The organism is Nonomuraea sp. NPDC049637 (assembly GCF_040675235.1).
In the GTDB taxonomy this organism is placed as follows: Bacteria; Actinomycetota; Actinomycetes; order Streptosporangiales; family Streptosporangiaceae; genus Nonomuraea.
The window spans coordinates 1-56890 of the sequence record NZ_JBFAOM010000006.1 but is presented as its reverse complement, the minus strand read 5'-3'; the positions used below and the strand labels follow the sequence as shown (position 1 = coordinate 56890).

Genomic DNA, 56890 nt, shown 5'->3' with positions numbered 1-56890 from the left:
GATCACGACGGCCGCGGTCCAGCTAGGCTCCGACGGGCAGGCGGCCCGGCGGATGGCCAAGTCCCTGGCCGCGCTCGCCGACCTGCTGGACGAGCACATCGAGGAGGAGGAGCGGCTGATCTTCCCGGTCGTCGCCAAGTACGTCTCGGAGGCGGACTGGCAGAAGGTCGAGACCGAGGTCAGGAAGGGCGGGGACGCCCGGTTCGACCTGCCGAGGATCGCCCAGTACGCGCGGCCGGAGGAGCTGGCCGAGCTGCGGCGCCTGGCCGGGCCGGTGCTCGTGGTGCTGCTCGCGCTCATGGGCCGCGGCCACCGCCGCCGCCAAAGCCTGATCTTCGGCACGCCGTGAGCCCTCAGGGACCCGCTCAGCGGCGCGCCCGGCGGCGGGCCGCCCGCGCCCAGTGCGGCGAGCCGACGCGCTCGGCGACCTGCAGAGCCTGCGCGTAGTGGCCGTCGGCCGGCAGCCCGAGCAGCTCGGCCAGGTCGCCGAGCACCAGGGCGACCGGCCCGAGCGTGACCGACCCGCTGCTCATCCCGGCCAGCTCGTCCGCCCACGGCAGCAGGACGCGGTAGGAGCGTGCGGCCACCTCGCGGTCCTCCAGGGCGACGGCGGTCTGGCCGCGCAGCGCCTGCCACATCAGCCAGTAGTAGTTGCGCGGCAACCACGACTCGGGCCGCCACACCCGCCGGGCCGCGTCGAGCTCGCCCGCGGCCGCCAGCGCCCCGGCGTAGATCTCGTGCACGGTGTTGCTGTTCACGCGTTCCCGGATGGCGGCCAGCTCGTCCAGGGAGTCGCGGACGTTGCCGCGGGCCATCCGGACGGCGAACCTGCCCAGAGCGCCCATGGCCCGCGCGTTGACGCCGCCGCGCTCGGCCATCTGCTCGGTGAGCCCGGTGTAGACGGCCTCCGCCTCGTCGAACTCGCCCTCGACCAGCTTCCGCAGCGCGCCGAACAGCGCCAGGATGGCCAGCGACATGCCGAGCTGGCCGCTGGTGGACACCGCCACGCCGCTGTCGGCGTGCCGCCTGGCCGCCTCCAGGTCGGTGCGTCCGAGCGCGGCCATGAGCAGCGCGCAGTGGCCCAGCGTGAGGTAGCCGACGAGCCGGTGGGTGCGGCCCAGCTCCAGCAGCTCGGCGCCGACGGCCTCCAGCTCGTCCCGCCGTTCCGGGCTGAGCACGGCGAAGTAGCGCGCGTTGAGCGCCAGGCAGAGCAGGTCGGGACGGCCGAGGCGGCGGGCCAGGGCCAGGGCCTCGGCGCCGGCGGCGTCCACGCGGTCGTCGTCGTGCCCCTCCAGCTCGAACACGAGCGCGGCCAGCAGGCGGCAGCGCGTCTCGTCGTCGGGACCGGCGGCCAGCTCGCGCTCCACGGCCTCCATGAAGTCCCTGTTGTAGAGGGAGTCCACCTGGATCGTCCAGACCACGGGGGCCTCGTAGGAGGTCAGCGCGCGGGCGAGCGCGCCGTGCGGGGCGGCCAGCTCGACGGCCTGCGCCCTGGCGGCCAGCGCGCCCAGCACGTCGCCCGCGTGGCCCAGCGCCGACACCAGTCCGCACAACAGGTCGAGCCGGGTCGCGTCGTCGGCGGCGAACTCCAGCGCGGCGCGCCACAGCGCCGCCGCCTCGCGGTGCGCGTGCAGGCCGGACGCCTGGACGGCCGCCGCCCTGGCGTACCGCACGGCGTCCGGCGCGGCGGCCTCCAGCGCGTGGTGCGCCAGGGCCGCCACGTCGTTCGGCCGCAGCCGCTCCAGCACCGACACCACGCGCCCGTGCAGCCGGGTCCGGCGGATCCGCGCGGTGTCCTCGTACAGCGCCTGCCTGACCAGGACGTGCGTGAACCTGACGCGGCCGGGCCCCGGCTCGGTCAGCAGGCCGGTCATGACGCCGGCCTCCAGGCCGTCGAAGACGGTGTCCTCGTCGCCGTCGTGCAGCGCGATCAGCACGTCCACGTCGGCGTCCCTGCCGACGACGGCGGCGTTGCGCAGCACGGTCTGGGCGGTCGCGGGCAGACGGGTGATGCGGCGGCGGATCAGGTCGCGCACGCCGGGCGGCAGCGCCTCGGCGGCCTGCGGCCCCTCGGAGGCCAGCAGGCGGGCGATCTCGCAGACGAACAGCGGGTTGCCGAGCGTGCGCTCCAGGACCGTGCGGACGGTGGCGGGGTCGAGGCCGGCGCGCTGGGAGTGGCGTTCGAGCAGCGTGGCGACGGCGGCCTCGTCGAGCCCCGCCAGCTCGACGTGCCTGCTGCCGGTGGCGAGCGCGGCCAGGGTGGCGGACAGGTCCTCGGTGGTCTCGGCTGGGCGGTAGGTGGCGACGACCAGGATCCGGGCGGCGTGGTCCAGGTGCCGCAGCAGGTGCAGGGTCTCGCCGTCGGCCCGGTGGACGTCTTCGAGCACCACGAGCAGCGGCGCGCAGCCCGCCAGGTAGCCGGCCACCGCCCTGGCGAGCTGGAATTGGTTCTGGATGGCGACGCCGTCGTTCAGGAGGGGGGCCAGGCGGGCCGCGTCGGCGGCGGCGGGCGGCCGTACGGCGGCGAGCTGCCGGACGATCTCGCTCCACGCCCAGGCGGGCGGCGCGTCACCGTCGATCTCCGGGCAGCGTCCGAACGCGACCCGCCACCCGCGCTCGGCCAGCTCGGCCGCGAACGCCTCGGCCAGCGCGCTCTTGCCCGCGCCCGGCTCGCCGCCCAGCCAGACCGTGCGCCTGAGCGGCCGCACGGCCTCCTCCCGCAGCGCGGCCAGCTCGCGGGCCCGGCCCACGATCGAGGGCTCCTGCGCGGCCACGGGCCGTTCCTGGACGTGTTCGACGACCTCGGGCGCGTGCAGGGACTCGGATTGGCGGAGGATGTCCTGTTCGAGCGCGCGCAGGGCCGGGCCGGGATCGACGCCGAGCTCCTCGGCCAGGTTCTCGCGGGCCTGGCGCAGCACGGCCAGCGCCTCGGCCTGGCTGCCGGACCGGTAGAGGGCCAGGGCCAGCAGGCGGACGGCGTTCTCGCGCAGGGGATGGGCGTCGGCGTGCCCGCGCAGCTCCGGCACGGCCTCGGCGTGGCGGCCCATCAGCAGCGCGGCCTCGGCGCGGTACTCGACGGCGACGAGCCTGAGCTCGGCCATCCTGGCCGCCTCGGGCGCGGCCCACTCCTCGGTGAACTCGGCGTAGGCGGCCCCCGTCCACAGGCCGAGCGCCTGGTCGAGCAGGTCGTGGGCGACGGTGCCCGCGCCCCGCTTGAGCGCCGCGCCGGCCGCGTCGATGAGGCCGGGCAGCCGCCAGGCGTCCACGGCCTCGTCGGGCAGGCAGAGCCGGTAGCCGGGCGGGGCGCTGACGATCACTCCGGCGGGGGCGCGCGGCGGCCGGTCGGGTTCGAGGACGCGGCGCAGGTTCGAGACGTAGACCTGGAGCGCGGCCAGTGCCTTGGGCGGCGGCTGTCCCTGCCACAGGTCCTCGATGAACCGGTCGGTCGAGACGACCTGGCCGTCGGCGGCGACCAGACGGGCGAGCACGGCGCGCTGCCTGGCGGAGCCGAGGTCGAGCCGGCGGCCGTCCAGGGTGGCGTGGAGCGGTCCAAGGAGGTGTAACTGGAGCATGGCACCCTTTTTCCGTACCGGTAGCGCCCGCTTTCAGTACCGGTAGAAGCCTGCGAAGTCCGATCTTCGCCCGATATCGTCAATGCGCACCGAAGCCCCCGTCTCGGGCGCGTTCATCATCTTCCCACGACCCAGATAGATGCCCACATGATGCGTCTTGATCTTATTTTTCGTGATTTTTCCGAAGAAGACTAAATCGCCCGGCAGGCCCCGCTCAACGGGCCGCATCCTGCGTACGTGGTCGTCGGTGTTGCCGGGGCCGAGCACGTCCCTTCCGTTGGCCAGGGCGTACACCCAGCGGGCCAGGCCGGAGCAGTCGAGGCCGCGGGTGCGCGCGGCCGGGCAGGGCTTGATTCGGCCGCTGTAGCCCAGGCAGGTGCCCTTCGTGGGGCCGGGCCGCTCACCGTGGCCGCCGCCCCACGAGTACGTGATGTCGTACCGCTCGATCTCGTACGCGATGCGCACGATCCTGGACGGCACGAACGTCGACAACGGCATGGACGCCGTGCCGGCCAGCAGGACGACCAGCGCGGTCACCGCCAGGCCCAGCCGCCGCCACGCCACCCGTTTCTCCCTTAAGCCGAGATCCCGGGTTTTATCCTACCTATCGCGATATTTCAGCTTTCGAGGTTAAGTGTGACCGTTCCTACCTTGACGACCATCCCGACCCGGCCCTTCGCCTTCGGGCTGGTGGTGAAGGTGAAGGCGGCCTTCTGGCCCCGCTCCAGCTTGCCGACCACGCAGCGCACCGCCGTGCCGCTGAACTTGCAACCGGGGGCCTTGACCACCTTCTGCCCGCCGTACGCGCGCCCGGAGACCACGATGTTCTCGACGGGGTGCGGGCCGGTGTTCGCGATCGTGACCCGGTAGAGCTTCCTGCCCTTGACCAGCCCGGAGACCGACACCCGGGCGGGCGGGTTGGCCAGCGACCGCAGCTGGGACTCCGAGCCGTTGAAGGAGTTCTGGCCGCCGGCCAGCGAGCCCTTCTCCGCCGACTGCCAGAACGTGTGCCGCTTCCAGCTCTTCGGCAGCTCGCCGGGGTCGCTCCCCCAGCGGGCCAGCCAGAGCGGGTTGGCCTTGAACGCGCCGGAGTTGCCCGTGCAGGTCTGCCACCAGCTCGTGGTGGTGTAGATGATCGCGTCCCGGCCGGTCTGCTGCCGGTACTTCTTGGTGAAGTCCTTGATCCAGGTGACCATGTCCTCGGCGGACAGGTCGTAACAGTTGTTCTTGCCGTTCTTGTCCTTGTACGGATTGTCCTCGATATCGAGCACACCGGGCAGCGTTTGACCGTCGCTGGTCCAGTTTCCGCCGTTCTGAAGGAAATAGTCGGCCTGCGCTGTCCCGTCGGATTCATGCGGTTGCGCAAAGTGATAGGCGCCGCGCACGAGCCCGGCCGTCGCGGCCCCGCCGAACTGCGCGTCGAACCGTGGGTTGCGGTAGTTCGTGCCCTCGGTGGCCTGCACGAACGCGAACCTGCCGCCGCCGGAGGCCACGCTCGCCCAGTCCACGTCGCCCGTCCAGTTGCTGACGTCGACACCGGGAACGCCGTCGGCCGCCTCGGCGACCCCCGTCATGCCGACAGCGGCAATTACCGCAATTAACCACAAGCGTTTCACGCCCGAGATCATCGCGGAGCCACCACTCACGCCGCAAGCACGGAAATATCACGCCTCTTCGCAGAAAAGCGCGAAACCCCATGTCGAGGCCCAGAAATCCGCCTTGCGCGACCGCCTCTCCGGACGTCGTTTCCGCAGGTCAGAGCCTTATATGAACGTCACATTCGCGTTTGCCAAATCGATACCACCCGGCTCAGACTGAATTGATCCCCGAAAGGGCCCCTGACCAGGGGCTTCTTCGCCATGCCCAGGAGGCACCACCCATGATCCACACCCGGGGCCTCACCCGAGTGTTCACCATGAAGAAGGAGACCGTCGAAGCCGTCCGCGGCATCGACCTCGACGTCGAACCCGGCCGGCTCGTCGCCTTCCTCGGCCCCAACGGCGCCGGCAAGTCCACCACCCTCCGTCTGCTCACGACCCTGCTCCCGCCCACCTCCGGCACCGCCGTCGTCGCCGGCCACGACGTGACCCGCGACCCGGCCGGCGTGCGCTCCCGCATCGGCTACGTCGGCCAGAAGAACAGCGCGGGCGAGAGCTTCCGCGTCCGGGACGAGCTCGTCACGCAGGGCCGCTGCTACGGCCTGACCGTCTCCGAGGCCGTCGCGCGGGCCGGCGAGCTGATGCGCCTGCTCGACCTGGAAGACCTGGCGGCCCGCAGGCCGGGCACGCTCTCCGGCGGCCAGCGCCGCCGCCTGGACATCGCGCTCGGCCTCATCCACCGCCCCGACCTGCTCTTCCTCGACGAGCCCTCGACCGGCCTCGACCCGAAGAGCCGCGCCGACATCTGGCGGCACATCCTGCGCCTGCGCGAGGCGTACGGCACCACGATCTTCCTCACCACCCATTACCTGGAGGAGGCCGACAACATGGCCGAACGGGTGATGATCATCGACAACGGCTCGATCATCGCCGACGGCACGGCCGAGCAGCTCAAGAACGACCTGGCCGGCGACACCGTCACGGTCACCACCGACACCGCCCAGGACGCCGCCAGGGCCGCCGAGCTGACCGGCGGCAGCGCCGAGGGCGTCACCGTGCGCGTGCGGGTGGCGAACGCGCCCGCCGCGCTCCCCGGCTGCCTGCGGGCGCTCGACGCCGCCGGGATCAAGGTGACCGCCGCCGAGACCGCGCGCCCGACCCTTGACGACGTGTTCCTCACCCTCACCGGGAGAAGCCTCACCGATGACGACCTTCCTGCGTGACACCGCCACCGTCTTCACCCGCGAGTTCCGGCCGGTCCTGCGCGAGCCGGTCGCGCTGCTGTTCGAGATGGGCCAGCCGCTGCTGTTCCTGTTCCTGTTCGGCGCGCTGCTGGACGGCGCGGTCGGCTCGTCGTGGCAGTGGTTCGTGCCGGGCATCCTGGTCATGATGTGCCTGACCGGGCCGATGTCGGCCGGTTACACGCTGCTGGTCGAGCTGATCGGCGGCTCGCTGGAACGCATGCTGGTCACGCCGCTGAACCGGACGGCGATGCTGGTGGGCCGGGCGATGAAGGCGATGGTCGTGCTGCTGGCCCAGGCCGTGCTGATCATCGTGCTGGCCGTCCCGCTGGGGTTCGAGCTGTATCCGGCGGGCGTCCTGGCGGGGCTGGCGCAGCTCACCGTGTTCGGGGTGGGGCTGGGGGCGTTCTCGTTCGTCCTGGCCATCCGGTCGGCGCCCGGCGGGACGCTGTTCTACGTCGTCAGCCAGTCGATCCTGTTCCCGCTGCTGCTGCTGTCGGGCGTGCTGCTGCCCCTGGACACCGCGCCCGGGTGGCTGCGCGCCGTCGGCGCGGCGAACCCGGTCACGTACATCGTCGAAGGCCAGCGCGCGCTGTTCTCCGGCGACCTCGGCGCCCCCTCCGTCCTGTACGGCACCGCGTCGGCCTGCCTGGTCGCCGCGATCGGCCTGTACCTGGGCAACCGGGCCATGCGCAAGGGCGTGTGAAATGGCGGCATGACCCGTGTGATGGCCTCCGGCACCGTGCCCTGGATCCCCGTCGAGCACCGCCTGGACGTGATCCTCTCCCCGGACCTCCCGCCCGCCGACGGCACGACCTCGGCGTTCGCGTTCGTCACCGACAGCCTCGGCAGGACCCTGCTCACCTGCGTCGACCGGCCCGGACGCGGCTGGGACGTGCCGGGCGGCCACCTGGAGGCCGGTGAGAGCGCCGCCGAGGCCGCGGTCCGGGAGCTCCAGGAGGAGACCGGCCTGCTCCTGGAGCCGCCCGCCCTGTCGGTGTTCGCGTGGCAGCGCATCGAGTTGCTGCGCCCGGCGCCCGCCGGTTACCGCTACGCGCCGCTGACGTACATGGTGATGTTCCGGGCGCGGCTGGCGGCGCCCGGCGCCGCGACGGCGCCGCCGGCCGGGTCGGAGAGCACCGGCGCGGAGTGGCTGCCCCGGGAGCGGATCATGGAGCTGTGCGCCCACCGCACCTGGCTGCCGCTGCTGGAGCGGCTCTAGAGGGTGCGCGCGCGTTCGAGGTCGGCGCTGCGGTAGTGCCGCTCCGGGATGCTCGCCAGCGTGGACGGGTGCACCTGCGGGCCCAGGCCGTACAGCTTCTGGAAGCTCATGATGAGCGGACGCCAGGCGTCGGGGTCGATGTGGTCGTCGGTGCCCTTCATCCGGATGTCCTCGTGCACCCAGACCCGCTGCACCCGCACCTCGAACGCGAGCACCCCGCCGTCGCCGACCGGGTGCGTCTCCTCCACCACGACCTCCATCGCGACCGGGCACTCGGCCACCCGGGGCGCGGCCACCGTCTCCGACGCGACGGCGGTCAGCCCGGCCCGCTGGAACTTGTCCGGCACGAACCGGTAGCCGCGCTGGTGCTTCCGCTCGGGTACCGGGTCGCTCCCGGTGGTCAGGGCCAGCCGGTCCACCTGCGGGGCGAGGGCGTCGGAAGGCAGGTTGAGCACGCCTTCGCCGGTCCGCACCAGGTTCTGGCACGTCTTCGACCTGGCCCCGAGCCCCAGCATGCCGCGCCAGCCCAGCCAGAAGGCCGACGACATGGGGGCGAGGTTGGGGCTGCCGTCCTCGTTCACGGTGGAGATCAGGACGACGGGGGTGCCGAAGTAGAGGATGTTGGGTTCAATGCGGACGTGCTGATCCACGACAGTGTTCATGCGTCCCACTGTCGCCGCCGGTGAGGGCCGGGCGCTGGCGGCCTTCGGACCTCTCGTTGCCCGCCGGTCAGGAGCGCGGCACGAGCCTGATCGTGGCGGCCCGCGCCTGCGCGCTGACCACCGAGTCCACGATGCTCTCCGGGTAGTGGCGGTACTTGGCCCGGTACGCGGCGTCGATCCGGTCGTTCAGCTCCTGGTCGGCGTCGGCGAACGTGACGCCCTTGTCGACGCCTCCGGCCTGGATCCGGCCGCGTCCGCGTTCCTGGGCGCCGCGGAACCAGGTGCCGTCCCGCCCGTTCACGGCCCGGACGTACAGGTCGTCGCCGAGGCGCACGACCCAGATCGTCACCGGGCGGCGCAGTTCGCCGTCGCCGCGCAGGGACGCGATCTGCAGCTCCTCGGCGTCGGCGATCCGGTCGAGTTCGTCGTTCGTCCAAGCAGTCATGGTGGGGGCCTACCCGGAACCGGTCGGCGCCGCCGGTGGCCATCGTCCGTAGTTGGTAAATCCGCCGGTGTCAGGGCAGGTAGCCGGCGCGTCTGGCCGAGACCACGCTCTCCATGCGGGTGTGGGTGCCGAGCTTGCGCATCGCGCTGCGCAGGTAGCTCTTGACCGTCTCCGGCTTCAGGTCGAGCCGCCGGCCGACCTCGGCGTTGCCGCAGCCGACCGCGACCAGGGAGAGCACGTCGAGCTCCCGCGGCGAGAGCGGGCTGGCCGGGACGGGCCCGCCGTTCGGCGAGGTCAGTCGGTCGCAGACGCCCTGCAGCCGCTCGCGCAGGACCGGGTCGGCGACCTCCTGGGCGATCGAGCGCAGCTCGGCGTGCGCCTCGCGCAGTTGTTCCCATTCGGGGCCGGTGGGCCGTTCGCGGGCGGCGCCGGTGATCGCGGCCGTCTCCAGCGCGGCCACCCGCCGCTCCACCTCCGCGCGGACGGCCAGCTCGACGCCGAGCCGGGCGGCGATCTGGTGCATGCCGTCGAGGACGCGGGTGCCGAGCGGCAGCGGCTCGCGGACGCCGCCGTAGAGCAGCCCGTAGACCGTCTCGCCCACCACGACGGGGACGGCCGCGATCGCCCGCAGGCCCTCGGCCGCCACCGGCCTGTCGTATTCGTGGCTGATGCGGGAGTCGGTGACGTAGTCCTCGACGCTGCCCGGCCGGGCGGTGACCAGCACCCGGCCGCCCAGGCCGCTGCCGGTGTGGATGGCGAGCCCGCGCAGCACGTCCGTGCGGACCCCCGTCAGCTCGGTGAGCCGCACGGCGCCGCCCGGGGCCGAGACCGCGCCGCCGAACAGGACGGGCAGCCCGACGACGTGCCGCATCCGGGTGAGGGCGGCCCGCAGGAGCACGGCGGCCTGCGGGGCCAGGGCACTCGACGGAAGATGTGTCACCGCCATGTCCCCAGCATGGCACGCGGCCGGCGTCCCGCGGCTACCCCTGAACGGGGGTAGCGTGCCTGACCGCCCTGGCGGATGCTTCGGGCATGGGTGACTCACTGCTCTCCTACGCGTCCGGCGTCTCCGCGCTCCCCCTGCTGGGCGAGACGATCGGGGAGAACCTGGAACGCGCCGCGGCCCGGTACGCCGGCCGCGAGGCGCTGGTCGAGATGGCGAGCGGGCGGCGCTGGACGTACGCCGAGTTCGACGCCGCGGTGAACGAGGTGGCGCTCGGGCTGCTGGCCAGGGGCATCGCCAAGGGCGACCGGGTCGGCATCTGGGCCCCCAACTGCGCCGAATGGGTGCTGACGCAGTACGCCACCGCCAAGATCGGCGCGATCCTGGTCAACATCAACCCGGCCTACCGCGCCCACGAGCTGGACTACGTGGTCCGCCAGTCGGGCATGCGGCTGCTGGTCAGCGCCGTCGAGCACAAGACGAGCGACTACCGCGCGATGCTCGCCGAGATCGGCTTCACGCAGGTGGTGTTCATCGGCGAGCCCGGCTGGGACGAACTGGTCGAGAGCGGCCGCCGCGCCGACCCCGCCGCGCTGCGCGCACGGGCGGCCACGCTGTCCTTCGACGACCCGATCAACATCCAGTACACCTCGGGCACGACCGGCTTCCCCAAGGGCGCGACGCTGTCGCACCACAACATCCTCAACAACGGCTACTTCGTCGGCGAGGGCGTCGGCTACACCGAGGACGACCGGGTCTGCCTGCCGGTGCCGCTCTACCACTGCTTCGGCATGGTCATGGGCAACCTGGGCGCGACCTCGCACGGCGCCTGCGTGGTGCTGCCGGCGCCCGGCTTCGACGCCGAGGCCACGCTGCGGGCCGTGGAGGCCGAGCGGTGCACCTCCCTGTACGGCGTGCCGACGATGTTCATCGCCGAGCTGGGCCATCCGCGCTTCGCCGACTTCGACCTGTCGTCGCTGCGCACCGGCATCATGGCGGGCTCGCCGTGCCCGGTCGAGGTGATGAAGCGGGTGATCGGCGAGATGCACATGAACGAGGTGGCGATCTGCTACGGCATGACCGAGACGTCCCCCGTGTCGACGATGACCCGCCGCGACGACGGGCTGGTCCGGCGCACCGAGACGGTCGGCCAGGTGATGCCGCACCTGGAGGTGAAGATCGTGCACCCGGAGACCGGGCTCGCGGTGCCCCGGGGCGAGCCGGGCGAGCTGTGCACCCGCGGCTACTCGGTGATGCTCGGCTACTGGAACGAGCCGGACAAGACGGCCGAGTCGATCGACGAGGCCCGCTGGATGCACACCGGCGACCTGGCCACCATGGACGCCGAGGGCTACGTCAACATCGTCGGCCGGATCAAGGACATGGTCATCCGCGGCGGCGAGAACGTCTATCCGCGCGAGGTCGAGGAGTACCTCTACACGCATCCCGACATCGCCGACGTCCAGGTGATCGGCGTGCCGGACGAGAAGTACGGCGAGGAGCTGATGGCCTGGATCGTCATGCGCCCGGGCGCCGAGCCGCTGACCGCCGAGGCGATCAGGAACTTCTGCGCCGGCCGCCTGGCCCACTACAAGGTCCCCCGTTACGTGCACCTGGTGAACGGGTTCCCGATGACGGTCACGGGCAAGATCCGCAAGGTGGAGATGCGCGAGCAGGCCGTCACCCTTCTGGGGCTCCACCCCTGACCCGCTGAACCGCGGGCGGCGGGGGCGCGTATCTCCGCGTATGCGCTCGAAGCAGACCTCGCTCGCGCCTGGCCCGGCCTGGGACCCCGTGGGAGCATGTGGGGGTCGCGCCCGCCCCGGGCGGCGCGGCCTGGTTCCTGGCCTCCGACGACGTGGCGGGTCGGCTATGAGAGCTTCTGCCCGGACCTACGCCGTGTTCGCGGTCGGCGTGGGCGTCCTGGTGCTGGTCGCGGTGCTGCGCTCCGGCGGCGGCGCCGGCACGGTGGAGGTCTTCGGGCTGCCCACCGCCGGTCCGGTCACCGACTGGGGGCTGCCGCTGGCCCGCCTCGCCCTCGACCTGTGCGCGGTGGCGTGCGTGGGGACGTTGCTGGCGGCGTCCGTGCTGGCCCCGGCCGGCTCGCCGGAGTCGGCGCGGTGCCTGCGCGCGGCGGGCTGGTGGGCGCTGGGATGGGCGGTCGCCGCCCTGGCCGGTTACGTGTTCACCCTGTCCAGCTTCATCCCGATGCCGGTGCAGAACCTGCTCGCCGAGCCCGGCATGCTCGACTTCGGCACCTCCCTCCCGCAGACGCAGGCGCTGCTGGTGGTGCTGGTCACGACGTTCGCGGTGGCGGTGGCCATGCTCGTGCGCCGGCTGCCCGCCTGGGCGCCGCTGGCCGTGGCGGCGTTCGGGCTGCTGCCGCCCGCCTACGTGGGCCATGCCGCCTCGGCGGCCGACCACGACCTCGCCGTGTCCGCGCTGATGGCCCACCTGCTGGGGGTGTCGGTGTGGGTGGGCGGCCTGGCCGCGGTGCTGCTGCACTTCCGGCGCTCGGCCGACCTGCGGGTCGTGCTGCCCCGGTTCAGCACGATCGCGCTGTGCTGCTTCGCCGCCGTGGCGCTCTCCGGCGCGGTCAGCGCCTGGGTGCGGCTCGACGCCCTGTCCGACCTGTGGCTGAGCCGGTACGGCCTGCTGCTGCTGGCCAAGGTCGCCGCCCTGGGGGTGCTGGCGTGGTTCGGCCGGCGGCACCGTCTGCGTACCGTGGCCGGGGTGGCCGACCGGGGGGTGCGGCGCACGTTCGTCCGGCTGGCCGCGGGCGAGGTGACCGTGATGGTGGCGGCGACCGGGCTGGCCGTCGGCCTGTCGCGCACCCCGCCGCCGCCCGGCGCCGGCGGTGGCGGGCACGACCATCCCGTCCTGGAGTACGCGCTCGCGCCCTTCTCGCCCGGCGCGCTCCTCAGCGAGGTGCGCCTGGACCCGCTCGTCCTGCTGCTGCTGGCGTTGCCCGCCGCCGGCTACCTGGCCGGTCTGCGCCGGGTGCCCGGCTGGCCGGTCCTGCGCACGCTGTCCTGGCACGCCGGGCTGGCCGTGGCCGCGGTCGCGCTGTTCGGCGGCGTGGGCGGGTACGCGCGGGCGATGTCGTCGGCGCAGGCCGTGCAGCACGTCGTGCTCGCCGTCGTCGCGCCGCTGCTCCTGTGCGCGGGCGCGCCGCTCACCCTGGCCGCGCGGGCCACCGGTCCCGGCTCCCAGTACGGCCCGCTCGCCGACCGCGTCCCCGGGCGGCGTCTCACCCGTCCCGCGCTGGTGACGGCCGCCGTCCCGGTGCTGCTCCTGCTGCTGTACGGCACGCCGTGGCTGCCCTGGTCGCTCGCCGGGTACGCGCCCCACCTGGTCACCATGGCCGTGTCCGCCGGGGCCGGCCTGCTGGTCTCCTGGGTGGTGCTCGACCTCGACCCGCTGCCCAGGCCGTTCCCGTGGGCCGCGCGGGTCCGGCTGCTGGCGGTGGCCGCCGTCGCGTACCTGGGGCTGGGGACGTACCTGCTGGTGGGCCCGGCCGTCGCGGCCGAGTGGTTCGCCCTGGCGGCCCCGCCCGGGGTGCCCGACCCGCTGGCCGACCAGCGCGCGGCCGGGGCGGTGTTCCTGCTGGCGCCGCTGGCCGCCTACGCGTTCCCGGCCGTACGCCTGGCCCTGCGGCGGCAGGCCGCCCGCGCGCGGCGCCCCCGGTCCGCCCTACACTCATCCCCTATGGACGATCTCCCGGTCTACGACGTTGTCCTGTTGCCGCCGCCCGACGTCAACGCCGAGGCCGTGCGCCTGAGCCGGCGTTGCGCGGAGGCCACCGCGACCGAGTTCGTCCTGCGCGAGGACGGCCTCTATCCGCACATCTCGCTCTACATGGCGAATTTCACCCCCGACCAGCTCGAAAAGGCCGTCGCGTTGCTGCGAGACCTCAGCAGCCGCACCTCCGCGACGCTCCTGGAAGGCGAGTCCTTCGCCGCCAACGAGCACGGCATGGTCGAGCTGTTCTTCCGGAAGACGGACGCGATCACCCGGCTCCAGGAGGACGTCGTCGCCGCGCTCAACCCGTTGCGCACGGGCCTGCGCCACCGCGACCCGGTCGGCCGCGTGCTGGCCGACCACCGGCTCACCGCGCCGCCCACCGCCCGCGCCAACCTCGACCTCTACGGCTACGACGAGATCGGCGACCTGTTCCGCCCGCACATCACCCTCACCCGGCTCCAGCAGCGGGACCACCCGCTCGACCTGGGCCTCCTCGCCGCTCCGTCCGCCTTCACCGCCACCTACCAGGCCCTCGCGCTGTGCGTGATGGGCGAGCACGGCACCTGCACCGAGATCGTCGAGACCTTCACCCTCGACACCGCCCCCGTCACCCCGACGGCCTGACCGTCCCGGCCGAGGCCAGCCTGCGGGCCAGCTCCCGGCAGCGTTCCACCAGATCGGGCGGGTCGAGCACCTCGAAGTCGTGGCCCAGCGCGACCACGTGCATGAGCAGGTAGTCGAGGCTGCCCGCGCCGCTGACCAGCTCGCACCGGTCGCTCCCCCGCTCCCGTACGACGGCCGCCGACGCCGGGACCTGCGCGCGTACCGCGGCGGCCGGGGCGTGCAGGAGGAAGCGCGCCTGGTGCGGGTAGGCCCGGCTCGCCACGCCCTCCTGCACGTACGCCGCCGCGTCCGGCGCCGGCCGCGGCCGGAACCGGAAGGTGCGCGCCGCCACCCCGGCCATCCGGTCCACCCGGAAGCTGCGCCAGTCGTCCCGGTCGAGGTCGTAGGCGAGCAGGTACCAGCGCCGCTCGGCGGTCACCAGCCGGTACGGCTCCACCCGCCGCCGCCCCACCCGCCCCCCTGACGGGTAGTCGAAGCCGGCCTCGACCTCGTCCCGGCACGCCCTGGCCAGCGTCATCAGCACCTCGGGATCGACCGGCGCACGCCCCCCGCCGAACGACTCCACCGCCCCGGACAGCGCGCGCACCTCGTGCCGCAGCCGGGTGGGCAGCACGGTGTCGAGCTTGGCCAGCGCCCGGATCGCGGCGTCGCCGGCGCCCGCGACCGCGCTGTCCGCCCCGGCCAGCAGCGACACGGCAGTGGCGATGGCCTCCTCGTCGTCGAGCAGCAGCGGCGGCAGGTCCTGGCCGGGTCCGAGCCGGTAGCCGCCGCCGATGCCCTGGCCGGCGTGCACCTGGTAGCCGAGCGCGCGCAGCCGTTCCACGTCACGGCGGACCGTGCGCGACGTGACGCCGAGCCGTCCGGCCAGCTCGGGGCCGGTCCAGACCTGCCGCTGCTGCAACAGGCCGAGCAGGGTCAGCACCCGCTCGGTCGTGCCCCGCTCCGCGCCCGCCTCGTCCATGCCGCCACCCTGCCAGAAAGCGGACCGATCCTGTCCGCCCGGCGGGTGATCGTGTCTCCATGGACGCACACACACTCGACTGGAACCGCACGTTGCGCGGGCAGTGGGAGTTCCACTGGGACCACCAGCTCCGGGCCCGGCTCGACGGCCTGACCGACGAGGAGTACTTCTGGTCACCGGTGCCGGACGCCTGGAGCGTACGGCCGCGCGGCACCTCCACGGCGCCCGTGCAGGCCGGCGCGGGCGGCCACACGATCGACTTCGCCTTCCCCCAGCCGGTGCCGCCGCCCTTCACCACGATCGCCTGGCGGCTCGGCCACGTCATCGTCGGCGTGCTGGCTGTCCGCAACGCCCTGCACTTCGGGGCGCCTCCGGCCTCGTACGAGACCTGGGAGTACGCCGGCGGCGCGGCCGCGGCGCTCGACCAGCTCGACACGCAGGCCGAGCGGTGGCTGGCGGGCGTGCGGGACCTCGGCGAGGCCGGCCTGCGAGCCCCCATGGGCGACGGGGAGCCCTTCCCTGAGGCCCCGATGGCCGACCTGGTCCTGCACGTCAACCGCGAGCTCATCCATCATCTGTCGGAGGTCTGCCTGCTGCGCGACCTCCACCTCCACGCCCACCGCCCCTGACCCCAGACGTCGTTTCCTACCCTCTCTGCCTCAGGGGGCGCCGAACCAGGTGGACAGCGCCTCGCGGCAGCGCGGGCGCGGCCGGTTCGTCCGGGCCGGCCGCCCAGGCGACGTGCGCGTCCGGACGGATCAGCAGCACGTCGGCCGGGCGCTGGTCGGTCTTGGCCGTGCGCACGTCGACCCGGTCCCGCAGGGCGTGCATCGGCGGGTCGGTCAGCCGGGTGAGATCCAGGCGCACCCCGTCATAAGCCCCGATCGGGCCGCCCAGACCATGCCGCACGCCGCCATGCCCTCGAAAGTCGCCCTAGCCGCTCACCCAAGGCACGACGACCACCTGATCGTCGTCTTCGTAGATGATCCTTCCGGGATCCGCCGATTCGAGGCGTACACACTCCACATCGTGCGCCGCGAGGATCGCCAGATACCCCGGCACCCGCTCGACGAGCCGACCGGCCGACGCCTTGAACCACGCCGCCGCCGCCGGGTTGACGTCACGCCGGTAGACGTCGGGATCCACGGTCGTCGGGTCGGTGAAGTTGGCCTCGTACCAGGCGTTGTTCTCGCGCCTGAAGGCCTCCTCCTCATCCGAGAGGAGACCCTGTTCGGCGAGGTTGTTGACCAGCCCGAACACGCCCGGGTACGTCCCGCGGCCGTTCGGGGTGGGGCTCTGGAACCGCACGAACACCGGCGCTCCTCGCTCTCGGTAAAACAGGCGTTGACTGACAGTAAAAACTTGCCTACTGTGAGTGCTCGACATCACAGAACTCATCGAGAAGGTGAAGCTCATGCTCAGACGAGTCGAATCCGACCGGTGGCAGGAAGCGCTCGATGTCAACCCCCTCTACAACGGGCTGGTGCCCGAGGGCGGCGTGCCCCGCTTCAAGATGCCGGCTGGCCCGATGAACCCCACCGCGGCCCAGGCTCTCATCCGTGACGAGCTCCTTCTCGACGGCAACGCCCGGCTCAACCTTGCCACGTTCTGCACCACCTGGATGGAGCCGCAGGCCCGCGAGCTCATCGCCGAGACCCTCGACCGCAACATCGTCGACCACGACCAGTACCCCCAGACGGCCGACATCGAGGCGCGCTGCGTCAACATGCTCGACCACCTCTGGAACGATCCAAACGGCGTCAGCGTCGGCTGTTCCACGGGCGGCTCCAGCGAGGCGGCCATGCTCGGCGCGCTGGCGATGAAGTTCCAGTGGCGCGAGCGGCGCCGGGCGGCCGGGCTGCCCGTCGACCGGCCCAACCTCGTGATGGGCACCGCCGTCCACACCTGCTGGCCGAAGTTCTGCCAGTACTGGGACGTCGAGCCGCGCTGGGTCCCGATCGAGGAGCCGGCCTACACGCTGTCGGCCTCCCGGCTCAGGGAGTTCTGCGACGAGAACACCATCGGCGTCGTCGGCGTGCTCGGCTCCACGCAGTGCGGCAAGTACGACCCGATCGAGCAGATGTCGGCCGAGCTCGACCGGCTGGAGGCCGAGCGCGGCCTGAAGATCCCGCTGCACGTCGACGCGGCCGTGGGCGGTTTCATCACCCCGTTCCTGGAGCCCGACCGGGTGTGGGACTTCCGGCTTCCCCGGGTGCAGTCGATCAACACCTCGGGGCACAAGTTCGGCCTGGTGTACCCGGGCGTCGGCTGGATCGTCTGGCAGGAGCCCGACGCGCTGCCCGAAGACCTGGTGCTCTCCTGCGACCTGCTCGGCGGCAACATCGACACCTTCACGCTCAACTTCTCCCGCTCCGGCGCGCCGGTCGTCGCCCAGTACTACAACTTCCTGCGGCTCGGCTTCGACGGCTACCGCGCCGTCCAGCAGACCTGCCGCGACGTGGCGACCTACCTCGGCGACGAGATCGCCAAGCTGCCCGAGCTCTCGCTCATCGCCGACGGCTCGGAACTGCCGGTGCTCGCCGTCCGGACCGCGCCGGGCTTCGACGGCTTCACCGTCTTCGACCTGGCCGAACGGCTGAAGATGCACGGCTGGCAGGCCCCGACGTACTACCTGCCGCCCAGTCTGGAGCACATCGCCGTCATCCGCTTCGTCATCCGCAACGGCTTCAGCCAGGACATCGCGGCCAAGCTGCTGGCGAACCTGCGTACCGAGGTCGAGTACCTGCGTGACAACCGGGTCCCGCGGCCGCGGACGTCCGCCGAGCAGCCGGGAGTGCCGACCGGCAGATGAGCCGGCGGTCCCGCTGAAGGGCGATCCCCAGGACGACCTGGGGGTCGCCCTTCTCGTTGGCAGCCGCCCATGCCGCGCAGGGGATATGTGGTCAGATGTCCGGATCATGAGGACGTCATGAGCGATCGGTGATCGCGTCTCTGGTCCGCGTACGCGCAGGCCAGCAGGCTTGTAGCCATGACGGACGTGGTGCGGTTGGACGCCGTGAGCAAGGTGTACGGCAAGGGCCAGGGCGCGGTGGCGGCCCTGCGTGAGGTGTCGGTGGGCATCCCGCAAGGGTCGTTCACCGCGGTGATGGGCCCCTCGGGGTCGGGCAAGAGCACGTTCCTGCACTGCGCGGCCGGGCTGGACGTGCCGTCGTCCGGCTCGGTGCGGCTCGGCGGCACGGAACTGTCGGGCATGGACGAGACCGGCCTGACCGAGCTGCGCAGGCAGCGGATCGGGTTCGTGTTCCAGGCGTTCAACCTGATCCCGGCGCTGGACGTCGTCGAGAACATCACACTCCCCCTCCGCCTGGCCAAGGCCCGCGTGGACCGCGACTGGCTGGCGGAGATCCTGCGCCGGGTCGGCCTGGAGGGCCGGACCGGGCACCGGCCGGCGCAGCTCTCGGGCGGCCAGCAGCAGCGGGTGGCCATCGCCAGGGCGCTGGTCACCAGGCCGGAGGTGGTGTTCGGCGACGAGCCGACGGGCGCCCTGGACACGATGACCGCCCGCGACGTGCTGCGGCTGCTGCGCGAAGTGGTGGACGGCCTGGGCCAGACGGTGGTGATGGTGACGCACGACCCGGTGGCCGCCTCGTACGCCGACACCGTGCTGTTCCTGGCCGACGGCCGGATCGTGGACGCGATGACCGCGCCGACCGCCGACAAGGTGGCCGAGCGCATGACCAGGCTGGGAGCGTGGACACGATGATCACCTTGGCGTCGAGGATGTTGCGGCACAGGAAGGCCGCGTTCGCCGGCGCGTTCCTCGCGCTGCTGTGCGCCGCCGCCCTGGTGTGCGCGTGCCTGATGTTGCTGGAGACCGGCCTGCGCGGCGGCGTCGCCCCCGAGCGGTACGCCGGCGCCCCCGCGATCGTGGCCGCCGACCAGTACGTGCGCCAGACCGTCGACAAGGGCGACGGCGAGACGAAGACCAAGGCCAAGCCCCTGACGGAACGCGCCTGGCTGCCCGAGTCCGTCGTGGCGGCGATCCGGGCCGGCAAGGTGGTCCCCGAGGTGACGTTCCCCTTCGGCGGCTTCACCGGCCACGGCTGGGAGTCGGCCGCGCTCACCCCGTTCACCATCGCCAAGGGACGCGAGCCGAGATCGGCGGGCGAGGTCGTCGTCGACGCGCGCGCCGGCCTGGACGTGGGCGCCGAGCTGCGCGGACACCGCGTGGTGGGCGTCACCGCGCAGGCGCTGCCGAGCCAGGACACCGTGTTCTTCAGCACCGCCGAGGCCCGCCGCCTGGCCGGTCACCCGGGCAGGGTGAGCGCGGTCGGCGTGTTCCCCGGCCTGGACCGGGCCCCCGAGGGCGCGGTGGTCTACACGGGGGACGAGCGCGGCAGGCTGGAGTTCCTGGACGCCGAGCAGGCCCGCGTCAAACTGATCAGCATGGGCGGCGCGCTGGCCGGCACGTCGCTGCTGGTCGCGATCCTGGTCGTGGTGGGCACGTTCGCGCTGTCCATCCAGCAGCGGCAGCGCGAGCTGGCCCTGCTGCGCGCCGTGGCGGCCACCCCCCGGCAGGTGCGCAAGCTGGTGGGCGGCGAGGCGCTGCTGGTCGCCGGGGTGGCCGGGGTGCTGGGCGCGGCGGCGGGCATCGGCGTCGGGTTCTGGCTGCACGCCCAGTTCGTCGCGCTCGGGACGGTCCCCGCGAACCTCGGCCTGGTGGTCAGCCCGTTCCCGCCGCTGGCCGCGCTGCTGGCCACGGTCGGCGCCGCCTGGGTGGCGGCCCGCGTGTCGGCCCGCCGGCTGACCAGGATCCGGCCGGTGGAGGCGCTGGGCGAGGCGGTCCTGGACAGCGGCAGGGTGGCCCGGTGGCGGCTGGTGGCCGGGCCGGTCGCCCTGGCCGGCGCGGTGACGCTGACGGTGGTCCTGTCGAACCTGCGTACCGAGGCGGCGGCCACGCCCGTGACGATGCTGACCGCGCTGGTCTGGACGATCGCGCTGACGCTGCTCGGCCCGGTGGTCGCGCGGGTGGCCGCGGCGGTGTTGTCGGTCCCGCTGCGGGCCTCGCGGGTGGGCGGCTTCCTGGCCGCGCGCAACCTGCGCGCCAACTCGGGGTCGCTGGCCTCGGTGTTGTCGCCGCTGACCCTGATGATCGCGATGACCTGCACGATCCTCTTCGTCCAGACCACGATGGGCCACGCCGCGCAGGAGCAGGCCGACGCGGGCACCCGCGCCGAGTACGTCGTGACCGGCGTCTCCGCCGCCGAGGCGGCCAGGGTTCCCGGCGTCGAGGCCGTCAGCCGGGTGCTGCGCACGACCGTCCGTTCCGGGCTGGACAAGTACGGCGCGCAGGCGGTCACCTACGACGACCGCACGATGGACCTGGGCATCGTCGCCGGCTCGATGAAGGACGCCGGCTCGATGAAGGACGCCGGCTCCATGAAGGACGTGGCCGTCAGCTCGACCGCCGCCGAGCGGCTGGGCGTCGGCGTGGGCGACCCGCTGAAGCTGACGCTGGGCGACGGCACCCCCGCGACCGTGACGGTCAGCGCGGTGTACACCCGCGGGCTCGGCTTCGGCGACCTGACCTTGCCGTACGACCTGGTGGCCGGCCACGTGGACGACCCCGCGGCGTCCCTGCTGGTCAAGGCGCCCGGGTTGACCATGGACGCGCTGGCCGGGGCGCTGCCCGGGGCGTCGGTGCTGGACCGGGCGCGGGCCGCCGAGGTGAGCGCGTCGAACCCGCAGGCCACGTTCGTGGCGCTGGGCCTGATCATCGCCTTCACCGCGATCGCCGTGGTCAACACGCTGGCCATGGCCACCTCGGCCCGCTCGGGTGAGATGCGCGCGCTGCGCCTGGCCGGCACGACGCGCCGGCAGGTGCTGCTCATGCTGCGGCTGGAGACGCTGGGCGCGGTGGCCACCGCCGTCGTGCTCGGCACCGGGGCGGCGCTGGTGACGCTGGCCGCGTTCGGGGCGGGCATGACCGGGTCGGCGGTGCCGTACGTGCCGGTGGGGACGTACGCGGCGGTGGTCGGGGCGGCGGCCGTGCTGGCTCTGGCGGCCACCGCCCTGCCCGCCCGGCTCACGATGCGCTCGGCCGCATGAACGAACGGCCCGCGTGAACGAACGGGCCGCGTGAACTGACGGACCGCGTAGCGAGGGGTCAGTCCGCCGGGAGCAGGGTGCCGAGGGGGCCGAGGTCGAGGTTGAGATCGGCGGGCGTCAGCCCGAACCGGTCGCACAACTCGGCCATGGCCTCCTCCAGCCGCATGAGGGTCAGCCCCACCGCCTCCAGCTGCTCCCCGGTCAGGTCGCCGTTGTCCATCCGCCGGACGCACTGGCGCTCCACCAGCTGGCGGATCAGCTCGACCAGCGTCAGCACGAGGCGGCTCAGGTCGTGCTGCACCGAGTCGGCGTCCGTCTCCAGCCGCCACTCGCCGGGCCTGGCCGCCTGCCGGTCAGTCGGGCTCGTCATGTCGCATCCCTCCCTCGACCGCGTCGCCCTCGCGCACGCTGACCAGCAGGGCCCTCAGGGAGATCCGTACCAGGTCGATGCCGGAGATGGACAGCACGAGGTCGCCGGTCACCACCGCCCCGCCCGCCAGCAGGCGGTCCAGCAGGTCGACGAGCGCCACCCGCTGCTCGGGCAGGCGGCCCTGGGCGGCGAGCCGGCCTCCTCTCGGCTCAGGAGGCGTCACCGCGGGCCGCCTCACCGTCCTGGTCGAGGGCGGCGAAGGAGTAGGGCGCCCACGGGCCGACGAGTTCCACGGCGACTTCTCGCCCGGCGACGTCCTCGACCGCCTGCGCGAACTCGGCGGCACGTTCGTCGTCCACCAGGTAGGCGCCGTTGAGGACCATCTGCTCCCGCCGTCCGGACAGCTGCGGGTCCTGGGCCCGGTGGCATCTGCCGACGACGGCGATGTCCATCAGCGCCTCGTGCACGGCACGGGCGTGCTCGGCGGCCCGGCGCCAGTCGGCCTCCCGGCTGCGCAGGGCGGCCCGGCGGCGGTTCAGGTAGGCCGCCCCCGGGCTCGCGCCCTGCTGGTCGGTCACGGGCTCCTCCCGTCCGGGAACGGCGTACGCCTTGACGCCCCACTCCCGCCGGCCGGCCACCCGCGCCAGCACCGCGGCGAACTGTTCGTGCCGCTCGTCGAGAAGCTCCCGAACCTGCGCCTCTCCCGTGTAGACGGTGACCAGCCGCACCGGCGCCGTGGGCCTGAGGGCGGCGACGGCCTCCACCACCCGGTGGTGGCTGCGCGCGGTCTCCTCCAGCCAGGCGAGGTCCTCCATCGAGCGGCGCAGCGCCTCCTCGCCGAACTCCGCCAGCGAGACCGTGCTGAAGAACGCGGCCAGCCCCCGGTGCGCCAGTTGGCGCACGGGCGCCCCCGCCACCCCCGCCACATCGCCTGGTCCCTCGCCCTCGTCGCGGGTGACCGCGTAGAGGTAGACGCCCTGGTCAGTGGCCACGCTCGACCACCTCAGGCACGTGGCCGGGCGCATGCCCGGTCGTGGCGCCGCCTTCCACCACCCGGGCGGACACCATCTCCTCAAGGGCCGCGAGACGGCGGCGCAGCTTGCGGTTCTCCTTCGCCAGCTCCTGGGTGTCGCCGGTGAGCCACGGGTCGTGCTCCCACCAGTCGATGCCCATCTCGCGGGCCGTGTCGACCGAGGCGATGAGCAGACGCAGCTTGATCGTCAGCAGCTCGATGTCGAGCAGGTTCACCTGGATGTCGCCGGCGATCACCACACCCCGGTCGAGCACCCGTTCCAGGATGTCGCCGAGGTTGGCCGACTCGCGGCCGCCGGAGGCCGGCTGGTACGACGCCCCGGGCACGTACGGGCTCGGCCGTACGTTCGCGCTCACCGCGAGCCCTCGGCGAGGTCGCCGCTGCCCCGCTTGTAACGGCGCACCCGCCGGTAGGACAGCAGGCCGCCCGCCATGTCGAGCTCGAGCTCGTACAGGGCCAGGGTGTCACCGGAGGACGGGATCCGGCGGTCCTCCACCAGCTCCACGCCGACCAGCCAGCCGTCCTCGGCCGGCTCGACCCGCGTGACGCTCTCGGCCTCCTTGCCGGTCAGCTCGGTCATCATCCGCAACCCGACCCCGGCCACCTCGGCGGCCGGCATGTCCGCCGGACGCGCAGGAGGCGGCCCCTCGCCGCCGGTTTCCGCACGCCTTGTCCCCGGCACGCGCTTCTGTTCGGTCTCCTGCCTGGCAGGCACCACATCACCCCCGTACTCCCCTGGTGCGGCCCCCCGCTAGCGCCTCACCAGCCGACCATCCCCCGCAAGATCTCCTCCACCGCCCGGTCCTCCTCCTCCGCGGAGATCCGGCCGTCGGCCCTGGCCTGCTCCACCTCCTCCAGGCGGCGCCGGACCACGGCCGGGTCGTGCAGCTCGCGCTCGACCTGGTCGCGCATGAGCTCGCCGAGCTTGACGACCGCGTAGAGCGGCATGAGTGGCCAGCCAAAAAGCAACGTCCCCAGTCCCAAGGGTGTTCACTCCTCCCAGGAGCCCGCGTCCGTGGCCGGCGCGGTCAGCTCGTGCCGACGAAGTCGTACGGCGCCATCGGCCCGAGCAGCCGCAGCTCGACCCGTCCCGACCAGCGGCGGGCCAGCTCGTCCACCGCCTGTTCGAACTCCTCCCGCCGGTCGTGCGCCACCAGCGCGGCGACGTGCGCGGCGTCGCGTTCGTGGGAGGGCTCGCGCACGGCCAGCTGTTCGCACAGGTCGGAGAGCTCGTCCACCACCGTCGCGGTGTCGGCCTCGCGCTTGTCCGCGATGGTGCCCTCGATGATCTCGCCGAGCCGCATGCGCTCGTTGCGCGTCGCGTCCTCCGAGCGGCCGGCGATCTGCTGCCGGAGGCTCGCGGCCTCGCCGTTCTCCCGCAGGATCTCGCTCAGGATCGCGCGCTCGTCGTACCGGCCGTTGACGACGTACTGCGTCCGGCCCTCCACCTCCTGAAGGGCGTCGGCGAACTGGTCGTGGTACGGCTTCAGCAGCTCCTCCACCACGGCCTCGGAGTCCGTCAGCACCGCCCCGAACCGGAACGGCAGCACCGGCACCTCCGCCGCGGTCTGGTCGAGCAGCCGCTGGTGCGTCTGGAGGTCGCGCGGGCGGCCGAGCGGGCGGTCCGGCTCGACGTCGCTCACCAGAGCGGCGATCTGGCCGAACGACACCAGCCGCACCTCCCCGCCGGGGTCCCCCACCCCCTCGGTCCCGGGTTCCACCTCGACGTCCATCGGTACGATCCCGTACACGTAGGACGCGTAGCCGTTCATGCTCGCCTGCGACGTGTCCTCGGACCCGGCGGCCTCCGCGGCCTCCGCGGCCTCTCTGCGTGGCGACATCTCAGCCATCCTCTCTACGACGTGCCCGGCGCGGCTCTTCCTCGCGGTCCACGACCTCCCCCGTGAGCTCCTGCAACTCGTCGGGCTCGTCGGAGGCGGGCTCCAGTTCCCCGGCGTCAGGCTGGCTCGCCTGGCCGACGGCCCTGGCCGCCGTCACGCCCTCGACGACCTCCGGCAGGCCCTTCTCGGTGGCCGACAGGTCGAGGCGGTTGGCCGCCTCCGCGAAGCGCAGGTACGTGTCCACGCTGGCCACGACGATCCTGGTGTCGATCGTCAGCACCTCGATGCCGACGAGCGAGACCCGGACGAAGGCGTCGATGACGAGGCCCTTGTCGAGGATGGTGTCGATGACGTCCGCCAGACTTGTCCCCGCGGTGCCGCTGCTGGCCGGTGTACCGCGACCGGCAGGCTGAACGGTCATGTCGTTCCCCCTGGTTCTGGGTGGCCGGGCCCTCGGCGACAGGCCCTGACGAGTGGCTACTCGGCTCGGATCCGGCGCCGGCGTACCGGGCGGTCCTGCTCGGCGGACCGGCGGGTGGGCGCTCCGGCGCTACGCCGTGCCACGGGCGGAGCCGCGGGACGCTCCTCGGGCTCCTCTTCCTCCTCTTCCCCCTCTTCTCCTTCTTCTTCCTCTTCGGGCTCCTCGAACTCTCCCTCTTCCTCCTCGAACTCCCCTTCTTCTTCCTCGGGCTCCTCCTCTTCTTCCTCGGGCTCCTCCTCTTCGTACTCGTCCTCGGGCTCCTCGGCTTCCGCCCGCTCGCCCTCCTCGGGCTCTTCGCCCTCTTCGCGCTCTTCGGGCTCTTCCGCTTCTGCCCGCTCGCCTTCCTCGGGCTGCTGCTCCTCGGCTTCCTGCTGCTCCCGCTCCTCCTGGACGGCGGTCTCGTGATCCTTGACGACCTGGCTGTCCCGGATCTCGCCGCGCCAGCCCTCCAGCTCGTCGGGCTTCAGCAGCAGGTGCGCCATCACGTGCCGTCTGAAGTGCTTGAGCTCCAGGCGTACGCGTCGGCCCTGGGCGCGCCACAGGTTGCCGGTGCGCTCGAACAGGCCCTGCGGGTGGTACTCCAGCACGACCAGGACCCGGGTCAGGTCGGGCGAGACCTCGTGGAAGGTCACCGCTCCGTCGACATACCCCTTCGCTCCCTCCGACCGCCAGATGATCCGCTGGTCGGGGATCTGCTCGATGATGTGTGCCTTCCAGGTCCGGTGCGACCAGAAGACCTGGGCCTTCCAGGACAGCTCCTCGTCGGACTCCTGGTTGATGGTCTCGACCTTCTTCATGAACGTCGGGAAGTCCTGGAACTGGGTCCACTGGTCGTACACCAGACGCCGGGGCGCGCCGACGTCGATCGACTCGACGATGTTGGTGATCTTCGCGTGGCCGGCTTTCCCGCCGCCACGGCCGGTGATCTTCTGCCAGAGGCCCTTGATGCCTCCCTTGAGGCCCCCCTTGATGCCTCCCTTCAGACCTCCCGTGAGGCCGCCCTTCAGCGCTCCGCTCATGAAGCCGGGCTTGTCCGAGCCCGTGACCGCGCTGATCAAGCCCTTTCCGCCGTGTTCCACGTAATCGGAGAGCCGGCCGGTCAGTCCTTCGAGCTTGTCTCCCGCGGAGGACAGCACTCGCGTGCCCGCCGCCTGCAGGAGCCCCTGCGCGGACTTCACCAGCCGGTCCATCGGCAGGCCGTCGGCGAGTCCCTGGCCGGCCTCACCGGCCTTCCCCGCGACGTCCCCTACCTTCCCGGTCACGTCCCCTGCCTTGCCGGTGACGTCCCCGGCCTTTCCGGTGACGTCGCCTGCCTTTCCCGTGACGTCCCCTGCCTTTCCCGTGACGTCCCCTGCCTTTCCTGTGACGTCCTCGACCGTGCCCGTCGCGGCCTGGCCGGCTCGACGGGCCGTTCCGGCGGCCTTGCCCAGGGCTTCTCCGCCGCTTCCGGTCGCCGTCCTCCTCGCTGCATCAGCCATCGCACTCACCTCCGTGACTGGCCGACCCGCCGGACAGGACGTGTCCGCCGCTGCCCTCTGTGACCCTCATGACCCTCGGGCCCCCGTCCGGTCCGCTCCGGCGCCTCGGGTTCCGCTTCGTCGTCGTCCTCCTGGTAGCGATCGCCTTCGTCGTAGTCCTCCTCGTCGTAGTCGGTTTCCTCGTCCTCGGGCGCCTGGCGCTTCGTGGGTTGAGCCTCGGCTTCTTCTCCCTGCGCGGTCCCGGACTTCTCCCCACGCTCCTGGAGCTTGTGGGTCAGGGAGTCGATCTGCTTGGTGGCCGCGGAGATCACCGCCGCCTTGCCGACTTCCATGAGTTCGCCGCGAAGGCGGCCGGTCATCCGCTGAACCTCGGGATTGGAGCCGAGTGTCTTGACGCCCTGCGCCAGCAGGCCACCGGCGCCACCCTGGCCGCAGCTGGCGCGTCCCGCCAGTCCGGCCGCCGCCAGTGCCGCGGCCGTGCGCAACTTGTGGCGCCTGCCGAGGTAGTACCCGGCGAGTACGGCAAAGGCCATCTGCAATCTGCTCGACATGGTCAGCTCTCCTTCCGCTCGCTCACCATCTCGACCCGCATCGGTGCGCAGTCCAGTGCGCGATCCGGTGGGCGCGGACAGACCCCGAACACGCCGACGCCTGCTCGCCGCGGCTTGACCTACCCGGAAAACCGACAAAGCACCCAATTGGCGAAAAACGGGACAGGGAGTTGGTGTGCGGGCACGAATCCAAGCCGACCCATCAGGGCGCGTTTAGCCCCGCCTGCCTCCGGAGCCGGGCACGCGGAAGCGTCAGTACCTGGGCCCGACCTGCCCAAAGATCCGTCAACTGGCGAACCGGACTCCTTGCGCCGAGCGTCATACGGGACCAGACGGCAAACGCCTGAGCGTGATCCCGGAGGCGACCATGAACGACCTGCCATCTTCCGCGCCCATCCGTCCGGCCACATCCCGGTCCGCGGCACGCGGCAGGGCCGTTCTTCCGCCGTCCGCGCTCTTCCGGGGGTCGCCGCTCGCCCCCCGGAGGCGTTTCAGCCACGTCTTCGTCGTCGTCGCGGTCGCCCTCGCGCTCGGAACGGGGGTGTTCGTCGGCTTCACGGTCAGCCGCGGGCTACAGGAGGAAGCACTGGGACGCGGGCCGGCGGGCGTCGTGAAGGCGGCCGTCCCGCAGGCGGCCCCGTCCGCGCTTTCCCGGCCACCGGCCGCCCAACCGCCCCACCCGGCCACGCCGCCGAAGGCCGCGGCGAAGCACACGTCCAGGCACACGTCCAGGCACACGACCAGGCACACGACCAGGCACACGACCAAGCACACGGCCAAGCACACGGCCGGGCACACCGCGAAGCATCCGGCGCGGAAGCCGCACCACACGAAAAGGCGCAGGCAGCACCACTCGCCGTGTGCCAGGTTCGAGGGGTTGCGGGCGCGGGTGTGCCGCACGATCTTCTGACTCTTGAGAACGTCAAGAGTTGTCGATATAAAAAGATCGTGCACGAAGAGACCGCTGAGGACACGTTCTTCCGTGAGCTGGGAGGCGCCTGCGCCGAGCTCCGGCAGGCGTTCGCCCGGCACGTGGGCATGAGCCCCCACCGGGTCCAACTGCTCATCCGCCTGCGGCGCGACGGCGAGACCAGCCACAGTGAGCTGCGCCGAACGCTCGGCATCGACGGCGCGAGCGTCACCCGGCTGGTCAAGGAGTTCGAGGCCGAAGGGCTGATCAGCCGCCGCCTGGACCCGGCGGACAACCGCTACACGCTGTCCGCGCTCACCCCCGCCGGCGAGCGATGCGCGGCCGATCTCGACCGCTCGCACCAGGCGTACCAGGAGCGGCTGCTCGGCGGCGTCACGCCGCACCAGCGGGACCTCGTGCTGGACGCCCTGCGCCGCGTCCGCGCGAACATGACCGAACAGGAGAACCGATGACCGGGGACGCGCGGGCCGCGGCCCACCGCATGTACGCCGCCTTCAACGCCCGCGACCACGCCGCCACGGCGGAGATCTTCGCGGCGGACTTCCGCAGCCACCCCCTGGGCACGACCGGCCCCGACAGCGTCTCCCAGGCGTGGCGGCGGTTCCACGAGGCGTTCCCCGACGTCCAGGTGGTCGTCGAAGACCTGGTCGTCGAGGGGGACACGGTCGCCGTCCGCACGAGCGTGCAGGGCATTCCCGGCCGGGAGCCACCGACCATGCTGGAGATGTTCCGGGTGCGCGACGGCCGGATCGCCGAACTGTGGGGCCTGTCCTCGCTGCGACGCGACTCCTGAGCCCGGCACCCGCAACGCAGAAGAGGCCCCGAAGGGCCTCTGACCTGCTGTTGAAACCGGCGGCCGGCGCAAGGTCCCGAACCTGCGCAGGCTGGGCCGACCGTTTCACAGTCCCGCCGCATGAGCTCTCTGACCTGCGGGCTCCTCCTGAGGGCGGGTGCGGCGGGTTGGCCCGCCCTCCGGTCGGAAGCCGCGGGTCACAGGCTGCGGGCGGTGATGTCGCCGTTGGAGGTGGTGGCGTGGATGTCGAGCTCGACGGTGCCGTCGTTCTTGAGCGCGTTGGTGACGCGGCCGTGGCTGGTGCCGGCGTCCAGGGCCGCCGAGACGCCGCTCGCCGCGGTGATCGAGATGTCGCCGGACTGGGTGCGGAGCACGACCTTGCCGCCCGCGGCCTCGGCGACCCGGATGTCCCCGCGTGCGGTGCTGATCTCCGCGGGCCCGCCCAGCCGGCCGACCTCGACGTCGCCGTCGACCGCCGTCAGGCGCAGGCTCGCGGCCTCCTCGATCTCGATCCGGCTGTACGCGCCGTCGAAGGCGACGTCGCCGAGGCGTCCGGTGGTCCGCAGCTCGGCGCTGGCCGCCTTGGCCTCGACGCGGGAGCCGGCGGGCAGCTGGACGGTCACCTCGATCGACCCGGACGGGCCGAGGTACTGGTTCTTCGCCGCGCTCGCGATCCGCAGGACGCCGTCGGCGTACTCGACGGTGGTCTGCTCAGCCGCCTGCACGTCACGGCTCTTCGAGGCGTTCGCGGGCCGGACCTCGACCGTGGTGTCGGCCCGGTCGTCCGCAGCGAACTGCACGCGTCCGGCGGGGATGTCGAGGACGACGCGGACGGGGGCGGGGGTGGTGAACTGCTGCATGATGCTCTCCTGCGACTGGTGGTCTTCCGGTAGGGGGCCCGGCTCGCGGCCCTGGGGCCGCATCGCTGAACCGTTCATGGGTCAACCATCGCGGGCCGCTCTGATACCGCGCCGTCACCGGCCTGACACGGCCGCTGACATCCGACAGGACGCAGCCGTCCCCCGCGGTCTCAGCCCATCGTCGCGAGGGTGTCGCGCAGCCGGCGCAGGTCGCGCATGCGGGCCTCGTACGTCGCCCCGACCACCACGAGCAGCAGGCCGCCCGCGGCGATCGGCACCCAGCGCGGCACCGCGAGGAACATCTCCGACACGTACGGGGCCAGTTCCCGCACCACGACCCCGGCGACCACGACCGCTCCGATCGACGCGGGCGCCTGGAGCTTGAACCGGACCCCGGCGAGCAGCACCGCCAGCGCCAGCACGCCGAGCGCCAGCGACCGCCGCCATTCGGTGTCCGAATACACCGCGGCCAGGCTGGGCAGCATCGTGAAGGAGAGACCCGCCCCGTAGGCGGCCCACGACGAGACCGGCGCGCCGCGCCGCCGCCACCAGCCGGATCCCAGCAGCACCAGCGAGCACGGCACGGTGTACGCCTCGACGACGGTGACGTCGTCCGCCCCCAGCCGCAGCCACGACGCCATCAGCAGCAGGACGGCGCCGGCGTACCTGAGGCCGTTCCCGCCGCTCCGGCCCGCCGGGCCCGCCCACAGCGACATGAGCAGCACCAGCACCCCGGCCACGGCGAACCCCATGCTCCCCGCGACCAGGACACGCGCGCCCAGCGAGAAGCCCGCCGCCACCGCCTCCAGACCGAGGAACAGGGCGGCGAAGCCGACTCCCCAGAGCCGGAGCTCCTTCAGCCCGGCCGACAGCGCCACCGCGACGGCCGCCGCCGCCAGGATCGGCAGTACGATCAGCGTCGCCGGCTCGCTGCCGAACGCGTACGCCGCCGCCCGTACCGAGGCGGGGGCGGCGACGAGCGCGCACGCCACCGCCCACCAGGGCGTCCGGCCTCGGGCGGCGGCCACCGCGAGCGCGACGGCCAGCGCCGCCTGCACCGCCGTCGCGACCGGGTACGACAGCCCGAATGCCTGAGGGACGACCGCGATCGCGAGCACCCCGGCCAGCAGCGCCCCGGCCGCCGCCGCCCGCACCCACCAGCCCCCGGGGCCGCGCCCGGCCGCCATCGTCTTCATCGGCCGCCATCCGCCGGCGCCTCGCACGGCTGCCGCCAGGAGGACGGTCGCCGGCACGGCGAGGACCACCACGTCCACGGGCGACGCCATGTCGAACGGCGGCCACTCCCGCCCGTTCCAGACGCCCGTCCACAACACGTCCAGCCAGGCGAACGGCGCCGCCAGCGTGACCACGAGCCGGGGCAGCACCGTCAGCGTGGTCAGCAGCGCCACCAGCCCGCCGGTGCCCATGACCGTCGCCCGTACCCGCCGCCAGGGCAGCCGGTAGGCGGCGAGCGCCACCCCGAGCGCCGGGACGAGGTAGGCCAGGGGCCGCCAGTCCATGCCCGGACCGTCCAGCACCGGTTGCGCCAGCGCCGCCGGCACGGCGATCAGCGTGAGCGTGGTCCCGACGGCGACCGCGGCGCCCCAGATCTCCCTCTCGGCGTCACCCCCCCTGGCCAGCAGCCAGGTCACCCACGCGCCGAGCAGCACCAGGGCGACCAGCGGCGCCGACCTGACCAGCGCCTGACCGACGGAAGGAGATCCCAGCGCGTACGGCACGCCGCTCAGCAGCGCGAGGACGGCAACCCCGCTGCCGGTCGAGGCGGCCGTCGCCCGCACCGCTCCCCGCCCGTGGCGGACCAGGACGACGTCCAGCGCCGCCGTGGCCACCAGCGCGGCCACCAGCCAGGTCACCGACCAGTCACCGACCAGCAGCGGCAGGACTGACTGCGCCAGCACGACGGCCACGGGAGCAGGGCCGCGAAGCCGGGTGACCCGGGCATAGGCCACCAGGATCAGCGCGGTGAGCCCGAACACGCCCGCCGTGTACTGCCACGCGTCGAGGGAGTCCACCCCGAGGAGCCCCACCTGCCTGGCGGCATAGCCGTCGAGCAGCAACAACGCGACCGCGAACCCGGCCATGGTCTCGGCCGTCGCGGTGAGCCTGCGCCGGATCAGCACGACCGGCGCCAGCATCACCAGCGCGGTGAACGCGGCCAGCACGGCCGCTCGCCCGCCTATGCCCAGCCGGCCCCAGCTCACCACGGTGAACACCGCCGCCGCCACCGTCAGCAGCAGTCCACCGAGGATGAGCAGGACATTCTTGGCGGCACCCGTGGAGACCTCCGCCCTCGGCGCGCCGGGGCCCGTGGGGACCTCCGCCTCCGGTGCGCCGGGGCCCCCAATCCCGGATTTGGTCGCCGCCGCCGCACCCGCGCTCGCCGCTTCGGCGCGTAGGGCGGCGAGCAGTTCCGTACGGCGGGCCTGCAGCCCGGCGAGCTGGTCCCCCAGCCTGGCGAGAGCCTGATCCACCTGCCAGAGCTCATGCGCGACGGGGCCCTGCAGCGGCAGCGCACACCTCGGGCATCTGGAAACCGGCTCCTGAAGCCCGGTCCCGGACCACATCGCCCCGCAGCCCGGACACCTCATATCCCCATGCACCGACATCTCCGTTCGAGCCCGACGAGATGACCCATATTGCACCGGGACGTCCTTGCGAATCACTGTCATCGGTTGGCGTAGCGGATGCCGGTAGGACAGATCGAGCGGCGGATCGGCGGTCCGGTCTAGGCTGGCGGCCACCCGAAACGATCAAGGAGTGCACATGGGCAGGGCGACCTCGGCAGACTACGCCTGGTTGAGCGACCGGTGGACCGACGGTGTCGGCACCACCGCCTTGTGCATCACGTTCGTCCGCGACCTGTCCCCCGCCGACGCCCTGCGGCGGATCAAGGTCACCCCGGGCACGCGCGGCGACTTCAACGTCGCCGCCTACGCCGCTCGGGGCGGAACCGTCCTCGCCGACACGGGATGGGCCACCAAGTACGTCAGCAACCTGGCCGAGCCGTTGTCCCTGGGAACGGCCGTGGCCACGGTGTTCGCCAATGTCGAGGACTCGGACTTCACCTACGAGGTGAACGACCGCCTGATCACCACGTTCGGCCTGTACGGCTACCGCTACCGGGAGGGCGACGATCCCGACCGGCTGCTCGCCGATGTCCGCGAACTGGGCCTGTACGACGACGTCGACGGATACGGCGCGGACCCCGTCCCCGGCGCTCTGGCCCTCGCCTCCCGCGCCACCGGCGTACACCTGTCCCGCGCCCACTACGCCCGACCGGCCCTCACCGGTTCGACCGATCACCTCATGGCAGGTTGACCGTACCGAGGACGTCCCCGACAGCCCCTCGGCGCCCCCCTCCGAAGAACTCCGACCTGCACCACAGCAGGAGGGGAAGACACCGCCTTTCACACAGAAGGGAGAAACCGGTGCGCAGGATCACCACTGCGGATTACGCATGGGAGAACGACTGGCATGTGGAGATCTACACCGTCACCTTCGTCCACGGCCTGGACGACCGCGAGACCCTCCGGCGGTTCGGCGTCGTCGACGCCAACATCCATGTCGTGGACGATGAGGAGATCGTCGAGCGCACGGAGGTGAACCACGGCTGCTGCGACCTGGTGCTGGTGACCCGGGCCGGCGACTGGACCGTCGCCTTCGAATACGACGGCTGGGAGGGAACCCGCCGCGAGACGCTGCGCGAGCTCACTCGCGACGGTGGCCAGGCCGTCTCCGTCATGCGCCACAATTACGCGTCATCGCACGACTTCGAACACGCCGCGGACGGCCGGATCCGGACGGCATTCCGCCCGCAGACGCCCCAGGAGCGCTGGGGCAGCCACCCCGACGCCCTGAACGAGGACATGCGCGAACTGGGCCTCGAACCCGAACCCGCGGACGAGTTCCAGTACCTCTCCGGCTGCGTTCCCGCCGCCCTCGCCCTGGCGAGCCGTATCTCAGGAGTGCTGTTCACCCCCGCGCTGCTGGACGCGCCGCTGCTGGGCGGCGTCGTCACCGACCGCGTTCCGAACGACCCTCCGCAGGGCGACCCGCTCGCCAAGCACGCACTGCGCGCCCTCGCCCCGAAGCTCGCCGAGGCCATCGACCACGCCTCCCCCGCCCTCCAGCGGCGGGCCGCCGTCGCCGAGGCCCGCCGCCAGTGTGCGCTGGCCGGCGTGGCCGACCACCCCGTGCTCGCCGCCGCGCTGGCGTCGGCCGAACGGGGCGAGACGGGCCCGGTAGAGCCCGGCTCCCCGCTCGCCGAGCTCATCCGCCGTCACGAGTCGCAGCTGACCGGCCATCCGATCGACGAGGCCACCGGCGAGTGGATGACCGGCCCGTCCGCGGGCCCGCACCGCTCTCCGGCCGACAGGCGCAACATCTTCGCCCTCGACAACGCGACCGGCATGCCGGCCTGCCCGAGTTGCAGGTGGCATCACCGTCCGGGCGAAGCGGAGCGGGAGGCGATCCGGCCGCGCTGGCAGGCGGCGTTGTCGGTACGCAAGGCCCTGTCCCCCGACGCCAGGACGGCCGCCTACAACACCCACTTCCCGCTGGTTCACCAGGGTCAGGTCATGGCCGACCGGGATCACGCGGCGGCCGTCACCGCGACGCTGCGCGCCCCCTCGACGTAGCGGGCGTGGATCTGCCGATCAGGAGACCGGGACCGCCGCCCGTTTCCGCACGCCGGACCAGTGCCAAGAACGTGACCAGCACCGCGCCCGCCACATAGTGCAGAATCGGCCCAAACCTGACGATGTTCCAGCCGCCGAACTCAAGCGTTTCCTGGCAACCGTCCACGACGACCCGAACAGCGTAGGGAAGGCTGAACAGCCCGGCGATGACCACGAACAGCGCCGCCGTCACCCAAGCGGCGAATACCCCCCACCCGCCACGAAGGGCGAGAGTCGCACACAAGCCGAGCGCCATCACCCCGGTGGGCCAGCCGGACAGATCCGCGGAGACGGTCGCCCAGTTGATCTCGATCAGCCAATCGAACTTCCCGGGTTTCCATGGCTCGGCGCTCAAGGAGCAGGCATAGCCGTGCGCCGAGTAGGCCGGCCCTCCAGAAAGCCGCCACTGCAAGGCACGCGAAGCGGGAGCCGCCAGAGCCGCCAAAGTCAACAAGGGCACTCCCCAGCGCGGGGGAATCGCCGATAACGGGAGCAAGACAGCCGCCATGTGGTCGCAGTAAAGGGCGCCCAGCCTAGATCATTTCCCGCACGCATGTCAGCAGGCCTCCGTCACGACTGCGCGAAGCTCCGGCCCTCTCGGTGCAGCCTTGCATCCACAATGGGCCGATGCGAGAGCCGTGGGTGCAGGTGGACCGGCCGTGGACGAACGGCGATCCGTTTCTCGCCGTCGACGGTTGACTACGCGGCGCCTGGCGATCGCCGTCGTGCATGCCTCCGGACCCGACTACCCCCGTGCTGATCGAGGCCCTCCGCTACCCGGACACCGACGACGAGGACGGCGACCCCCTGCCGGCGACAGAGAGGACAACAGGTGATCACTTTCGACGGGACCTTCTATCGCATCACGGATCCAGAGTTCGAGATGGTGATCCCGGCCTGGGTGGGATACGAGCCGGACACCGCCGACGAGGCAGACGCGACAATCACCTTTCGCGACGGTTCACGCCGATATGCGACCTTCATGACCCTGGATGTCGTCCAGCGCAAGATGCACACGGCTGCAAGCACCGGCGATTCTCTTGGCGGCAGGTACTTCTGGTGCCCGGATTTGATCATCGTTCGGGACGTGGGGTACGAGAGCATGGCGGCCGCGATTCGCGATCTGATCTCGTCCGGAGACATCGAGACAGCATGTGGCCTGCTCGTCCCTCTCACCGATGACGAGGACGAGTGAACGGCCGCCTGCCGATCAGCGCCGAGGACTCGTGCATGGGTAGGGAGCCAAGCGGTGTACCGGTCGCAACCCCCGTCCAGACCGCTTGCCACGAAACTCAGGTGCGGCGCCGCGTGGACGCCCCTAGGCTGTGCCGACGGAACGGGCCTCGTATCAAAATTGGTGGATCGGGGATGCGTGAGGTATGACCAGTCAATTGTTCGCGATTTGCTTCAATGCGATCCGTCCCTCGGACCTGGCGCGGTTCTGGTCGGGAGTTCTCGGTTGGGAGATGACCGACGGCCCTGACGACGACGTCGCGATCCTGCCACCCGACCCTGCCGGCTTCCGAGTCCGTTTCCTCCCGAGCCTGGAACCGAAGATCGGCCAGAACCGGGCGCACTTCGACCTGACGAGCACCTCCCCGGACGATCAGCAGCAGACGGTGGCCAGAGCGCTGAGACTCGGCGCCAAGCACATCGACGTGGGCCAACTCCCGGAAGAGGGACACGTGGTGCTCGCCGATCCGGAGGGCAACGAGTTCTGCGTCATCGAGGCGGGCAACAAGTTCCTCGCAGACACCGGTGTCATCGGGGCGCTGGCCTGCGACGGCACCCAGGAGGTCGGCTACTTCTGGAGCGAGGCGCTGCGGTGGCCCCTGGTCTGGGACCAGGACCAGGAGACCGCGATCCAGTCGCCGAGCGGCGGCACGAAGATCACATGGGGTGGTCCTCCGGTGGCGCCGAAGACGGGCACGAACAGGCTCTGCTTCGAGCTGGCGACGCCCGTCGACGCCGACTGGGAGGCGGAGGTCGATCGCCTGCTCTCGCTCGGGGCGACGCGTGCCGGCGAGGGCGATGGCAGCCAGATCCTGATGCTCGACCCGGATGGCAACGAATTCTCCATACGCAGCGCCCGGTAGTGCCCGACCGGTCCACATTTCTGGTGCATGCCTGCGGTCGTACGGGCCATATTGGGGCGGCTCGGGTGCGCCGCGCCCGGCTTGAGCCAGATGCCACCGGTGGTGCAGAGCCCAACCGCCCTCGTGCGGGCCGAGCTGATCTTCAAGAGCTCCTCAGCGCACAGGTGAAGCAGCCGGCCACACCCGCGAGGGGCGGATGTCGACGACCGCGGGCGCGCCAGGCGCGGGGGGCGTCCGCCGGCCTGGAACACCGGCCGGCAGATGCGTGCCGACCGCCACCTCATGCCGATATCCCGACCACAGGCGTACGCACTGGTCGGCGCCGATGCCCGGACAGTTGCTCCAGGGATAAGGCCGGAGACCGGTGGACGGATCCAGGTTCCGGTGCAGTTCGTGTGCGGCAGAGGCCACAAGACGGCACACCAGCTGACCATGGCGAGCCGGAAACTCGACATCGAGAGCGGCAAGCGCGCATAGCCACAACCCCTCAATCACCTTTACTACCGGACACGTATTGGCAGCGGTTACTCTGATGCAACTCTTGACCGGAACGGGGACCAAGTGATTTTCAGGGCATGCAGTCGGGTGTTGATGGGAATCGGGCTCGTGGTCCTCGTTCCCAGCATCCTCATGCAGTGGGGTGTGCAGGAAAAGTGGATGCTTGCGAGGGTGATCGAGCCGTCGGAAGCGAATGCATCCTTCCTGACACCGCTCGTGATCTCATGGATTGGCATCGCACTGGGAATCGCGTGGGTGCTGGCGGCCATAACCTGCTACCTCATACCGAAATCCATGGCCCATCTGCAGCGGCCAAAAGGCCGCCAAGGCGGTTCGGGCGCGGTCGTTTAACCTCCTCGCCACCTGGTCACCCCATTCACCTCGCCCCGTCCGAAGGGGAAGCGGGCCAGGGCCGATGGCAGGCGGGACGACAAGGCTTCCCCCTCAGGTACCTACGGCTCAGACGACCGACACGGTGATCACCCTGGAGCCGAACTCCTCACTCACCCAGCGCTAAACCCGAGGACCTAGTTTCAGCCCTCGTCCCAGTTGTCGAGAATGATGACGGGCGCCTCTTCCACGTCCAGCCACTCGCTTTCGATGCCCATGCCGGTCGCCGCCTCGATGAAGGCCAACGCCGCGCTGCGCTTGCCCCGATAGTCCTCCGAGTCCAGGCTGTCGAGCATGGAGCGGAACTCGGCCAGGACGCGCGGATCCCCCTCTTGGACGGCGTGCTCGTCGAAGATGAAGTCGCGCATCTGTGCCCGCACCTCGCCGTCGGCCGCATAGAGGATCGTGTATCCCCCGTTGAAGTGCCAGGTCGTCATCCACACGCGTGACTCTTTGCTGAGTTCAGCGAGGATGTGATCGGGCGTGGCGAAGCCCTGGGAGAAATCGAGGAAACCCCAGGCTCCTTTGCCTTGGCGGACGAAGAGCACGGGAAAGTCCTCCTCGGCGGCCTCCTCTCTGGGGTACGCCATGGCGCGTTCCTCGGGATCACGGCCTCCGTTCAGCCGCCGCAGGAGATCGTCCACGGTGATCGCTTCGTCGAGACGTTGTACGACGGTCCAGCAGAGGGCGCTCTCGAACCACTGCTGTTCATTGAAAAGATTGCGATATCGATCGATCACGTGACGGTTGTCGCGGAGGCCGACAGGAATGAAACAGCCTGCAAAGGCGTCGGCCTCACCGCGGCTATTCAGGGAGACAATGCCTCCGCTCCGGCCCATGCGATGACTCGCCACCCGGGCCGGAACAGCGCCCTACTTGGTCAGGGATTCGGCGACGAGTCGCCAGATGTCCGCGGCCAGGTCCATGTTGCCGCTCTGCTGGGCCTGCTCGGCCAGCTTGCGCAGCCCGGCGAGCGCCGTGTCCTGCTCGCCCTCCAGGAGCAGGACACGGTTGCGCAGGACGTCGAGCCGCATTCGCTCCTGGTAGGTGAGCAGGTCGTCGAAGCCGGTCAGCCGGTCCAGGACCGTGCGGGCCTCGTCGAGGTCGCCGGTGAGGACGGCGATCCGGGCGCGCACGGCCAGCAGTTGCTGCTCGATGGTGGGCGCGCCCGCGAACGGCAACGCGGCCTGGACTTCCGTGACGCGCCGCCGGGCGGACTCCGTTCTGGGCGGATCGGCCCTGAGGTCGAGCCGGGCCGCGCCGAGGCGCAGGCGCATCCAGAGCGTCAGGTCGTCGCGGCCGTCGAAGCCGTCGATGGCCTGGTTCATCAGCTCCGCGCCGGTGTCGAGGTCGCCCTGGCGGACCCGGATGTTGGCCACGGTCCACACGGCTTGGGCCCACAGCGCTCCCGAGACCTGGTCCGCCAGCGTGAGCAGTTCGTCGGCATGCCGGGCGGCGTCGGGGAGTCGCCCGGCCTCGGCCAACGCCGACACCAGGGCCAGCAGCGAGGAGGCCCGCACGCGGACCGGCAGCGCTTCGCGTTCGGCCAGCTCGTAGGCGTGTGTCGCGGCATCGACGGCGCCGGCGATCTCTCCGGTGCTGCGCATGCAGCGCGACAGTGCGGCCAGCACTCTGCACTGCAGCTCGGGTAGCCCGATCTGCGCGCTGAGCGTTGCCAGCTCGTCGAGGCATGTCCGCTGCTCGGCGTACTCCTGACGCCACTGACGCCATTCGGCGACCTGCCAGAGGGCCTGCCAGCGCAGCAGGGGGTCCTCCCCGTGGGAGGTTTTCAGGGCGTCGCTGAGGGTCTGGCCGCCTTCATCCTGGCTCAGGCCGGTGGCCAGGGTCAGGCTCTCGGCCAGGGAGGTGGCGGTGGACTGGGTGAGTGCGGCGGGGCTGATGCCGAGCTGTGCGGCCAGGTGCGTGATGGCCCGTTCGGTGGGCTGACGGGCCCCTGACTCCAGCCGGGACAGGTATCCGGTGGACATGCCCTCGCCCGCGAGGGCTGCGAGCGTCAGGCCGCGTTCGGTCCTCAGTTGCCTCAGTCGGCGGCCGAAGAGTGGTTGTTCGAGCATGTCCGAACTCCCGGGTAGCGGTTGACGTCGTCCGACGCCCCAGAGGGTAGCTTACTTGCCTCGCTGCGGACAAGTTCTTGCCTGCCACCGACGCCAACGTCGCACAGCATTGGCAATTCATCTTGGCAACTACTTGCCAAGATTGTGGCAACAGTCGTAACGTTCCTGTCGTCGCCAACGGACCTCGTCGCCGACAAGCCACAAGCAACCCGAAGGAGCACCACCATGTCCCTCACCGACCAGGACCAGCTCACCCTGCGCACCGCCGCCTGGGGCGCCGTCTCGCTGATGTCCGCCGCCGGCGCCGCCGGTTCGGCGCACAAGGCCGCCGCCGAGGGCTCCGTCGCGCTGACCTCCGCGACCGGCCTGGTCGGGCACGTGCTGGCCAAGGCGCCCAAGGGCGTGAAGTACGGCAGGACCGTGGCCGAACTCGCCGACCAGGTGCTGCCTGCCCTGAACGCCTCCATGAGCCTGCTCGAGATGCAGGCCCCGGCCGAGGCCGACAACTTCCGCCGCACCGTCCTGGTCGCCGTCGAAGCGGCCACCCACGGGAGGCCCAGCCCCACCATGACCGAGATGGCCCGCAAGATCAGCGCTGCCCTCGACACCGCCCCGGCCACGCCCGAGGTGAGCGCAGCGACCGCCGTGGCCGGGCAGGATCGACCGGAACTGCAGAAGGCCATGCAGGCGTTCGTCGATTCCGGGATGGCCGTCGGAATGCAACTGCGGGTGAACGACGAACGCGGCGAGTGGGTCGGCACCGCGGGGGCGCGCGAGCTGGGCTCGTCGGAGAAGCCTCCGGCGGACGGACGGTTCCGGGTCGGCAGCTCCACCAAGACGTTCGTCGCGACCGTGGTGCTCCAGCTCGTGGCCGAGGGCAAGATCGGGCTGGACAGCCCGGTGGACGGCTACCTGCCCGAGTTCGCGCTGGACGAGCGGATCACCGTACGGATGCTGCTGCAGCACACCAGCGGGATCTTCAACCACACCGGCGAGTACTACGAGGACGGGACGTTCGCGCCGGGAATCGCGTGGTCGGGCAAGGAATGGGTGGACGGCCGGTTCCACACCCACCAGCCCGAGGAGCTGGTCCGGCTGGCGCTGTCCAAGCCGGCGCGCTTCGAGCCGGGCACGGACTGGAGCTACGCCAACACCAACTACGTGCTGGCCAGGCTGCTGATCGAGCGGGTCACGGGCCGCTCGTTCGCCGAGGAACTGCAGCGGCTGATCCTGGGCCCGCTGGGGCTGACGGGTACCGAGGCGCCGGGCACCTCGACGGAGATCACAGGACCGCACGCCCACAGCTACTACCGGTACGAGGACGGCGGCCGAGAGCACACGGTGGACGTCACCAGCCAGAATCCTTCGTGGATCTCCGCCGGCGGTGACATGATCTCGACCACCCAGGACCTGCACACGTTCTTCTCCGCGCTGAACGGCGGCCGGCTGCTGCCCGCCGAACTGCTGACCGAGATGCGCAAGCCGGACCCGAAGATCGGCTACGGCCTCGGAATCTTCGAGCAGGACCTGGGCGAGAACGGCGGCACCGTCTACCACCACAACGGCGGCATGGCCGGCTCCGCCGCGCTGATGTACAGCACGCCCGACGGCGGCAGGACGCTGACGGCCTCCGTGACCTACGTGGACGACGCCGCCCTGTCCAAGGCGGCGGCGTTCCAGCAGGCGACACAGCAGCTCATCGACGAGGTGTTCCGCAACGGCCGGCCCACGAACTGAGACCAGCGACCAAGACCCCAGAGACGAGGACTTCATGAACACGACGCTCAGCCGGCGCACAACCGTCACGGCGCTCGCGACGGCTCTGCTGGCGGGGGCCGCCGCCCCCGCCATGGCCACCTCCACCGGGCCGGATCGCCCGGAGCTGCGCAAGGCGATGAACGCCTTCGTCGCCGCCGGTTTCACCGGGATCCAGCTACGCGTACGCGATCAGCAGGGCGACTGGACCGGCAGCGCCGGGGCGCGCGAGCTGGGATCGGCCGCCAAGCCTCCGTCCAACGGAAGCTTCTGGACGGGCAGCATCATCAAGACCTTCACCGCCACCATGGTGTTGCAACTGGTGGCTGAGGGCAGGAGCGAGCTGGACCGCCCCGCCGCCGCCTACCTGCCCGGCTACGGGCTGGACGAGCGGATCACCGTCCGGATGCTGCTGCACCACACCAGTGGGCTCTTCAACTACACCGGCGAGTACAACCCCGACGGGACGATGGGCGAGCCGGGAATCCCCGCCAACGGAGACGGCTGGGCGCCCAACCGGTTCAAGAGCTACAAACCCGAGGAACTGGTACGTCTGGCGCTGTCCAAGAAACCGCGCTTCGAACCCGGGACGCAGTGGAGCTACTCCAACACCAACTACACGGTGACGCTGCTGATGATCGAAAAGATCACCGGCCACTCCTACGCCACCGAGCTGAAGCGGCGCATCACCGGCCCGCTCGGACTGCGGAGCACCCTCGCGGCGGGCAACCGCACGACGGCACTACCCGGGCCACACGCCCACGGCTACTACCAGTACCAGGACCAGGTGATCGACCTCTCCCGCCAGAACCTGTCCCTGCTGACCGGCGCCGGCGACCTGATCTCCACCACCCAGGACTTGACCACGTTCTTCTCCGCACTGAACGGCGGCAAGCTCCTCCCCGCCCCGCTGCTGACCGAGATGCGCACGGCGATCCCCACGTCCATCCCCAAGCAGGACTACGGCCTCGGCATCTGGGCGCAGGACCTGGGCCCCGGCTGCGGCACCGTCTACCAGCACAACGGCAGCCCACCGCACGGCTATGGGGCACTGATGTACAGCTCCCCCGACGGCAGCAAGACCCTGACCGCCTCGGTGACCTGGCTGGACTCGGCCACCAGAGGCCCGGCGAAAGACTTCCTGACCCTTGTGGACGCCCTCGTCAAGCAGGAATTCTGCGACCCGCCGACCGACTCATCCGACCAGCGCGAACCGGCCGGCCAGTCACAGCCGCGCAGTCCTGGTTCTGCCTCCTGACGAGCGAATGGCCGCAGCGGCGTCGGGGAAGGAAATGTCGACGGCGGAGTGCCGTAGCCGTAGACAGCCATACACAAGCGAGAGGCCCGTCACCACGTTTCCGCTGGTGACGGGCCTCTTCCCGCTGGTGTGGCAGGTGCAAGGTTCGAACTTGCGTAGGCTGAGCCGACGGTTCTACAGCTCGTGACCATTGCAGTGGAGAAATGGCCTTCTATCTGCAGCCGGGCCTTGTACTGCGGCCATGAGACTCATGATCATTGCACGCATATTGCACGGTGATCGGCTTCCATCTTCGCCCTACGCCGTATCTCCCCCTGCCGGGCATGCGGTCTTTTCGGTGAGCAGGCTACAGAGCAGGGCCGTGAGCAGGAAGCCGACCACCACGGGGACCCCTATCAGCATGCCGAATGCAAGGGTCTCGTTGGACACCCAGGGGTCATACTCCGGCTGGATGACGACGACCGCCAGCATGACGAAGGGGGCCACCAGCCCTACGGCCGGCCAGTAGGGCAGGCGGGCCAACCACGCAGCCACCATGCTGAGCGGGAAGGGCGCCAGCGCAAACGCCATTGCCAGCTTGAGCTCGGAATCCGAGTCGGTGGTCGGCCAGGCGAGGAGGAGCAGCAGCAAGACCGCCACTGCTGCCCCGGCCAAGGCCGACCTCAATAGGAGACGCACAGCGTGATTGTCGCAAATCAGGGGCGGACGGGTCGATATACGGAAACTGGTCTGCTGAGCCTCAGCGGTCAATAAAGGCCGGTCTTCAGACAATGGTCTTCCCGATCACGCATCCTGAAGCGTGTGACCATGCCGCAGGCCCCCGACTCGTTGCCACACTTCTATGACTGTGGCTGTCTGGACATCTACTTCTGCCCAGCGTCCGACGAGGTCGAATACCCTCGCCACAATGGTTTCGCTGCCTGCTGCGACAACGTACCTGGCCACATCCCCGTGCGGACGCACACGCCTCCCACCTGATCACCCCGTCTGCCGTCCTCCCGCCCGAAGGAGAAGTGGGCCAGGGCGATGGGGACAAGGTGGAGCCGCCAACTGGAGGAACGACCTTGTCCCCGTGGCCCTGGCCTGCTCGCCTGTCCCGGGTCGACGGCGGACGGGATGATCGGTTCCACCTCAGCCACCTACGGACCTCAGGTTCGATGCGGCGATCATCCCGGAGCCGGAGAACCCCCTCTGGAGGCATATCACGAGCAGCCAGACCGTTCCATTGGCGCCCGCCAGCATGGGATCATCGGCGTCATGACGATGATCAGAAAGGGCCATGCCGCGTAGGCGCCCTTCCGCGGTTCGCGCACGACGGTTGCGGTGCCGAACCCACAGACCCTCAATCCATCAAGTCCCCGGACTCACAGCCCGACCAATGGCCGCGGTTATCGCCCTTGAACACACAATCCTGCAACCGGGCGAAGTGGCAGCGACCCTCTTGGCCTGGACCCGGGACGTCATTCCTGGCACTACGACTCAGCTCCCGCCCACGTGCTCGTGTCCTGGATGCTCATGGGAAATCGATCCACGCGGAGACCTTGAGCGAATCCTCGTCGCACTCCCCGATTGGGCCAGGTCGTACCTTTACGGCCTGGTGCTGCCGATCGACAGGAGTTTTGTCGCTCGAACGACTCCTGACCCTCGCGCATCACCTGACTGGCCATGGTGGCGACAGCGCCGCCGTCCGTACTTCGGAGACAACACTCGCTGAGCTGGCGGCGGTGTGGCCCACATACGGCGAGCTGAGTGTGTATGGCGGGGCTCGGCCCTCAGTCCCGCGCCGGTCGGGACCGACCCCCAGGCCGCATGCCCGACCGGCAGGCGGGCGGCGGGCCGGACGGCGGCGCGCCGCGCCGCCGCTTGATACCTACAAGAGCTATTCGGCAATGTTCCGATTGAGCCCAATATCACCAGGTAAAGCTAGAAAAAATAGACAGGTGTCCAGCCAGTGACCGTCCGCTTTTCAGGCGGAGCAATCGCCCTGGTCTGGTAGCGGAGACCCTAGCCAGAGGAGGTTGAACGGTGGTCGAAGTGAGTCCGTGTGCGGGGACGTCGCTGTCAGCGCTGCTGTCGCCACTTCGCCGGGATCTGCGAGATCGTCCCGGGCCGTAGGACTATGTCCTCATGTCAGTGACCGAGTTCGCCGGTGTGACCAAGAATAGCGCCAGCGTGGCGGGAAGGGCCGAGGGCAGCGGTTGATGGCCATGTTCGCCTGCATGTATTTCGCCGCCCTCGGACCCGGCGAGGCCGTCAGCCTCCGCGAGCAGGACTGCCACCTCCCACCGCAAGGCTGGGGACGGCTCACTCTCGACGGCTCGCGCCCCGAGGTGAACCGTCGATGGACCGACACCGGCGATGCTCACGAGCGGCGCGGTCTCAAGCACCGGGGACAGGATGACGTCCGCCGCATCCCGATCCCACCAGAACTGGTCAAGATCCTTCGACAACACATCGCAGAGTTCGGCATCGCCCCTGACGGGCGGCTGTTCCGCAGTGAGCGCGGCGGCGTGGTCGCCTCGACGGCCTACACCGAGGTCTGGCAGGGAAGCCCGCACCCTCGCGCTCACACCCGCCCAGGTCGCCTCACCACTCACCCGCCGACCGTACGACCTCCGGCACGCGGCCGTCTCCCTCTGGCTCAACGGCGGCGTCCCCGCTCCAGAAGTGGCCGCCCGTGCCGGCCACGGCGTGGACGTCCTCCTGCGTGTCGACCACAAGTGCATCGACGGCCAGGAGGACATCGTCAACCAGCGGATAGCCGACGTACTGACCGCATGAGATCACAAACGGCACCACTCGAAAGGCTCCGGCTTCCCCCGGGGCCTTTCGGCGTTGAGGGGCGGCAGCATCCCGCACACATCCCGGATCGTGGGCGCCCACCTGGGGAAACGTCCCCAGATCCATCCCGCGTATATCCCGCGACCAGCGACAAACGGCCGCTCAGGGCGGCATCTGGTGCATACCCCTGAAACGCAGAAGAGGCCCCGAAGGGCCTCTGAACTGCAGCTACTGCTGGTGGCAGGTGCAAGGTTCGAACTTGCGTAGGCTGAGCCGACGGTTTTACAGACCCATTGTGACCAAGCCCTGACCAGAGGTTCTTGTCGCCGCTCCGCCAATGTGGCCGCGTATTGGCCGTGCTTGAGGCGAGCAGCGTACCTGCTCCATCAGCGAAGCGAATGCCACTTACACCAATTCTAGGCTCTCCTTCAGAGACACAATCCGACATGAGGGGCCGATCATCTCGCGAATGCCGCGTGAAGAGACCCATGATCGATCCCTCTAAGGTGACTCCGAGCTGCGCCGATTCACGTCAAGGTAGCAGCGATGATTATCACACTCCGCTGGCTGCCGCGAACCTCTACACCGGGCTCCCAAGGACGAATCCTGGGGTAACCCCAGCGGCTGGTGACCAGCCATAGCACACCTGCCCCGTTATGTCAGTTCTGTCGGCTTCCATCCGGAATGTTGCGCTCCGTACCTGCTAGGTAGCCTAAATAGATCTTGCTGCCTTGATCTTCCGAAAGTTACGCTCTGCCTGTTTGGCAACATGCTCCGAGCCGCACGGGTCAAGACGTCTGTCTACGCCTTGCCGGGTGGGGTGGAGTGACGTCTGGCGTCCGCAGGGCCGCCCCTCGTTGGTTCGGAGTGTGACGGCGTATGCGCCGGACTTTGTCGTGGGCTCATTCTCGTTTGGCGCTGGTGGCGCTGGGCGCCGCTGTGCCTGGCCTGCTGACTTTCACCGCTCTTCCCGCGGGCGCCCACGCTGGACAGACGTCCACGGCGATGGCCAAGGCCGAGATTTTTGACATCCCGCAGCAGCAACGCGGGACGGCCCAAAACCTGCCCAGCCTGGTGCCTACCTCGGTCACGCAGCCTGTAAGTGCGGGTAAGCCTGACCGACAGAAGCCGGTCCAGATCCGGGGCGGGTTGTCGTTGGATGTGCGGCCTGCGGTGCGGAAGGCGGAGACGCCGGATCTGCCGGCGGGCACTGCGCGTGCTGAGAAGCAGGATCAGCTGAGCAGCACCGCGGCCACCTTCCCGATCATCGATGATGTGTATCCCGATACGGGGATGTTGATCGGTTCAGTGACGCCGTTACTGACGGTCAAGGCCACCCGTATGGGGGGCGGCACCGAGCTGGATCTGAAGTTCTCCTTCACGATCTGCGAGAAGCCGGAGGAGGAGAGCGGGGGCACGCAGCCTCCGCCGACGCCGGTGTGTGTGCAGTCAGGTGCGCTGCTCGGGCAGAACAGCTGGCGGGTGCCGGCTGGGAAGCTGGAGTGGGGCAAGCAGTACGAGTGGTGGGTCCGAGTTGTCGACAGCGTCAGCGCCGAGTGGGACCAGAGCGAGAAGCAGCTGGTGGTGATCGGCGCGCGGCAGCCGTTGACGAGCGCGCATCTGGGCGAGCGCACGAGCGGCGGCCAGGAGTTCTCCCCGGTGGGGGGCAACTACACCACGACCGTGGTGGATGCCGAGGTGGCGGCCGCCGGGCCGTCCTTGTCGGTGACGCGCACCTACAACAGCTTGGACGCGCGTACCGATGCCATGTTCGGGGCGGGCTGGTCCACGCAGTGGGACATGAAGATCGTCGCGGAGCGGGCCGGGACGCAGGTGACCGGGCTGCTGGTCACCTCCCCGATCGGGCAGGTGAGTCGGTTCGCGGCCAAGGGGGGCGGCACCTATCAGGCGCCGCCCGGCATGCACGCGGTGCTGGCCGATGTGAGCGGCGGCGGCTGGCGGCTGATGGACAAGTCGTCCACCACCTTCCACTTCAACGCGGCGGGCCGCCTGACGAAGATCACCGACCGGCGTGGCCGTAGCCAAACCCTGAACTACGGCACCGACGGCAAGCTTGCCGCGGTCACCGCGGTGGGCGGCCGCGCGCTGCATTTCACCTGGAACGGCACGCGAGTGGCATCGGTGTCCACCGACCCGGTCGACGGGCACAGCGCCACCTGGACCTACGCCTACACCGGCGACAACCTGACCAGCGTGTGCGCACCGCAGGACGCGCCGAACTGCACGACCTACAGTTACGCCGACGGGTCCCGATATCGCGGCATCGTGCTGGATTCGGAGCCGGTCGGCTACTGGCGTCTGGGCGATGCCCCGAACCAGTCGGCCGCCAACGAGGGCAGCAACGGCGTAGCCGGCATCTACACGGGTGTCACGGTGGGGCAGCCGGGCGCGCTGCAGGGCAGTACCGACACCGCAGGTGGCTTCACCAAGTCGGTGGTGGCCTTGCCGAGTTATGTGCTGGCTCGGGCCAAGGACCAGGTGTCGGTCGAGGGCTGGTTCAAGACGACGCAGAACGGTCTGCTGTTCTCAGCCGCCGAGCTCGGCTATCAGTACGGCGCCGGCAATGCGGTGCTGTACGTGGGCACCGACGGCAAACTGCGCGGCCAGTTGGGAGAGGTCAAGCCCAACGGCGGCAGCAACTACACGTACAACCCGATCACCAGCAGCGGCCCGGTCAACGACGGCCAATGGCACCACGCAGTGCTCACCGTGGCCGGGCAGCAGCAAAAGCTTTACCTGGATGGCCAGTTGGCCGGCCAGCTGACCGGGACGATGGACCAGGAGTACCGGGCGGAGGCCTACATCGGCAGCGGTGAGCGCGCTTCCACCTGGTCCGACATTCCCGGTGGGCAGGCCGCCTCCGGCGCGTTCGCGTTCAAGGGGTCCATCGACGAGTTCGCCCTATATGACAAGCCGCTGAGCGAGACCGAGATCCAGGCCCATTACGCCGGGCGGCCGAAGGTTGCCAACAAGCTGGCCAAGGTCACTCTGCCATCGGGCCGAGTGTGGGCGGACAACACCTACGAGACGGTCTCCGACCGCCTGCTCACCCACACCGACCAGCACGGCGGCACCTGGCGGCTGGGCAAGTCCATCCCCAACTGGGTGGACAAGGTGTCAGAGATCAAAGTCACCGACCCGGCCAACAACACGCTGACCTACGGCTTCGACTTCGGCCGCAACCTACGCCCGGCCTATACGATCGACCAGTTGCAGTACAAGACCAGCTTCGCCTATGACACCGGTGGCTACGTGGCCAAGGTCACCGATCCTAACAACAACATCTTCAAGCAGACCAACGACAAGCGCGGCAACGTGCTCACCTCCACGTCATGCCGTGCGGCCGGCAACTGCCAGACGTCGTACATCAGCTATCACGTGAACAAGGACGACGAGTTCGACCCGCGCAACGACCAGCCGACCGCGGTCCGCGATGCCCGCTCGTCCTCGGCCACCGACAACACCTACGCCACCACCTACGAATACAATTCCTACGGCGAGCTGACCAAGCAGACCACGCCGGCCACCCTCGACTTCCCCAACGGCCGCTCCACCGGCGTCACCTACACCGACGGCACGGACCCGGCGGTGGGTGGCGGTACCACCCCGGCCGGTCTGGTCAAGACGAGCACTGATGCCAAGGGCAACGACACTACGTTCACGTACAGCGCCGCGGGCGACCTAGCTGTACAGACCTCTCCAAGCGGGCTGATCTCCGCGTTCGAGCACGACGTGCTCGGGCGGACGACCGCACAGACTCAGATCTCCGCCGCCGAGCCGAATGGAGTGAAGGAAACCTTCACATACGACGCCGCCGGTCGACTGGCCACCCAGACCGCCCCTGGAGTCAAGAACGAGATCAGCGGCGTCACCCACACCGCGAAGACGACCTACACCTACGATCCGGACGGCAACCTGCTCACCGAGAACGTAACCGACCTGACCGGCGGCGATCCCGCGCGCACCACAACCTCGACCTACGACGCCTATGGCCACCAGGAGACCAGCACCGACCCGGAAGGCGGCCTGATTCGCACCACCTGGGACAAGCTTGGCCTCCCGGTCACTGTCACAGACCAGCTGGGCTCGGTGTTCGGCTACACCTACACCAAACGGGGTGAGCTGGAGAAGCGCACCCTGAAAAACTGGACCGACAGCCCTGTCAACCCCAAGCCTGCCAAGGACATCACGCTGGAGTCGTTCTCCTATGACCCCGGCGGGCGTCTGGCCACCCAGGTCGATGCAATGGGCCGCAGGACCTCCTACACCTACTACGCCGACGACCGCCTTGCTGAGGTGAGCGGCGTCGACGTCAAACTGAACGGTTCCAGCGTCCCGAAAAATGTGGCGCTGGAAACCAACACCTACGATGCAGCCGGCAACCTCATCAAGAAAGTCACCGGCAACGGCATCACCACCACCGACTACGTCTACGACGCGGCTAACCGACTCACCTCGACAACCCTCGACCCGGCCAACCTCGCCCGCAAGACCGCTTATGTCTATGACGCCAACGGGTTGATCACGAAAGAAACCCTTACAGGGGCGGGCAGCAGCAGAGAAGAGACCGTTGAGAATTCCTATAACCCCATTGGTGCGGTGATCAGACAGAAAGTCGAGAACGGGTCTCAAGATTTGATCACCACCTGGCAGGTGGATGACCGCGGGCTCATCACGGCCATGACCGATCCCCGCGGCAACGAAGATGGAGCGACAGCAGCAGACTTCACTACCACCCGCCGCTACGACCAGCTCGGCCGACTGATAGAGACCACAGTGCCTGCTGTTCAAGTCGAAAGGGCAGGCGTACCGGCAGTCACTGCGAGGCCGACCATGCGGGCCGGCTACAACACCTACGGCAATCAGACGCACATCGTCGACGCTGAAGGTCGAACCAGCACCACCAGCTACGACATGTCTGGACGAGTTGCCTCTCGGACCACGCCTGCCTACACGCCACCAGGCAGCGTCATCACAGTAACCCCTCAGACAACCTTCGCATACGACAACGCAGGCCGCCTGATCCGCATTACAAACGCGCGCGGACACGCCACGACCTTTGAACACGATGCACTGGGAAACCAGGTCCGCGTCACCAACCCGCCTGCAGGCCCAGGGCAGGCCGCCGGGCAATGGGTTTCGGAATACGACCTGGTCGGTGAGGAACTGGCCGTCATAGACCCGACCGGCGCGCGCACCCAGGCAACATACGACGACCTGGGACGGCAAATAACGCATACTGAGGTCGAGCGAAAACCGGCCAACGCCGCCTACATCACCACAATGACCTACAACGATGCGGGCGACCTCACCAAGAGGACCTTACCGGGCGACAGGACCACCAGCTATGAAGTGAACGCCGCCGGCGAAGTCACGACCGTGACCGACCCAATGAACGACACCACAGCGTACACCTACGACATTGCAGGTCGTGCGGCCAAGTACAGCAACCTCACTGGCAATGCCACACTCGGCGAATACGATCTCGCAGGTCGGCTCACAAATGTGAAGCGATTGGACAAGAACGGCGCCATCGCTCGCACCGTTGGCTTCAGCTACGACTCCGCCGGCAACGTCATCCAGTACACATCTGGTGAGGGGCACGTGACCCGGCGCCATTACGACGCCACTAACATGCTCACCAAGCTCATCGAACCTATCTCCACTGACGAGTCGATCACCACAAGCTTTGGCTATGACGCCAACGGTGCACCTACCCGCGTCACCGACGGACGCGGGAACGCCACATGGACCACCTACAACAGTCTCGGTCTGATCGAAACTCTCACTGAGCCCGCTACAACCGCCCACCCCGGACTGGCCGACCGCACCTGGACGCATGCCTACGACGCCACTGGAAACGAAACCGCACTTATCAAGCCCGGCGGCGTACGACTGGATCGGCAATTTGACGCCCTCGACCAGGTGACAAAAGTTACCGGCTCTGGGGCGGGAATCGTCTCAGAAGACAAAACCTACACCTATGATCTCAGCGGCCGTCCCATTGTCGTCAGTGGTCAGTCCCTGGAATACAACGACCGCAGCCTACTCACCAAGGTAACCTCGCCGACCAGCGGCACCAGCAGTTTCGCCTACGACGCAGGCGGCAATCCAACCCAACGCGTAGATGCGACTGGAACGACCATCTTCACCTGGGACAAGGACGATCGACTCAAAACCGTCAACGACCCGGTAAGCGGCCGGATCAATACCTACGATTACGACAAGGCCGACCGGCTCACCACAATCACATCTGCCAATCCGGCCAACACGCAGGCCTACACCTACGACGCACTGGATCGGCCACTCACTCATACTCTGAAGAACAGTAGCGGCACCCAACTCGCCACGATCACTTACGGATGGGACAAGGACGACAACCTCACGTCCAAGACCACCGAAGGGTTGGCCGGCGCGGGAACCAATACCTACGGATATGATCACGCCAACCGGCTTACCTCTTGGACAGGCCCGGACGGCAACACCACAACCTACAGTTGGGATGCCTCTGGCAACCGCATCAAGGCCGGCGACAAGACCTTCACCTACGACGAACGCAACCGGCTCCTCTCCGGCGACGGCAGCACCTACACCTACAGTCCGCGTGGAACTCTGGCCAGCCAAACCAAAAATGGGAACACGCGCACTCTCACCTTCGATGCCTTCGACCGGCTGATCAACGACGGCGCCGCAACCTACACCTATGACGCCTTCGACCGCATGGCTACCCGACAGACAGGCGCCGGTCAGCAACGCTTCGTCTATGCCGGACTCGACAATGATGTGGTCGCCATCACCGATCAAAATGGCGTCATCCAATCCTCGTTTGGCCGCGATCCTGCAGGTGACCTGGTCAGCATCAAAGAAGGCGGCAATCCCGCCATGGGCGTGCTCGCCGACCTCCACCAAGATGTAGTCGGCACCTTCTCGGGTACCGCACTGTCCGCGACGACTGCCTACAGTCCATTCGGTGAAGTCATTGCACAAAGCGGCAGTAAACCTAGCCTCGGCTACCAGAGTGAATACACTGATCCTGACACCGGTGCTGTCAATATGCACGCTCGCTGGTATCAGCCCGGTACGGGAGCCTTCACCTCTCGTGACAGTTGGACTCTCCCGCCCTCCCCGTCGGTCCAGGGGAACCGTTACACCTACGGGAACGGCAGCCCGCTGGTCAATTCAGACCCGACCGGGCATTGGCCATGGAATCCGAACTGTTGGAAAGTAAAAAATCCGTGGGATGTCCTCACAGGACTGGTGTGTGATGTCGTCACTGACGCCCCGCCGAACGGAGCTAAGCAGTCCGACAGTCAGTGCATGCCGAACGACAAGCGAGCGGTCTGCGGCTACAAGCCGCCCAAACCGGATCCGTGTGCCGAATTCTCCAACGCATGCCCTAACAATAATCGTGGTAATCACGACCCAAAAAAGGGCACCAAAAAGCCCAAGGAGCCGACCGGCAAGAAGCCGTCTCCTCAGCCCGGCCCTCCAAACAACTATCATCCACCCACTCCTCCAAGCCCGCCGTCCCCTCGTCCTCGCCAGAAAAAGAAAGAGCCTGTTCGCAAGCCTGATATTCCCTGGGGACATTTTTGCGGCAAAAAATGCATGATCGACGGCAACCTGCCGCTAGACGAGATCTGGCCTGTCGGTATTGATTACACAGGATTCGGTGGCGTCTGGTTCCTTGACGGCGACGGCCCTGGATTCGTTAAGCTACCATCCCGACCGACAACAGAGCCGCAAGATGATCAGCAGCCTGCACCAGCTCCCGATAAGGAGCCAGCACCAGATCCTCCGAACGGAGGCTATGAGAGTTCTGGATGCGAGCCCAGGATGGAGCATTATGTCGACCCTCGCGACGAGCGCCCGATCGGAGGATTCGCTCGATACTGTAGTCCTTTAAACAGAACACCAAGAGAAAGAGTTATCGACCCTAAATATTGGCCCAAAAGAAATCCAGCCGATAGCAGAAACGGGAACATTCAACGTTATAGTCGATGTCACATCATCGCCCATTCTTTAGGTGGGCCAGATAGAGATCGACGCAATATCGTGCCATGCCTTACCGTCGTAAACAATGGGCCGATGAGTCGGTACGAAAGAGCCGTAAGAAGAGCGGTCCAAGATGCGGCCGGCAAGAAGACCGTGGACTATCGCGTAGAAGTCAAATATAGGGGCCGAAGCCCGAGGCCTAGCAGGTTTCGCATGACAACGTCGATCGACGGAGAAGTAGTCTCCGACGAGTGTATATACAATGATCACAACGGCACGGTGACAGATGGCTACTATTGCTGACCTCGAAAATCTGATTGGCCCTCCAATTAGGCCCGCACCTATAAATGACTGGGATGCAATCGAGGCCGATCTAGAGTTGCGCCTGCCGGCCGACTACAAGGAACTGATGACCAGATACGCCAGCTTGAAGCTTGATGCGCACTTGGGGCTGTACATCCCCAATCCTGGTGATCACCCGCAGGAGACAATGCGTGAGGGTGTTCTAAGTATGCTCCGCGACCTGGGCCCTCACGAAGATGAAGAGCTTGAGATTGTAGATGGCCAGGGCAACGTCCTCGAAGAGCGTCACTTCCCTCACTACCCTCATCCGGAGGGACTTCTTCCATGGGGCTCGACGCAGAACGGCGATGTTTGCCTCTGGGAGACAACAGGCGACCCCGACACATGGAAGGTCTGCATCTCCGATGGTATTTTTATATGGAAACACGGCAGTGGTATTCTAGATTTCCTCGTCAAGGCCAATCAATGGAGTCTTTCATGCCCTCTGCTTCCCGACGGCGGCAATTTGGACCGCACATATACCTGAAGCGCTAGCGTCCTGAGTAGCGGCCTTCTTCGGTGAACTGCAGGACGAGGATGGCCTGCACGATCGTGGTGGCGAGGTGCGGGCAGCCGCGCAGATTGGACAGGGCCTTCCTGGCCTTGATGGCAACGGTGCGTTCCACGCAGGCGCGGATGCGAGCGTGTGCCCGGTGAACCGAGCGCTGATGGCGCGACAGCGGCGTCTGGATGCTGCCGCCCGCACCTTGATAGCCTGTCGGCGAAATCTTCACCTGCGGCGGTCAACGCGTCGATTAGGCCAATGGCGCGCGCTGCGGTCAGGTTGTGCGTGGCATCGGGCAGCGCCGGTGAGACCCGTACGAGTCGGCCCGGGTTGGCCAGGACCTGCATGTTCAGGCTATGGCGTCGGTGTTTGCCGGAGTAGTATGGCCGTTCGTCGGCCAGACGTTCGATAGGAATAAGGGTGCCCCCCGAGGATAGCGTGGGCCAGCCAGCCAGCGCGTAAGACCGCGGCGTGGACGCTGACGAGCAGGTTAACTGCCTCGCGGACGTATCACCAGGCGGTGCTGGTCCCGAGGGCGACGCTTGCGGCCAGGGCGTGTGGCGCCGTTGCGCAGCTGGGCGAGCACGAGATGGGCTTGCCGAGACGCATCCAAAGGCGCCGCCACCGGCATCGCCGTCCCAGCGGTCCTCGAGCACCTGCTCGAGGACCGCGATCAGCTCTGCCTCCACGGCGTCAGCCTGATTAGCCCGAACTTTACGCCGCAGTGTGGCTGCGCCATCCCCCACCGCTTGTCAGGCATCGGTGGCCATGGCCGTCACCAACGGTCCAGCGACTAAACCGATCGGATCCACTCGGCCCCCTCTCCTCCGTAGACAATCCCTCACGGGAGATAGAACCCCATGAGCAACAGCACGCGGCCCAAACCGCAGATAAGTACCGCTACCACCTCATCGGTGGCGTGATCCCCCGCGGGTGCCGTGCAGGCGCGGTCAGGGATTCCATCGGGCTCGTGAACGGTCATGAGTCCGTTACCGCAGATAGCGCTTCACTATCTGCGATGGAGCGTCGCCGCGGCACTCATCACCGAGACGGGACCAACGCGCGGAGGAGGTCTTCGCGAAGGCGCTCCTTCAAAGACGCAGGGTCTTTGGTCTGCTCGTGCGCGATGCGGATCGTTGGAACGCCGCAGCGGCTCCAATGCCGGTCGCGGTCCTCGTCGTCGGCCTTGCGGGTGCGGCCGTAGTGGTGTGGGCCGTCGACTTCGATGACGACAACTCGGCTGTTACCGAGAACTGTGAAGTCGGGGCTGCGCACGCCCGCGTCACGAAGCTTGGCCGAGGGCAGCGGCAGGATAGCGATGGAGCGCTGAGGAGGACTGTCCCGTTGGATCTCGCAGAGGATCTGATAAACGACAAGCTCGGCCCGGCTGCTGAAGACCAAGCCGTCCAGGGTCGGGTATCCCTCGCCGGCTGCTCGCTCGCGTCGCGCCTGGTTGGTTGCAGGAGGAGTAGCGGCTACTTGCCGCCAATTCTGCGGCACTGGAGGAAGGGGCAGAAGTGCGGCCTCGACGACCAGGGAGAAGACGTCTCCGCGTTGAAGCCGTTTGAGAACGGTGGCCAGGTGTTGCCAGATCAGCTCGGTCACTGCGGGGGTGAACTCAGTGACGAGAGCGGGGGCCACGGTGAGGACGGCCTCGTAGGTGGCATCCGTCCAGTTGTCGCCGGGCATCGGGTGGAAGAACCCGCCATCACGGCGCAGGGTGAGAGTCGCGCGGGGAAGAAGGTCGCGGGCCAGTACCTGGCCATCTGCGTCAAGGAGACGGTGCACCTGACCAAGGACGAGGTCGAGCTTGCTGGCGTCATCGTCCCTGAGAGGCAGGGGGATCACTGGGCCTGCAGCCTGTCCTGTCGCGACAGGACGGTAGATCGGCCGCCCCGACAAGAACTCCTGAGCCCGCAGGGCCCAGCCGTCCGGCTCCAGGAGCCGGTTCAGCTCATCGACCTGCCGGGCGGCCCGGTAACATCGGGCTGCACTTCGGGATGAACTACCCGCGTCAAAAACGCTAGGAGGACCTCGTCGGGGCCCTCAAGAAGCTGGAAGCGGGAGTCTTCGAAGATCCAGTCGTTCTCCCAGTCACAGTTGTTCATCCGATGCTGCGTGATGTCGCCGCGAGCTGTCGGATGTCGAGTATCCCTCGATGGCAATGCGTCCAGGTCGTATAGGCCGTCCAGGAAGGCGATCTCATCGAGGCGTCCCCACCATGTCCCACCCCCGCCGCCTAAGTAGTCGAAGATGTCGCGTCGAGTCACCGCTGTGATCTTCGTCTGATGGTCATGCATCGACGAAGAGGAAGACCGTGCCATGCACTCAGGATGAGCCCTCCGATCGGTCCATGCCACCAGCTCAAGCCTTGCGGCGATCCAGACCATCGTTGCATCTCTAGACGGGCAAATAAGCCGTCCCCCAAACGACGATTTTCGGGACGGCCCTTCCCAGTCGCAGTGGCGGGCGCTGCTCTAGACGTGATCCTGGTCCAAGCAGGGCCTCATCATGGGCAACCAGTTCTCGCGAACCGACGGTGGGGCCCTGCCCCCGAGGTGTGGACACCTTGAGTACCGGATGATGGAGATCCGGAGACAAGGAGTTCCACGTGGCGATGAAGTCGTATCCGCCGGAGTTCAAGGCGGACGCCGTCGCGTTGTATCTGTCCGATCCGGGACGGACGCTGGCCTCGGTGGCCGAGGACCTGGGGATCAGCCGGGAGACACTGCGTAACTGGGTGCGTCAGGCCCAGGCGGAGGGCACTGCGGGCGCGAAGAAGCGGGCCCCGCACAAGCGGCCGGCGCGGGGCCCGCTATCGTCCGACGACGTGCTGGAAGAGGAGAACAAGCAGCTCAAGGCACGGATCCGGGAGCTGGAGATGGAGCGCGACATCCTGCGCCGGGCAGCGAAGTATTTCGCCGGAGAGACGAACTGGTGAGCCGCTTCGAGTTCGTCGACGACCACGCCGGCGCCTTCGGCGTCAAGCGGCTGTGCCGGGTCTTGAAGGTGTCCCGCTCGGGCTTCTACCGGTGGCGCAGGGCGGCGCCGGCCCGGG

Annotated in this window: 50 protein-coding genes and 3 pseudogenes (1 of these 53 cut by a window edge); 23 read left to right on the top strand and 30 right to left on the bottom strand. The window is 69.3% G+C overall.

Features of this window, described 5'->3' with window-relative positions:
- Window positions 1-349: the 3' portion of a hemerythrin domain-containing protein gene (locus AB0J71_RS10625; protein ID WP_352320982.1), read on the top strand. It extends 287 nt beyond the left edge of the window; the window shows 349 of its 636 coding nt (coding positions 288-636); its start codon lies off the left edge, out of view; the stop codon is at window positions 347-349.
- 16 nt (window positions 350-365) lie between these two features.
- On the opposite strand, the gene AB0J71_RS10620 is transcribed toward AB0J71_RS10625, so the two are convergent.
- Genes AB0J71_RS10620 through AB0J71_RS10610 form a run of 3 tightly spaced genes read right to left on the bottom strand, consistent with a single transcriptional unit; the run spans window position 366 to window position 5200 of the window.
- The gene (locus tag AB0J71_RS10620) at window positions 366-3572 is read right to left on the bottom strand and encodes a BTAD domain-containing putative transcriptional regulator (protein ID WP_364413772.1); all 3207 of its coding nucleotides are present in this window, start codon (window positions 3570-3572) and stop codon (window positions 366-368) included.
- Window positions 3573-3605: 33 nt separating this feature from the next.
- Entirely contained in the window at window positions 3606-4136 is a 531-nt protein-coding gene (locus AB0J71_RS10615; RefSeq protein ID WP_352320978.1) for an NlpC/P60 family protein, read from the bottom strand.
- A 53-nt stretch (window positions 4137-4189) separates the two neighbouring features.
- Entirely contained in the window at window positions 4190-5200 is a 1011-nt protein-coding gene (locus AB0J71_RS10610; protein WP_352320976.1) for a lysozyme, read from the bottom strand.
- A gap of 251 nt (window positions 5201-5451) precedes the next feature.
- Between AB0J71_RS10610 and AB0J71_RS10605 the strand changes: the two genes are divergently transcribed.
- Genes AB0J71_RS10605 through AB0J71_RS10595 form a run of 3 tightly spaced genes read left to right on the top strand, consistent with a single transcriptional unit; the run spans window position 5452 to window position 7633 of the window.
- Entirely contained in the window at window positions 5452-6393 is a 942-nt protein-coding gene (locus AB0J71_RS10605; protein WP_352320974.1) for an ATP-binding cassette domain-containing protein, read from the top strand.
- Window positions 6374-7117, top strand: a complete 744-nt coding sequence (locus AB0J71_RS10600) for an ABC transporter permease (protein ID WP_352320972.1) — start codon at window positions 6374-6376, stop codon at window positions 7115-7117. The genes AB0J71_RS10605 and AB0J71_RS10600 overlap by 20 nt, the downstream gene beginning before the upstream one ends.
- 9 nt (window positions 7118-7126) lie before the next feature.
- Window positions 7127-7633 (top strand): NUDIX hydrolase, encoded by a 507-nt coding sequence (locus AB0J71_RS10595; protein WP_352320970.1) that lies wholly within the window; start codon window positions 7127-7129, stop codon window positions 7631-7633.
- Here the strand turns inward: AB0J71_RS10595 and AB0J71_RS10590 are convergent.
- The 3 genes from AB0J71_RS10590 to AB0J71_RS10580 form a co-directional block, all read right to left on the bottom strand.
- Entirely contained in the window at window positions 7630-8295 is a 666-nt protein-coding gene (locus AB0J71_RS10590) for a flavin reductase family protein (RefSeq protein WP_352320968.1), read from the bottom strand. The two genes, AB0J71_RS10595 and AB0J71_RS10590, sit on opposite strands and share 4 nt — an antisense overlap.
- Window positions 8296-8362: 67 nt before the next feature.
- Window positions 8363-8740 (bottom strand): DUF2255 family protein, encoded by a 378-nt coding sequence (locus AB0J71_RS10585; protein ID WP_352320966.1) that lies wholly within the window; start codon window positions 8738-8740, stop codon window positions 8363-8365.
- Window positions 8741-8810: 70 nt separating this feature from the next.
- Window positions 8811-9686: a LuxR C-terminal-related transcriptional regulator gene (locus AB0J71_RS10580; protein ID WP_364413770.1), complete on the bottom strand. Its 876-nt coding sequence runs from the start codon at window positions 9684-9686 to the stop codon at window positions 8811-8813.
- Between the two features lie 86 nt (window positions 9687-9772).
- Here AB0J71_RS10580 and AB0J71_RS10575 point away from each other — a divergent pair, with 86 nt between their 5' ends.
- Window positions 9773-11389 (top strand): AMP-binding protein, encoded by a 1617-nt coding sequence (locus AB0J71_RS10575; protein ID WP_352320962.1) that lies wholly within the window; start codon window positions 9773-9775, stop codon window positions 11387-11389.
- A gap of 166 nt (window positions 11390-11555) precedes the next feature.
- Entirely contained in the window at window positions 11556-14051 is a 2496-nt protein-coding gene (locus tag AB0J71_RS10570; protein ID WP_364413768.1) for a cytochrome c oxidase assembly protein, read from the top strand.
- On the opposite strand, the gene AB0J71_RS10565 is transcribed toward AB0J71_RS10570, so the two are convergent.
- Window positions 14035-15012 carry a YafY family protein gene (locus AB0J71_RS10565; protein WP_364413766.1) on the bottom strand — a complete coding sequence of 326 codons (978 nt, stop codon included), beginning with the start codon at window positions 15010-15012 and terminating at the stop codon, window positions 14035-14037. The genes AB0J71_RS10570 and AB0J71_RS10565 overlap by 17 nt on opposite strands.
- A gap of 59 nt (window positions 15013-15071) precedes the next feature.
- On the opposite strand from AB0J71_RS10565, the gene AB0J71_RS10560 reads away from it, so the two are divergent.
- Window positions 15072-15641, top strand: a complete 570-nt coding sequence (locus tag AB0J71_RS10560) for a DinB family protein (RefSeq protein WP_352320957.1) — start codon at window positions 15072-15074, stop codon at window positions 15639-15641.
- A gap of 16 nt (window positions 15642-15657) precedes the next feature.
- Here the strand turns inward: AB0J71_RS10560 and AB0J71_RS10555 are convergent, their stop codons facing one another.
- Together AB0J71_RS10555 and AB0J71_RS10550 are read right to left on the bottom strand one after the other, a co-directional pair.
- Entirely contained in the window at window positions 15658-15921 is a 264-nt protein-coding gene (locus AB0J71_RS10555; RefSeq protein WP_352320955.1) for a hypothetical protein, read from the bottom strand.
- 24 nt (window positions 15922-15945) lie between these two features.
- Entirely contained in the window at window positions 15946-16326 is a 381-nt protein-coding gene (locus AB0J71_RS10550; RefSeq protein WP_352320953.1) for a hypothetical protein, read from the bottom strand.
- Between the two features lie 100 nt (window positions 16327-16426).
- Between AB0J71_RS10550 and AB0J71_RS10545 the strand changes: the two genes are divergently transcribed.
- The 3 genes from AB0J71_RS10545 (at window position 16427) to AB0J71_RS10535 (ending at window position 21081) form a co-directional block, all read left to right on the top strand.
- On the top strand, window positions 16427-17824 hold the full coding sequence (locus AB0J71_RS10545; RefSeq protein WP_364413764.1) for a glutamate decarboxylase: 1398 nt from the start codon (window positions 16427-16429) through the stop codon (window positions 17822-17824).
- Window positions 17825-18001: 177 nt separating this feature from the next.
- Window positions 18002-18736 carry an ABC transporter ATP-binding protein gene (locus AB0J71_RS10540; protein WP_352320949.1) on the top strand — a complete coding sequence of 245 codons (735 nt, stop codon included), beginning with the start codon at window positions 18002-18004 and terminating at the stop codon, window positions 18734-18736.
- Window positions 18733-21081, top strand: coding sequence for an FtsX-like permease family protein (locus tag AB0J71_RS10535; RefSeq protein WP_364414007.1), 2349 nt, complete (start codon window positions 18733-18735; stop codon window positions 21079-21081). The genes AB0J71_RS10540 and AB0J71_RS10535 overlap by 4 nt, the downstream gene beginning before the upstream one ends.
- A gap of 58 nt (window positions 21082-21139) precedes the next feature.
- Here AB0J71_RS10535 and AB0J71_RS10530 read toward each other — a convergent pair whose 3' ends face one another.
- The 10 genes and pseudogenes from AB0J71_RS10530 to AB0J71_RS10485 form a co-directional block, all read right to left on the bottom strand.
- Window positions 21140-21451: a gas vesicle protein K gene (locus tag AB0J71_RS10530; RefSeq protein WP_364413762.1), complete on the bottom strand. Its 312-nt coding sequence runs from the start codon at window positions 21449-21451 to the stop codon at window positions 21140-21142.
- On the bottom strand, window positions 21435-21674 hold the full coding sequence (locus AB0J71_RS10525) for a gas vesicle protein (RefSeq protein ID WP_357966755.1): 240 nt from the start codon (window positions 21672-21674) through the stop codon (window positions 21435-21437). Before AB0J71_RS10525 ends, AB0J71_RS10530 begins: the two co-directional genes overlap by 17 nt.
- Window positions 21661-22443 carry a GvpL/GvpF family gas vesicle protein gene (locus AB0J71_RS10520; protein ID WP_364413759.1) on the bottom strand — a complete coding sequence of 261 codons (783 nt, stop codon included), beginning with the start codon at window positions 22441-22443 and terminating at the stop codon, window positions 21661-21663. The genes AB0J71_RS10525 and AB0J71_RS10520 overlap by 14 nt, the downstream gene beginning before the upstream one ends.
- On the bottom strand, window positions 22433-22810 hold the full coding sequence (gene gvpJ, locus AB0J71_RS10515) for a gas vesicle protein GvpJ (protein WP_352321042.1): 378 nt from the start codon (window positions 22808-22810) through the stop codon (window positions 22433-22435). Before gvpJ (AB0J71_RS10515) ends, AB0J71_RS10520 begins: the two co-directional genes overlap by 11 nt.
- A 26-nt stretch (window positions 22811-22836) precedes the next feature.
- Entirely contained in the window at window positions 22837-23199 is a 363-nt protein-coding gene (locus tag AB0J71_RS10510) for a gas vesicle protein (protein WP_364413757.1), read from the bottom strand.
- A gap of 44 nt (window positions 23200-23243) precedes the next feature.
- On the bottom strand, window positions 23244-23432 hold the full coding sequence (locus tag AB0J71_RS10505; RefSeq protein ID WP_352320939.1) for a gas vesicle protein GvpG: 189 nt from the start codon (window positions 23430-23432) through the stop codon (window positions 23244-23246).
- Between the two features lie 80 nt (window positions 23433-23512).
- Window positions 23513-24325, bottom strand: a complete 813-nt coding sequence (locus AB0J71_RS10500; protein WP_364413755.1) for a GvpL/GvpF family gas vesicle protein — start codon at window positions 24323-24325, stop codon at window positions 23513-23515.
- A 214-nt stretch (window positions 24326-24539) separates the two neighbouring features.
- A pseudogene (gene gvpJ / locus AB0J71_RS10495) lies at window positions 24540-24746 on the bottom strand (gas vesicle protein GvpJ); the annotation flags it as partial.
- 56 nt (window positions 24747-24802) lie between these two features.
- Window positions 24803-26284 carry an SRPBCC family protein gene (locus AB0J71_RS10490; protein WP_364414005.1) on the bottom strand — a complete coding sequence of 494 codons (1482 nt, stop codon included), beginning with the start codon at window positions 26282-26284 and terminating at the stop codon, window positions 24803-24805.
- A gap of 5 nt (window positions 26285-26289) precedes the next feature.
- The gene (locus AB0J71_RS10485) at window positions 26290-26835 is read right to left on the bottom strand and encodes a hypothetical protein (RefSeq protein ID WP_364413753.1); all 546 of its coding nucleotides are present in this window, start codon (window positions 26833-26835) and stop codon (window positions 26290-26292) included.
- Between the two features lie 367 nt (window positions 26836-27202).
- Here AB0J71_RS10485 and AB0J71_RS10480 point away from each other — a divergent pair, with 367 nt between their 5' ends.
- Genes AB0J71_RS10480 through AB0J71_RS10470 form a run of 3 tightly spaced genes read left to right on the top strand, consistent with a single transcriptional unit; the run spans window position 27203 to window position 28559 of the window.
- Window positions 27203-27745 carry a hypothetical protein gene (locus AB0J71_RS10480; protein WP_364413751.1) on the top strand — a complete coding sequence of 181 codons (543 nt, stop codon included), beginning with the start codon at window positions 27203-27205 and terminating at the stop codon, window positions 27743-27745.
- 38 nt (window positions 27746-27783) lie between these two features.
- On the top strand, window positions 27784-28218 hold the full coding sequence (locus tag AB0J71_RS10475; RefSeq protein WP_352320932.1) for a MarR family winged helix-turn-helix transcriptional regulator: 435 nt from the start codon (window positions 27784-27786) through the stop codon (window positions 28216-28218).
- Window positions 28215-28559 carry a nuclear transport factor 2 family protein gene (locus AB0J71_RS10470; protein ID WP_352320930.1) on the top strand — a complete coding sequence of 115 codons (345 nt, stop codon included), beginning with the start codon at window positions 28215-28217 and terminating at the stop codon, window positions 28557-28559. Before AB0J71_RS10475 ends, AB0J71_RS10470 begins: the two co-directional genes overlap by 4 nt.
- A 197-nt stretch (window positions 28560-28756) precedes the next feature.
- Here the strand turns inward: AB0J71_RS10470 and AB0J71_RS10465 are convergent, their stop codons facing one another.
- Entirely contained in the window at window positions 28757-29419 is a 663-nt protein-coding gene (locus tag AB0J71_RS10465; RefSeq protein ID WP_352321039.1) for a DUF4097 family beta strand repeat-containing protein, read from the bottom strand.
- A gap of 170 nt (window positions 29420-29589) precedes the next feature.
- A complete protein-coding gene (locus tag AB0J71_RS10460; protein WP_364413749.1) occupies window positions 29590-31911 on the bottom strand; it encodes a hypothetical protein in 2322 nt (773 codons plus the stop codon).
- A gap of 292 nt (window positions 31912-32203) precedes the next feature.
- Here AB0J71_RS10460 and AB0J71_RS10455 point away from each other — a divergent pair, with 292 nt between their 5' ends.
- Together AB0J71_RS10455 and AB0J71_RS10450 are read left to right on the top strand one after the other, a co-directional pair.
- Entirely contained in the window at window positions 32204-32758 is a 555-nt protein-coding gene (locus tag AB0J71_RS10455; RefSeq protein WP_364413747.1) for a DUF6461 domain-containing protein, read from the top strand.
- Between the two features lie 110 nt (window positions 32759-32868).
- Window positions 32869-34077 carry a DUF6461 domain-containing protein gene (locus AB0J71_RS10450; protein ID WP_352327280.1) on the top strand — a complete coding sequence of 403 codons (1209 nt, stop codon included), beginning with the start codon at window positions 32869-32871 and terminating at the stop codon, window positions 34075-34077.
- Here the strand turns inward: AB0J71_RS10450 and AB0J71_RS10445 are convergent.
- A complete protein-coding gene (locus tag AB0J71_RS10445; RefSeq protein WP_364413745.1) occupies window positions 34046-34471 on the bottom strand; it encodes a hypothetical protein in 426 nt (141 codons plus the stop codon). The two genes, AB0J71_RS10450 and AB0J71_RS10445, sit on opposite strands and share 32 nt — an antisense overlap.
- A 477-nt stretch (window positions 34472-34948) precedes the next feature.
- Between AB0J71_RS10445 and AB0J71_RS10440 the strand changes: the two genes are divergently transcribed.
- From AB0J71_RS10440 to AB0J71_RS10430, 3 genes are all read left to right on the top strand, one after another.
- On the top strand, window positions 34949-35311 hold the full coding sequence (locus AB0J71_RS10440; RefSeq protein ID WP_352327278.1) for a hypothetical protein: 363 nt from the start codon (window positions 34949-34951) through the stop codon (window positions 35309-35311).
- A 184-nt stretch (window positions 35312-35495) separates the two neighbouring features.
- Window positions 35496-36212 carry a VOC family protein gene (locus AB0J71_RS10435; RefSeq protein WP_364413743.1) on the top strand — a complete coding sequence of 239 codons (717 nt, stop codon included), beginning with the start codon at window positions 35496-35498 and terminating at the stop codon, window positions 36210-36212.
- A 585-nt stretch (window positions 36213-36797) separates the two neighbouring features.
- Window positions 36798-37061, top strand: coding sequence for a hypothetical protein (locus AB0J71_RS10430; protein ID WP_364413741.1), 264 nt, complete (start codon window positions 36798-36800; stop codon window positions 37059-37061).
- A 182-nt stretch (window positions 37062-37243) separates the two neighbouring features.
- Here AB0J71_RS10430 and AB0J71_RS10425 read toward each other — a convergent pair whose 3' ends face one another.
- Together AB0J71_RS10425 and AB0J71_RS10420 are read right to left on the bottom strand one after the other, a co-directional pair.
- Window positions 37244-37840, bottom strand: a complete 597-nt coding sequence (locus tag AB0J71_RS10425; protein ID WP_364413739.1) for a hypothetical protein — start codon at window positions 37838-37840, stop codon at window positions 37244-37246.
- A 132-nt stretch (window positions 37841-37972) separates the two neighbouring features.
- Window positions 37973-39175, bottom strand: coding sequence for a helix-turn-helix domain-containing protein (locus AB0J71_RS10420; RefSeq protein WP_352327274.1), 1203 nt, complete (start codon window positions 39173-39175; stop codon window positions 37973-37975).
- A gap of 225 nt (window positions 39176-39400) precedes the next feature.
- On the opposite strand from AB0J71_RS10420, the gene AB0J71_RS10415 reads away from it, so the two are divergent.
- Window positions 39401-40912, top strand: a complete 1512-nt coding sequence (locus AB0J71_RS10415) for a serine hydrolase domain-containing protein (protein ID WP_364413737.1) — start codon at window positions 39401-39403, stop codon at window positions 40910-40912.
- Window positions 40913-40946: 34 nt separating this feature from the next.
- Window positions 40947-42188, top strand: coding sequence for a serine hydrolase domain-containing protein (locus AB0J71_RS10410; RefSeq protein ID WP_364413735.1), 1242 nt, complete (start codon window positions 40947-40949; stop codon window positions 42186-42188).
- A gap of 297 nt (window positions 42189-42485) precedes the next feature.
- Here AB0J71_RS10410 and AB0J71_RS10405 read toward each other — a convergent pair whose 3' ends face one another.
- From AB0J71_RS10405 to AB0J71_RS10395, 3 genes are all read right to left on the bottom strand, one after another.
- Entirely contained in the window at window positions 42486-42818 is a 333-nt protein-coding gene (locus AB0J71_RS10405; protein ID WP_364413733.1) for a hypothetical protein, read from the bottom strand.
- Between the two features lie 1487 nt (window positions 42819-44305).
- Window positions 44306-44785: a hypothetical protein gene (locus AB0J71_RS10400; protein WP_364413731.1), complete on the bottom strand. Its 480-nt coding sequence runs from the start codon at window positions 44783-44785 to the stop codon at window positions 44306-44308.
- Entirely contained in the window at window positions 44775-44984 is a 210-nt protein-coding gene (locus tag AB0J71_RS10395; RefSeq protein ID WP_364413730.1) for a hypothetical protein, read from the bottom strand. Before AB0J71_RS10395 ends, AB0J71_RS10400 begins: the two co-directional genes overlap by 11 nt.
- Window positions 44985-45890: 906 nt before the next feature.
- Here AB0J71_RS10395 and AB0J71_RS10390 point away from each other — a divergent pair.
- Together AB0J71_RS10390 and AB0J71_RS10385 are read left to right on the top strand one after the other, a co-directional pair.
- Window positions 45891-53288, top strand: a complete 7398-nt coding sequence (locus AB0J71_RS10390) for a DNA/RNA non-specific endonuclease (RefSeq protein ID WP_364414003.1) — start codon at window positions 45891-45893, stop codon at window positions 53286-53288.
- Window positions 53272-53814: an SMI1/KNR4 family protein gene (locus tag AB0J71_RS10385; protein WP_364413728.1), complete on the top strand. Its 543-nt coding sequence runs from the start codon at window positions 53272-53274 to the stop codon at window positions 53812-53814. The genes AB0J71_RS10390 and AB0J71_RS10385 overlap by 17 nt, the downstream gene beginning before the upstream one ends.
- A gap of 4 nt (window positions 53815-53818) precedes the next feature.
- Here the strand turns inward: AB0J71_RS10385 and AB0J71_RS10380 are convergent.
- From AB0J71_RS10380 to AB0J71_RS10370, 3 genes and pseudogenes are all read right to left on the bottom strand, one after another.
- Window positions 53819-54445 (bottom strand): annotated as a pseudogene (locus AB0J71_RS10380) (transposase family protein); the annotation flags it as partial.
- A 428-nt stretch (window positions 54446-54873) separates the two neighbouring features.
- Window positions 54874-55680 (bottom strand): DUF2726 domain-containing protein, encoded by an 807-nt coding sequence (locus AB0J71_RS10375; protein WP_364413726.1) that lies wholly within the window; start codon window positions 55678-55680, stop codon window positions 54874-54876.
- Between the two features lie 101 nt (window positions 55681-55781).
- Complete coding sequence (locus AB0J71_RS10370) at window positions 55782-56222, bottom strand: hypothetical protein (RefSeq protein ID WP_364413724.1); 441 nt, start codon at window positions 56220-56222, stop codon at window positions 55782-55784.
- Between the two features lie 221 nt (window positions 56223-56443).
- Here AB0J71_RS10370 and AB0J71_RS10365 point away from each other — a divergent pair.
- Window positions 56444-56890: pseudogene (locus AB0J71_RS10365) on the top strand (transposase); the annotation flags it as partial.

Excerpts from the sequence above, each read along its gene's own strand:
- AB0J71_RS10620 (WP_364413772.1), bottom strand. The coding sequence starts at position 3,572 with ATGCTCCAGTTACACCTCCTTGGACCGCTCCACGCCACCCTGGACGGC.
- AB0J71_RS10610 (WP_352320976.1), bottom strand. The coding sequence starts at position 5,200 with ATGATCTCGGGCGTGAAACGCTTGTGGTTAATTGCGGTAATTGCCGCT.
- AB0J71_RS10605 (WP_352320974.1), top strand. The coding sequence starts at position 5,452 with ATGATCCACACCCGGGGCCTCACCCGAGTGTTCACCATGAAGAAGGAG.
- AB0J71_RS10600 (WP_352320972.1), top strand. The coding sequence starts at position 6,374 with ATGACGACCTTCCTGCGTGACACCGCCACCGTCTTCACCCGCGAGTTC.
- AB0J71_RS10595 (WP_352320970.1), top strand. The coding sequence starts at position 7,127 with ATGACCCGTGTGATGGCCTCCGGCACCGTGCCCTGGATCCCCGTCGAG.
- AB0J71_RS10590 (WP_352320968.1), bottom strand. The coding sequence starts at position 8,295 with ATGAACACTGTCGTGGATCAGCACGTCCGCATTGAACCCAACATCCTC.
- AB0J71_RS10585 (WP_352320966.1), bottom strand. The coding sequence starts at position 8,740 with ATGACTGCTTGGACGAACGACGAACTCGACCGGATCGCCGACGCCGAG.
- AB0J71_RS10580 (WP_364413770.1), bottom strand. The coding sequence starts at position 9,686 with ATGGCGGTGACACATCTTCCGTCGAGTGCCCTGGCCCCGCAGGCCGCC.
- AB0J71_RS10575 (WP_352320962.1), top strand. The coding sequence starts at position 9,773 with ATGGGTGACTCACTGCTCTCCTACGCGTCCGGCGTCTCCGCGCTCCCC.
- AB0J71_RS10570 (WP_364413768.1), top strand. The coding sequence starts at position 11,556 with ATGAGAGCTTCTGCCCGGACCTACGCCGTGTTCGCGGTCGGCGTGGGC.
- AB0J71_RS10565 (WP_364413766.1), bottom strand. The coding sequence starts at position 15,012 with ATGGACGAGGCGGGCGCGGAGCGGGGCACGACCGAGCGGGTGCTGACC.
- AB0J71_RS10560 (WP_352320957.1), top strand. The coding sequence starts at position 15,072 with ATGGACGCACACACACTCGACTGGAACCGCACGTTGCGCGGGCAGTGG.
- AB0J71_RS10545 (WP_364413764.1), top strand. The coding sequence starts at position 16,427 with ATGCTCAGACGAGTCGAATCCGACCGGTGGCAGGAAGCGCTCGATGTC.
- AB0J71_RS10540 (WP_352320949.1), top strand. The coding sequence starts at position 18,002 with ATGACGGACGTGGTGCGGTTGGACGCCGTGAGCAAGGTGTACGGCAAG.
- AB0J71_RS10535 (WP_364414007.1), top strand. The coding sequence starts at position 18,733 with ATGATCACCTTGGCGTCGAGGATGTTGCGGCACAGGAAGGCCGCGTTC.
- AB0J71_RS10530 (WP_364413762.1), bottom strand. The coding sequence starts at position 21,451 with ATGACGAGCCCGACTGACCGGCAGGCGGCCAGGCCCGGCGAGTGGCGG.
- AB0J71_RS10505 (WP_352320939.1), bottom strand. The coding sequence starts at position 23,432 with ATGCCGCTCTACGCGGTCGTCAAGCTCGGCGAGCTCATGCGCGACCAG.
- AB0J71_RS10500 (WP_364413755.1), bottom strand. The coding sequence starts at position 24,325 with ATGTCGCCACGCAGAGAGGCCGCGGAGGCCGCGGAGGCCGCCGGGTCC.
- AB0J71_RS10490 (WP_364414005.1), bottom strand. The coding sequence starts at position 26,284 with ATGGCTGATGCAGCGAGGAGGACGGCGACCGGAAGCGGCGGAGAAGCC.
- AB0J71_RS10485 (WP_364413753.1), bottom strand. The coding sequence starts at position 26,835 with ATGTCGAGCAGATTGCAGATGGCCTTTGCCGTACTCGCCGGGTACTAC.
- AB0J71_RS10480 (WP_364413751.1), top strand. The coding sequence starts at position 27,203 with ATGAACGACCTGCCATCTTCCGCGCCCATCCGTCCGGCCACATCCCGG.
- AB0J71_RS10470 (WP_352320930.1), top strand. The coding sequence starts at position 28,215 with ATGACCGGGGACGCGCGGGCCGCGGCCCACCGCATGTACGCCGCCTTC.
- AB0J71_RS10465 (WP_352321039.1), bottom strand. The coding sequence starts at position 29,419 with ATGCAGCAGTTCACCACCCCCGCCCCCGTCCGCGTCGTCCTCGACATC.
- AB0J71_RS10455 (WP_364413747.1), top strand. The coding sequence starts at position 32,204 with ATGGGCAGGGCGACCTCGGCAGACTACGCCTGGTTGAGCGACCGGTGG.
- AB0J71_RS10435 (WP_364413743.1), top strand. The coding sequence starts at position 35,496 with ATGACCAGTCAATTGTTCGCGATTTGCTTCAATGCGATCCGTCCCTCG.
- AB0J71_RS10420 (WP_352327274.1), bottom strand. The coding sequence starts at position 39,175 with ATGCTCGAACAACCACTCTTCGGCCGCCGACTGAGGCAACTGAGGACC.
- AB0J71_RS10415 (WP_364413737.1), top strand. The coding sequence starts at position 39,401 with ATGTCCCTCACCGACCAGGACCAGCTCACCCTGCGCACCGCCGCCTGG.
- AB0J71_RS10410 (WP_364413735.1), top strand. The coding sequence starts at position 40,947 with ATGAACACGACGCTCAGCCGGCGCACAACCGTCACGGCGCTCGCGACG.
- AB0J71_RS10385 (WP_364413728.1), top strand. The coding sequence starts at position 53,272 with ATGGCTACTATTGCTGACCTCGAAAATCTGATTGGCCCTCCAATTAGG.
- AB0J71_RS10370 (WP_364413724.1), bottom strand. The coding sequence starts at position 56,222 with ATGGTCTGGATCGCCGCAAGGCTTGAGCTGGTGGCATGGACCGATCGG.